31 protein-coding genes (2 of these 31 running past the window's edge) are annotated in these 57,671 nt (G+C 62.1%); 11 read left to right on the forward strand and 20 right to left on the reverse strand.

Features of this window, described 5'->3' with window-relative positions; genetic code table 11:
- Positions 1-255, forward strand: partial view of an isochorismatase family protein gene (locus BT199_RS04715; protein ID WP_072434027.1) — the final stretch only. It extends 393 nt beyond the left edge of the window; only the last 255 of its 648 coding nucleotides appear in the window; the start codon falls outside the window, past its left edge; it ends in the stop codon at positions 253-255.
- Positions 256-258: 3 nt separating this feature from the next.
- Here BT199_RS04715 and BT199_RS04720 read toward each other — a convergent pair whose 3' ends face one another.
- Genes BT199_RS04720 through BT199_RS04750 form a run of 7 tightly spaced genes read right to left on the reverse strand, consistent with a single transcriptional unit; the run spans position 259 to position 6,697 of the window.
- Positions 259-1,290, reverse strand: coding sequence for an ABC transporter substrate-binding protein (locus BT199_RS04720; RefSeq protein ID WP_014718835.1), 1,032 nt, complete (start codon positions 1,288-1,290; stop codon positions 259-261).
- A gap of 13 nt (positions 1,291-1,303) precedes the next feature.
- Positions 1,304-2,401, reverse strand: coding sequence for an NAD(P)/FAD-dependent oxidoreductase (locus BT199_RS04725; RefSeq protein ID WP_014718834.1), 1,098 nt, complete (start codon positions 2,399-2,401; stop codon positions 1,304-1,306).
- Positions 2,398-3,741 carry an FAD-dependent oxidoreductase gene (locus BT199_RS04730; RefSeq protein ID WP_014718833.1) on the reverse strand — a complete coding sequence of 448 codons (1,344 nt, stop codon included), beginning with the start codon at positions 3,739-3,741 and terminating at the stop codon, positions 2,398-2,400. Before BT199_RS04730 ends, BT199_RS04725 begins: the two co-directional genes overlap by 4 nt.
- Positions 3,738-4,028, reverse strand: coding sequence for a (2Fe-2S)-binding protein (locus BT199_RS04735; RefSeq protein ID WP_014718832.1), 291 nt, complete (start codon positions 4,026-4,028; stop codon positions 3,738-3,740). Before BT199_RS04735 ends, BT199_RS04730 begins: the two co-directional genes overlap by 4 nt.
- A complete protein-coding gene (locus tag BT199_RS04740) occupies positions 4,028-4,822 on the reverse strand; it encodes an ABC transporter permease (RefSeq protein WP_020303062.1) in 795 nt (264 codons plus the stop codon). Before BT199_RS04740 ends, BT199_RS04735 begins: the two co-directional genes overlap by 1 nt.
- 4 nt (positions 4,823-4,826) lie before the next feature.
- Positions 4,827-5,672 carry an ABC transporter permease gene (locus tag BT199_RS04745; protein ID WP_014718830.1) on the reverse strand — a complete coding sequence of 282 codons (846 nt, stop codon included), beginning with the start codon at positions 5,670-5,672 and terminating at the stop codon, positions 4,827-4,829.
- A complete protein-coding gene (locus tag BT199_RS04750; protein WP_072434028.1) occupies positions 5,669-6,697 on the reverse strand; it encodes an ABC transporter ATP-binding protein in 1,029 nt (342 codons plus the stop codon). Before BT199_RS04750 ends, BT199_RS04745 begins: the two co-directional genes overlap by 4 nt.
- A 242-nt stretch (positions 6,698-6,939) precedes the next feature.
- Between BT199_RS04750 and BT199_RS04755 the strand changes: the two genes are divergently transcribed.
- Positions 6,940-7,770 carry an IclR family transcriptional regulator gene (locus BT199_RS04755; RefSeq protein WP_020303060.1) on the forward strand — a complete coding sequence of 277 codons (831 nt, stop codon included), beginning with the start codon at positions 6,940-6,942 and terminating at the stop codon, positions 7,768-7,770.
- 80 nt (positions 7,771-7,850) lie between these two features.
- A complete protein-coding gene (locus BT199_RS04760) occupies positions 7,851-9,206 on the forward strand; it encodes an MATE family efflux transporter (RefSeq protein WP_072434029.1) in 1,356 nt (451 codons plus the stop codon).
- Here the strand turns inward: BT199_RS04760 and BT199_RS04765 are convergent.
- Positions 9,190-9,777, reverse strand: a complete 588-nt coding sequence (locus BT199_RS04765) for a TetR/AcrR family transcriptional regulator (protein WP_072434030.1) — start codon at positions 9,775-9,777, stop codon at positions 9,190-9,192. The two genes, BT199_RS04760 and BT199_RS04765, sit on opposite strands and share 17 nt — an antisense overlap.
- A 132-nt stretch (positions 9,778-9,909) precedes the next feature.
- Between BT199_RS04765 and BT199_RS04770 the strand changes: the two genes are divergently transcribed.
- A complete protein-coding gene (locus BT199_RS04770; RefSeq protein WP_072434031.1) occupies positions 9,910-11,082 on the forward strand; it encodes an MFS transporter in 1,173 nt (390 codons plus the stop codon).
- On the opposite strand, the gene BT199_RS04775 is transcribed toward BT199_RS04770, so the two are convergent.
- A complete protein-coding gene (locus BT199_RS04775) occupies positions 11,083-11,448 on the reverse strand; it encodes a type II toxin-antitoxin system HicB family antitoxin (protein WP_014718824.1) in 366 nt (121 codons plus the stop codon). It abuts the gene before it with no gap.
- Positions 11,445-11,696 carry a type II toxin-antitoxin system HicA family toxin gene (locus tag BT199_RS04780; RefSeq protein ID WP_014718823.1) on the reverse strand — a complete coding sequence of 84 codons (252 nt, stop codon included), beginning with the start codon at positions 11,694-11,696 and terminating at the stop codon, positions 11,445-11,447. The genes BT199_RS04775 and BT199_RS04780 overlap by 4 nt, the downstream gene beginning before the upstream one ends.
- 210 nt (positions 11,697-11,906) lie before the next feature.
- On the opposite strand from BT199_RS04780, the gene BT199_RS04785 reads away from it, so the two are divergent.
- Together BT199_RS04785 and BT199_RS04790 are read left to right on the forward strand one after the other, a co-directional pair.
- The gene (locus tag BT199_RS04785; protein ID WP_072434032.1) at positions 11,907-25,940 is read left to right on the forward strand and encodes a non-ribosomal peptide synthase/polyketide synthase; all 14,034 of its coding nucleotides are present in this window, start codon (positions 11,907-11,909) and stop codon (positions 25,938-25,940) included.
- 3 nt (positions 25,941-25,943) lie between these two features.
- Complete coding sequence (locus tag BT199_RS04790) at positions 25,944-36,431, forward strand: amino acid adenylation domain-containing protein (RefSeq protein WP_072434033.1); 10,488 nt, start codon at positions 25,944-25,946, stop codon at positions 36,429-36,431.
- 127 nt (positions 36,432-36,558) lie between these two features.
- Here the strand turns inward: BT199_RS04790 and BT199_RS04795 are convergent, their stop codons facing one another.
- Both BT199_RS04795 and BT199_RS04800 read right to left on the reverse strand, forming a co-directional pair.
- Positions 36,559-38,991, reverse strand: coding sequence for a TonB-dependent siderophore receptor (locus tag BT199_RS04795; RefSeq protein ID WP_175556193.1), 2,433 nt, complete (start codon positions 38,989-38,991; stop codon positions 36,559-36,561).
- A 118-nt stretch (positions 38,992-39,109) separates the two neighbouring features.
- Positions 39,110-40,762 carry a cyclic peptide export ABC transporter gene (locus BT199_RS04800; RefSeq protein ID WP_014718819.1) on the reverse strand — a complete coding sequence of 551 codons (1,653 nt, stop codon included), beginning with the start codon at positions 40,760-40,762 and terminating at the stop codon, positions 39,110-39,112.
- 202 nt (positions 40,763-40,964) lie between these two features.
- On the opposite strand from BT199_RS04800, the gene BT199_RS04805 reads away from it, so the two are divergent.
- Positions 40,965-41,792, forward strand: a complete 828-nt coding sequence (locus BT199_RS04805) for a formyl transferase (protein WP_014718818.1) — start codon at positions 40,965-40,967, stop codon at positions 41,790-41,792.
- A gap of 50 nt (positions 41,793-41,842) precedes the next feature.
- Here BT199_RS04805 and BT199_RS04810 read toward each other — a convergent pair whose 3' ends face one another.
- The 3 genes from BT199_RS04810 to pvdM are packed head-to-tail and all read right to left on the reverse strand — an operon-like array spanning position 41,843 to position 45,381.
- Entirely contained in the window at positions 41,843-42,715 is an 873-nt protein-coding gene (locus BT199_RS04810; protein WP_014718817.1) for a dihydropyoverdine dehydrogenase, read from the reverse strand.
- 29 nt (positions 42,716-42,744) lie between these two features.
- Positions 42,745-44,013: a pyoverdine-tailoring periplasmic protein PvdN gene (locus BT199_RS04815; RefSeq protein ID WP_072434035.1), complete on the reverse strand. Its 1,269-nt coding sequence runs from the start codon at positions 44,011-44,013 to the stop codon at positions 42,745-42,747.
- An 18-nt stretch (positions 44,014-44,031) separates the two neighbouring features.
- Positions 44,032-45,381 (reverse strand): pyoverdine-tailoring dipeptidase-like protein PvdM, encoded by a 1,350-nt coding sequence (gene pvdM, locus BT199_RS04820; RefSeq protein WP_072434036.1) that lies wholly within the window; start codon positions 45,379-45,381, stop codon positions 44,032-44,034.
- Positions 45,382-45,523: 142 nt separating this feature from the next.
- On the opposite strand from pvdM, the gene BT199_RS04825 reads away from it, so the two are divergent.
- Positions 45,524-47,152: a pyoverdine maturation tyrosinase PvdP gene (locus BT199_RS04825; protein ID WP_072434037.1), complete on the forward strand. Its 1,629-nt coding sequence runs from the start codon at positions 45,524-45,526 to the stop codon at positions 47,150-47,152.
- A 16-nt stretch (positions 47,153-47,168) separates the two neighbouring features.
- On the opposite strand, the gene BT199_RS04830 is transcribed toward BT199_RS04825, so the two are convergent.
- Both BT199_RS04830 and BT199_RS04835 read right to left on the reverse strand, forming a co-directional pair.
- Complete coding sequence (locus BT199_RS04830; RefSeq protein ID WP_072434038.1) at positions 47,169-50,936, reverse strand: hypothetical protein; 3,768 nt, start codon at positions 50,934-50,936, stop codon at positions 47,169-47,171.
- A gap of 174 nt (positions 50,937-51,110) precedes the next feature.
- On the reverse strand, positions 51,111-51,653 hold the full coding sequence (locus BT199_RS04835) for a thioesterase family protein (protein ID WP_014718812.1): 543 nt from the start codon (positions 51,651-51,653) through the stop codon (positions 51,111-51,113).
- A 109-nt stretch (positions 51,654-51,762) separates the two neighbouring features.
- Between BT199_RS04835 and BT199_RS04840 the strand changes: the two genes are divergently transcribed.
- A complete protein-coding gene (locus tag BT199_RS04840; RefSeq protein WP_014718811.1) occupies positions 51,763-52,734 on the forward strand; it encodes a GlxA family transcriptional regulator in 972 nt (323 codons plus the stop codon).
- Positions 52,735-52,874: 140 nt separating this feature from the next.
- On the opposite strand, the gene BT199_RS04845 is transcribed toward BT199_RS04840, so the two are convergent.
- Together BT199_RS04845 and BT199_RS04850 are read right to left on the reverse strand one after the other, a co-directional pair.
- A complete protein-coding gene (locus BT199_RS04845; RefSeq protein WP_072434039.1) occupies positions 52,875-53,183 on the reverse strand; it encodes a hypothetical protein in 309 nt (102 codons plus the stop codon).
- A 145-nt stretch (positions 53,184-53,328) separates the two neighbouring features.
- Entirely contained in the window at positions 53,329-54,051 is a 723-nt protein-coding gene (locus BT199_RS04850) for a pirin family protein (protein ID WP_014718809.1), read from the reverse strand.
- A 181-nt stretch (positions 54,052-54,232) separates the two neighbouring features.
- Between BT199_RS04850 and BT199_RS04855 the strand changes: the two genes are divergently transcribed.
- Together BT199_RS04855 and BT199_RS04860 are read left to right on the forward strand one after the other, a co-directional pair.
- The gene (locus BT199_RS04855; protein WP_019816841.1) at positions 54,233-55,183 is read left to right on the forward strand and encodes a GlxA family transcriptional regulator; all 951 of its coding nucleotides are present in this window, start codon (positions 54,233-54,235) and stop codon (positions 55,181-55,183) included.
- A gap of 95 nt (positions 55,184-55,278) precedes the next feature.
- Positions 55,279-56,781: an ATP-binding protein gene (locus BT199_RS04860; protein WP_014718807.1), complete on the forward strand. Its 1,503-nt coding sequence runs from the start codon at positions 55,279-55,281 to the stop codon at positions 56,779-56,781.
- Here BT199_RS04860 and BT199_RS04865 read toward each other — a convergent pair.
- On the reverse strand, positions 56,728-57,671 hold the 3' portion of the coding sequence (locus BT199_RS04865) for an ATP-binding protein (protein ID WP_014718806.1). It continues 1,819 nt past the right edge of the window; the window shows 944 of its 2,763 coding nt (coding positions 1,820-2,763); its start codon lies off the right edge, out of view; the stop codon is at positions 56,728-56,730. The two genes, BT199_RS04860 and BT199_RS04865, sit on opposite strands and share 54 nt — an antisense overlap.

Raw genomic sequence — 57,671 nt, forward strand, 5'->3', positions numbered from 1 at the left:
CTGTCCACCGGCGTCATCGAGTACCTCAAGGCCCACGGCGTGGCCCGCGTGATCGTCGGCGGCCTGGCGCTGGACTATTGCGTCAAGACTACCGCGTTGCAATTGCTCAAGGCCGGCTTGCAAGTGATCCTGCATTTGCCGGCGTGCCGAGGCATCAGCGAGGAGGGCGGTGTACAGGCTGTCGACGAATTGCTCAAGGCCGGTGCATACATCAGTCGCACCCGCGAAGAACTGGCCCTGATTGCGCAGGGCTGAGCCTCAACGCTCAATCGACCGACTCCACCGCGCATTCCACTGCGGCCGTGCCTGGTTGACCTGGTCCCAATCAATCGAAATGGCGGTTTGCAGATAACTCTGCATGGCCTCCACCCGCGCGCGGGTTTTGTCGGTGGTGGGGGTGGTCGGGTTCGACGGGATCTGGTCACCTTCTTCCAACGCCGGCGCCTGGGCCTCGGCAGTCAGCAAGAACGCTGCGAGCTTCTGCGCCAGTTCCGGCTGGTCATTGCGGGCGATCACGCATTCGGCCACGTTGAGCACCACCGCACCTTCTTTGGGCTGCGCGTACTCCATCGGTATGCCGAGCAGCTTTTGCGTGGCGACCTGGGTCGGGGTCAGGGGGAAGATCGCGGCCTCGTCGGTCTGCACCATCTCGGAGATCTTTGCGGAGCTGGCGATGTATTCCAGCACGTTGGGGCCCACGGTCGTAGGCCAGGCCTTGAAACCCGGTTCCACATTGCTTTCATCGCCACCCTGGATGCGGTTGAACATCAGGAAACCATGCAGGCCGAAGGTCGAGGAGGCCAGGGACTGGAACACCACTTTGTCCTTGAAACGCGGGTCGGCCAGGTCCATCCATGAGGTGGGCGCGGCCCAGCCTTTGTCCTTGAACATCTTGGCGTTGTAGCCAAGGCCGGTGACGCCCAGGGTCACGGCCACGGCTTCGTCCTTGATTCGGGCCTTGGCCGGGATCTGTTCCAGTGGCGGGCTCGGCGCGAGCTTGTCGCACAGGCCCATGGAGATGGCGCGGTACATGATGCCGTCGTCGAGGAACATCACATGCATCTGCGGGTTGGCCTGGTTGGCCTGGACCTTGGCAAGAATGTCCGATGAGGTGCCGGGTACGATCACGACCTTGGCGTTATTGGCCTTTTCGAAGGCGGGCAGCACCTTGTCGGCGTACACCCGTTCCATGGTACCGCCGTTCATGCCCAGGTACAGCGTGGGGGCGGCATGGGCCGTGCTGGTGAGCAAGGCGAGGGACAAGCAGGACAACGCGAGACGTGATTGCATGGGGTTTTTCCTCTCAGGCTTGGAAACGACGGATGGAAAATGCTTCGATGGGTTGGCGGCTGGCGCCGTCGCAGACGATCTCTGCCAGGGCTTCACCAACCGCGGGGCCGAGCTGGAACCCGGCGCCGGCAAAGCCGAAGCCGTGGAGCAGGCCGGGTTGGGTACTGCTGGGGCCGATCACCGGTTCGTGGTCGGGCAGGTAACCTTCGGTGCCGCTCCAGGTGCGAATGGCCTGGGCTCCCTGGAGAAACGGGTAGAGTTCGCCGGCATTGCGCAGGATCTCCAGCACCGCCGCCTGGCCCGGCCGGGCTTGCTGTGGGCCGAGGGCAAAGCCGCGCCCGCCGCCGAGGATGCAATTGCCACGGGCGACTTGCCGGGCATAGATGCCGCCGCCCTCGACGCCGGTGCTGACGGTCATCACTCCCCGCAGCGGCTCGGTGACCAGCATTGCCGGGTGCGCCGAGATAATCGGCACCGGCTCGCCCAATTGCGCGGCGACCTTGCCAGCCCAGGCGCCGGCGCAGTTGAGCAGCCAGGGCGCTTGCAAGTGCAGGCCGTTGGCGCAGTGCACCTGGAACAGTCGGCTGTCGTGCGCGATGCGGATCACCTCGGCTTGCTCGTACACCGCAGCGCCATGGCGTTGGGCGGCACGGGCAAAGGCTGGGGACACCAGCCGCGGGTTGGCATGCCCATCATCCGGGCACAACGAGGCGCCCACTGCCACGTCGCCCACCCAGGGAAAACGCTTGCGCAACTCGCTGCGGTCCAACAGCTGCAAGCCCAGGCCAAAGCCACGGGTCTGATCGGCGTAGGCTTGCAGTGCGGCAAAATCCCCGGGGCTGCGCGCCAGCTTCAAATGCCCGCAGCGCACGTATTCACCCTCAATACCAATCAACCCAGGCAGGTCGGCCCACAGTTGGTGAGCGCGCTGGGACAGCGGTAACTGATGCAAGGGCCGCCCCTGGCGCCGCACGCCGCCGTAATTGACGCCGCTTGAGTGCGAGCCACAAAAATCCCGTTCTACCAGTGCCACCCGCTGGCCTTTTTGCGCGAGCACCAAGGCCGCCGAAGCCCCGACGATGCCACCCCCCAAGACGATGACGTCGATCATGGCTGCACCTGCACGCCAAACGGCAGCGGCTTGATCGGCGCCTGGCCACGCAAACGCCCGATCTGTGGGAGGTCGCGGCCGCTGCGCTCTGCTACGATTTCCGCCGCCGCCAACCCGCACATGCGCCCTTGGCAGCGGCCCATGCCGACGCGGCAATGGGCTTTGACCCGGTTAATTTCCCAGTGGCCTTCATCCACCACGGCGCGCACCTCGCCGACGCTGACCTCTTCGCAGCGGCACAGGACCAGTTCGTCCGGCGCCTGCGCGGCCCAGTGCTCGGGGAAGGGGAACGCGGTTTCCAGGCCCTGGCGAAAGCGCTGGATACGCGCCAACTGCCGCTCCAGTGTGGCCCGGCGGTGCGGGTCGACCGCGACGCCGGTATCTTCCAGCAACGCCAGCGCGGCACATTCGCCGGCCATTTGCGCGGCATCGGCGCCCATGATCCCGGCGCCGTCGCCCGCCAGGTACACCCCTTCGACACTGCTGCGCCCGGCGCTGTCACGTTGCGGCAGCCAGGCGCGATTGAGCGGGTTCCAGGCAAACTCACAGCCGAGCAGATCGGCCAATTGCGTTTCGCTGCGCAGGGCATGGGCGAAGGCCACCGCATCGCATGGCAGGGTCTGTTCGCCGAAGCGAATGCCACGCACCCGTTGGTCGCCGTCGATCTGCTTGAGCATTGCGCCCTGATGCACGGCAATCCCGTGGGCGGTCAGCCAGGCGCGGTAATACATGCCTTTGGCCAGGGTCGCCGGTTGCCTGAGCAGCGCTGGCAAGGCCCGGCATTGGGCGCTCAGCGGCGCACTGTCAAGCACCGCCAGCACCTTGGCACCGGCCTTTGCGTATTGGTACGCGACTAAATAGAGCAGCGGCCCGGAGCCACAAAACACCACGCGTTCGCCAATAGCGCAACCTTGGTACTTCAAGGCGATTTGTGCCGCGCCCAGGCTGTAGACACCGGGCAATGTCCAGCCCGGCACAGGCAGGATGCGGTCGGTGGCGCCGGTGGCGACTATCACCTGCGCGTATTCGAGGCTGTCGGCGCGCCCGTTATTGAGCATGTCCAGGCGACCGTCCTCGGCGTTCCACACCAAGGTATCGGGCCGATAGTCGATCAAGGCTGCCAGTTCATCCATGGTGCGGTGCACGGCTTGGGCCTTGCGCGCTTCAAACCCGTAGACCTGCCTGGCGGTGCGTTGAAACCCTGGAGGTTGGCGCCGATAAATCTGCCCGCCACCGCGCGGGCTCTCATCCACCAGGCAAGGTGTGATGCCGTGGTCGAGCAACGTGCGCGCCGCGCTGATCCCCGCCGGGCCTGCACCCACAATCACCACCGGCTTCATGGCTGGCGCCCCGGGTCACGGCTGATCGCCTGGCCGTCTTCAAGCAGGGTCGAACAGGCGCGCACCCGCCGCCCATCGGCCAGCCGCACCCAACAATCCTGGCACGCACCCATCAGGCAAAACCCGGCGCGGCGCTCGGCGCTGAAATCGCTGCCGCGCAGGTGCTCGGCACAGGTCAGCATGGCGGTCAGCAGGGTGTCGCCGAGCAGCCCCGTGGCGGGTTGGCCGTCGAGGGTAAAGGCCAGGGCAGGGCGTTGGGTTTCGCTCAGTCGCTTGAACAAGGCCATCAGTGTTTCCCCACCAGTACGCGGTCCAGGCCGTAGACCCGGTCGAGCACAATCATGGTCGCTGCCGTCAGTGCGATGACCAGCGCCGAAACGGCCGCCATCATCGGGTCGATGGACTCGGTGGCGTACACGTACATGCGCACCGGCAGGGTTTGCGTGGCCGGCGAGCTGACGAAAATCGACAGGGTCACTTCATCGAAACTGTTGATGAACGCCAGCAACCACCCACCGGCCACGCCAGGCAAAATCATTGGCAAGGTGATCTGCCGGAACAGCGTAAAGCGCCCGGCGCCGAGGGATTCGGCGGCCTGCTCGGCACTGCGATCAATGCCGATGGCCGCCGCCAATACCAGGCGCAGCACGTAGGGGGTGATGATCACCACGTGCGCGAGCATCAGCCAGGTAAAGCTGCCGTTTACGCCCATCAGCGCAAACAGGCGCAGCATGGCCACCCCTAGCACCAGGTGCGGAATGATGATGGGCGACAGGAACAGCGCGCTGAAAAAATTGCGCCCCGGGAACGCATAGCGACTGATCGCCAAGGCCGCCGGCACCGCAATCAGGGTCGCCAGCGTGGCGGCGGTGAAGGCCAGGATCAGGCTGTTGTAGAACGCCTGGATAAAGTCAGCGCGTTCGAACACTGCGCGAAACCAGCGCAGGGAGAAGCCCGACGTGGGCAGGCTCAAGGTGTTCTCTGGCGTGAATGCCACCAGGCACACCACCACCAGCGGCGCCATCATGAACAGCACCACCGCTGCATGGAAACCGAGGGCCAACGGACCGTTTCTGGACATGCGCTTAAACCCCCAGGGACTTTTTGTAGCGGCCTTCGACCATACGGTTCCAGCTCAGCATGATCAGCAGATTGACCAACAGCAGCGCCACCGCGAGGGTCGCGCCCATGGGCCAGTTGAGTTCCGAGAGGTACTGGTCGTACACCACGGTGGCGACCATCTTCAGGCGTCGCCCGCCCAGCAGACCGGGGATCGCAAAGGAGCTGGCGGCCAGGCCGAACACGATCAATGTGCCGGACAGCACACCGGGCATCACTTGGGGCAATACGATCTTGCGCATCACCGTCGCTTGGCTGGCGCCCAGGGACAACGCCGCCTGTTCGGCTGACGGATCGAGCTTTTGTAGGGAGGTCCACACCGGGATGATCATGAACGGCAGCATCACGTGCACCAACGCGATGATCACGGCGAAGGGCGTATACAGCAGCTTCATCGGACTGCCGCCGAGAGCCTGGATCATTTGGTTAATCAGCCCGTCGGCACCCAGCAGCAGGCTCCAGCCAAACGCGCGTACCACCACCGAGATCAGCAGCGGTGTGAGGATCACTATCAGGAAAATCGAGCGCCACGGCGTGCCCATGCGGCTGAGGATGTAAGCCTCCGGCACGCCGATCACCACGCACAGCAGCGTTACCAGGGCACTGATCCAGAACGTGCGCCAGAAAATCTCGTAGAAGTAGGCGTCGCTCAACAGCGCCCAATAATGGGCCAAGGTCCACTCATCGACCTTCACGCCCACTTGGTAGTCAAACACATTGAACGACAGCACCAGGGTCAAGCCCAGCGGCACGATCAGCAGCCCGGCAAACAGCACCAGCGCTGGCAGCGAGAGCAGGTAACCGCGACTCATGGGTGCACCTCATCGGCGGCCAGTACCCGCAGCAAATCGGCCTGCCATTGCAGGCCCACCACCGCGCCGTTAGCCAAAGGTGCGCTGCCGTCGTTACTGCGCACCACGGTGATTTCGCCCAGGGCGGTGTGGACGCGGTACAGCCATTGGCTGCCGAAAAAGTAGCGGTCCAGCACTTTGCCTTGTATGCGCCCGGTGCCCGGCTCCACCAGTTGGATTTTTTCCGGGCGCAGGCTCAGGGTCAGTTCGCCTGCGGTGCCGTCGTGACGCACTTGGGGTGCGCCGAGCGCATCGTAGTCGCCGGCCAGCAGGTTGGCCTTGCCGACGAAGTCCGAGATAAACCGCGTGCGCGGGTGCTCATAGAGCTTGTACGGCGCGTCGATCTGGGTCACACGCCCGGCCTGCATCACCACCACACGGTCGCTGATGGACAGGGCTTCGGCCTGGTCATGGGTGACCATCAGGGTGGTGATGCCCACCGCGCACTGGATACGACGGATTTCAAATTGCATCTCTTCGCGCAGGTTGGCGTCGAGGTTGGACAGCGGCTCATCGAGCAACAACACCGGCGGTTCGATCACTAGCGCACGGGCCAGGGCCACGCGCTGGCGCTGGCCGCCGGACAGCTCACGAGGGTAGCGCTGCGCATGCTGGGCCAGGCGCACCAGCTCCAGCACGGTATTGACGCGGGTGGCGATGTCGGCCGCCGACACCTTGCGCATCTTCAGGCCGAAGGCGACGTTGTCGCGCACGCTCATATGCGGGAACAGCGCGTAGCTCTGGAACACCACGCCCAGGCCACGGCTGGCGGGTTTTGCGTGGGTAATGTCGCGACCGTCGAGCAGGATCTGGCCGCCGCTGACGTCGACGAAACCGGCGATCATTTGCAGGGTGGTGGTCTTGCCACAGCCTGAAGGGCCGAGCAGGGAAACGAACTCGCCTTGTTCCACCGCCAGGTCAGTGGCGACCACCGCATCGACGGCGCCATAGCGTTTGCTCAAGGCCTTGAGTTGGAGAAATGCCATGTTTGCGTTCCACCTTTATTCAGTCGCGTCTAAACGCGCTTTCTTGTTTTGGGCAGATGCGAAAAGTGCGGTGCCGGTGCGTTGGCGCTCGATCTCAAGTCGGCTGCCGGTTGTTGTTCAATTCGCCCCTGTGGACGCAGATTAGGACGAAGACTAGGATGGGCGGAAGGTGGAATTTCACTCAACGGACTACTATTTTGCGATTTATTCATTGAGCAGAATTATTAACGAGATTAGGTGTTATGGATTCCATTGAGCGAATTGATGGTGGCAAAGAAGTCGGTGCGGGCAGCGTCTCCCGGTTGTTTGCTGTGCTGCGAGCCCTGGGGGAGGTACCCGAGGGCGGCGAGCGGGTCACCCAGCTCGCCCAACAGGTGGGCTTGTCCCAACCCACCACCCATCGTCTGCTGCGCAGCCTGATGGACGAAGGCATGGTTGAGCAGGATGCACGCAGCAAACGCTATCGCTTGAGTCTGGAGTTCTTCGCGTTGGCGGCCAACGCGGGCAAGACCGGCAACCTGCGCGACCTGGTGCGCCCCAGCCTGTTGCGCCTGAGCGCGTCGCTGGGGGACTCGCTGTTCCTGCTGGCGCGCAGCGGCTTCGACGCCATTTGCCTGGACCGCAGCGAGGGTCCGTACCCGATTCGTACCTTCACCGGCGATATCGGTGGGCGCGTGGCCTTGGGTGTGGGGCAGGGCAGCCTGGCGATCCTGGCGTTTCTGCCGGAAGAAGAGCGCGAGACGGTGATCCGCTACAACCTGCCACGGCTCAAGGACTTCCACCTGTACGACGAAGTGCTGCTGCGCTCCGAAGTTGAGAACGTGCGCAAGCTGGGTTATGCAGCACGCAACACCGGTGTGCTGGAAGGTATGGCAGGGCTGGCGGTGCCCATCCTCAACCGCGACGGGTACGCGGTCGCGGCGTTGAGCGTGGCGACCATCAGCGACCGCCTGGGGCCGAGCCGCTTGCCGATGGTGGTGGAGTTGTTGAAGCGCGAGGCGGCGGCCATCGGGCCGCGGCTCAATCCGTTTGACCCGACGTTGCGCAGGCCGTCGCAGACCTTTGGGGGTTAACCCGGGCCTTCACAACAGCATATTGGATCCAGTTACGGTATAACCCTGAGACGCTTTCGTGATTCGAGGCCCCATTTTTCATGCAAAACCCTTTGCAACGTCCGCTGTGGCAAATCTATCTGTTGTTCCTGGCACCGATGGTGCTGTCCAATTTCCTGCAGAGCTTTTCCGGCACCCTCAACGGCATTTACGTCGGCCAGATGCTGGGCACCCAGGCCTTGGCCGCGGTGTCGGGGATGTTTCCCATCGTGTTTTTCTTTATCGCCCTGGTGATCGGCCTGGGGGCGGGCGCCTCGGTGTTGATCGGCCAGGCATGGGGCGCCCAGGAGACCGGAATGGTCAAGATGATTACCGGTGCCACCCTGACCCTGGGCGCGTTGGTGGGCCTGGTGGCCGCCGTGCTGGGCAGCCTGTTTGCGCGCCCGGCATTGCAGGCGTTGGGCACGCCGGTGGATGTGCTCGACGATGCGGTGGGTTACGCCCAGATGATGATGTTGATCATGCCGTTGCTGCTGGTGTTTATCCTCTATACCCAACTGCTGCGTGGCGTCAGCGACACGATTTCGCCGTTGCTGGCATTGATGGTCTCCACCCTGGTGGGCTTGCTGCTCACGCCTGCGCTGATTCGCGGCTGGATCGGCCTGCCACCCATGGGCATCCAGAGTGCGGTGTATGCCGGGCTGGTGGGTAACGCCTTGGCGATGCTGTTTCTGATCCTGCGCCTGCGCCACAAAAAACACGTGATGGCGCCAGACCGCGAGCTGCTTGCGGCCTTGCGCCTGGACCGCGTTATCCTCGGCAAAGTCCTGCGCATCGGCCTGCCGACGGGCTTGCAGATGGTGGTGCTATCGCTGTCGGAGTTGGTCATCCTGGCTTTGGTCAACGGCCACGGTTCCCAGGCCACGGCGGCCTATGGCGCGGTGACGCAGATCGTCAACTATGTACAGTTCCCGGCGCTGTCGATTGCCATCACCGCCTCGATCCTCGGCGCCCAGGCGATTGGCGCCGGGCGCCTGGAGCGCATCGGGCCGATCCTGCGCACGGGGCTTGTGATCAACCTGTGCCTCACAGGTGGCTTGATCGTGCTCGGCTATGGGCTATCCCACTGGTTGCTGGGCCTGTTCATCACCGACGACAGCGCACGGGTACGGGCCGAACACCTGCTGCACATCATGCTCTGGAGCATTCTGGTATTTGGCTTCCAGGCGGTGATTGGCGGCATCATGCGCGCCAGCGGGGTGGTGCTGATGCCGGTGGCGATCTCGATCTTCTGCGTGCTCTGCGTGGAACTGCCAATGGCCTATCTGTTCAACGCCCACTTCGGATTGGAAGGAGTGTGGATGGCATTTCCGGTGACCTACCTGGCGATGCTGGTGTTGCAGATCGCCTATTACCGCTTGGTGTGGCGGCATAAGCAGATCAAGCGGTTGGTGTGAGGCTCAGGCCGCGCAAGAGCAACTCCAGGCCTTGCAAGCCTTCCTCCAGCCGTGTGCCCGGGTGTTCATCCCGGGCAATCCACAACGCGGTATTAACCAGGCTGCCGTTGATCAACTGCGCCAGTGCGTGGCTGGGGGCCGTAGGCATCAGGCCCGCTTGCATCAGGGTCTCCAGCAATTGGCGCAAGGACTCCACGCAGTGTTGCTGGGAGCCAGTGTCGCCCAGTACCGCCGGGGCATCCTGCAATACAATGCGCTGGATTTCCGGGTCCTGGGCCATGCGCAGATAGGCGCGACAGCGCTCGCAAAAACCACTCCAAGGCTCTACGGCCTGCTCCGAGATGCGTTGCAAGCGCGCGTCCATCTCGCTGTCGAGTTGAGCGACCACCGCCCCCAGCAGCCCTTTCTTGTCACCAAAGTGGTGATACAGCGCACCGCGCGTCAGGCCGGCACGGGCAGTAAAGTCATCCATCGAGGTATTGGCATAGCCTTGGGTGGCGAAGGCCCGGCGCGCGCTCGCTATGAGGCGGGCGCGGGTGTCTTCGATCATTTCAGCTCGGGCTCGGCTCATGGGCGTCTCTTGGTTAAGTGATTGACATACGCTGCGTATGCGAAGCATGATCTGCCACATACGCGTCGTATGTATTTTGCCCTGATGGATTCAGATAGCAAGCCCAGGGCGTCGAGCAAGAGGTCAAGCAGGATGGCAAACCCCTACGCTGAGTTATTCCAGGTCCCCGGTGCCCGGGCCTTTGTGCTCGCGGGCATGCTGGCGCGCATGCCGATATCCATGACCGGCATCGGCCTGATCACCATGCTGTCCCAGGTACATGGCGGCTATGGCCTGGCCGGTTCGGTGGCGGCGGTGTTTGCCCTGGCCACGGCGATTTGCGCGCCGCAAGTGTCACGTTGGGTGGACCGCTACGGCCAGGGCAGGGTGCTGCCGATTGCCGCGCTGATCGGCGGCGGGGCGCTATTGATGTTGCTGCTGTGTACGCGGTTGCAGGCGCCGAATTGGACGCTGTTTCTGTTCGCCGCGCTGGCGGGCTGCATGCCCAATATGTCGGCCATGGTGCGGGCGCGCTGGACCGAGTTGTACCGTGGCCAGCCCAGGCTGCAAACCGCGTTTGCCCTGGAGTCGGTACTCGATGAGGTGTGCTTCATCATCGGCCCGCCCATTTCGGTGGGGTTGAGCGTGGCGGTGTTCCCAGAAGCCGGGCCCCTGGTGGCGGTGCTATTGCTGGCGGTGGGCGTCACCACCTTTGTGCTGCAACGGCAAACCGAGCCAGCGATACACCCGCATCAAGGCGCGCACGGTCGCTGGCTGATTGCTTCGCCGTCGGTATTGATCCTGATGATTTTGCTGCTGGCCATGGGCGTGATCGTCGGCGTGGTGGATGTGGTCAGCGTGGCCTTCGCCCAGCATCAGGGCCAGCCGGCGGCGGCGAGTATCGTGCTGTCGGTGTATGCCATTGGTTCGTGCCTGGCGGGGTTGGCCTTCGGTGCCCTCAAACTCAAGGCACCGTTGCCACGCCAGTTCCTGTACTGCGGCGTAGCCACGGCGTTGACCACCTTGCCCTTGCTGCTGGTGAGCAATATTCCCGGCTTGGCCGCTGCAATCTTTATCTCCGGGCTGTTCTTTGCGCCCACCTTGATTGTGTCGATGGCCATGGTGGAGCAGATCGTCCCGGCCAGCCGCCTTACCGAAGGCATGACCTGGCTGATCACCGGCCTGAGCATAGGCGTGGCCATTGGCGCCGCTAGTTCGGGATGGATGATCGACCACTTTGGCGCCACCAGCGGATTCTGGGTGGCGCTGGCGGCAGGGGCGGTGGTTGCGGGCTCGGCGGTAGTGGGTTACCGGCGGTTGGGATAGTCAGCCAATCGTCGGGCATGGCTCTGGGTAGTGATGCTGCAGAAATTCGTTCAGTGCCTGACGCGTGAGATCATTCAATGTCACTTTCTTACGGTTTGCCGCCAGGGCAGCGGCCAAATGCAAGTCATGCCCGACGCGTACGTTGAATGAACCTTTGCACGGTTTCTCCGGCGTGTGCCCCAGGCTCTGGCAGGTAGCGAGATAATCATCCACCGCGCCACGGAAGGCTGCGTCCAGTTCAGCCACAGTTTTGCCTTCATAGCTCACCAATGCCTTGATGAACAGGATTTTACCAAACAGGCAGTTGTCCTCGAGGCTGGCTTCGATGGAGCCGATGTAGCCTTTGTGTTTCAGTTGGTTGTTCACTGAATCAGTTCTCCTGATTTCAATTGTTCGATGATCTGGCGCCGAATGTAGTGTTTCAGTTCGTTGCCGGGGTGAGGCTTGTGCAGGGTGATCATTGCGCTGGGGTCGCCCATGTCGAACTTGACCCGGCTTCCGGCCCCTTCAATCTGTGTGTATCCCAATCGGCGTAATAACGTGACGAGCTCAGACCAGGTAAATGCCATGTGCTCATTGAGCAGTTTGGCGAGCAGCTTTTCATTCTTGGACACGGCGTTCCCTGCGTGCAACTAAATGTAGTTGCAAAAAGTGGTGTTCGTCAATGCTAGCTCAGCTTCGTGCGGCTTCGCGGGGATTGATGTAACCCCCGATGACAGCCTGTGCGGCGCCACCCATTCCCCCGCTAATTTTTCCCCGCCCGGTTCGTTTTATAGGGACGACGTGCCTTTGTGCTTCCCGCCTATTGCCCCGGATTCCAAGAAATGAATGCTGAAGACTCCTTGAAACTTGCTCGCCGGTTTATCGGGCTGCCTCTGGAAAAACGCCAACTGTTCCTGCAAGCCTTGCAGAAAGAAGGCGTGGATTTTTCAAGGTTTCCGATTCCGGCAGGGGTGGAGGTGGAGGACCGCCAGGCGCTGTCCTACGCGCAGCAGCGCATGTGGTTTCTATGGCAGTTGGACCCGGCCAGCGGCGCCTACAATTTGCCTGGCGCAGTGCGCTTGAGGGGGGCGCTGAGCCTGCCAGCGCTGGAGCAAGCGTTCGCCAGCCTGGTGGCGCGTCACGAAACCCTGCGCACGGTGTTCCAGCGTCAGGCTGATGAGCGGCTGGCGCAGGTGGCGGTGGAGCCGTCGGTGACCGTCGAGCACCTGGACTTCACGGCCTTGGCCGTCGATGCGCGGGAGTATGCCGTCAACGCCGCCGCCACCCGGCAATCGCTGTTGCCGTTCGACCTGGAACACGGCCCATTGCTGCGCGTGCAACTGCTCAAGCTTGCCGAGCAGGAACACGTGCTGCTGCTGACCCTGCACCACATCGTCTCCGACGGTTGGTCGATGAACGTGCTGATCGACGAATTCATCCGTTGCTATGACGCCCATGAGCGCAACGAAGCGCCCCAACTGCCAGCGCTGCCCATCCAGTACAGTGATTACGCCCTGTGGCAGCGCCGCTGGCTGGAGGCGGGCGAGCAGGCACGCCAGCTGGAATATTGGCAGGCTCGCCTGGGCGATGAACATCCGGTCCTGGAGCTGCCCACCGACCACCCGCGCCCGGCCATGCCCAGCTACCAAGGCACACGGCATAACTTCGCGATTGAGCCGGCGCTGGCCGCGCAACTGCGCAGTTGCGCGCAAAAACATAACGTCACCCTGTTCATGCTGCTGCTCGGTGCCTTCAATGTGCTGTTGCACCGCTATACCGGCCAGGGCGACATCCGCGTCGGTGTGCCGATTGCCAATCGCAATCGCACCGAAGTCGAGGGCCTGATCGGGTTCTTCGTCAACACCCAGGTGTTGCGCACCGAACTGACCGGGCAAACCCGGGTTGCCGAGTTGCTGCAAGGTATCAAGGAGCATGCCCTGGGCGCCCAGGCCCATCAGGAGTTGCCCTTCGAACGGCTGGTGGAAGCGCTGAAAATCGAGCGCAGCCTGAGCCACACGCCGCTGTTCCAGGTGATGTATAACCATCAGCCGGTCGTCGCCGACATCGCCTCGGTCAGCACCGCATCGGGGCTGGAATTGGCCCTGGTGGAATGGCAAGGCCGCACCACCCAGTTCGACCTGACCCTGGACACCTATGAAAAGTCCGGCACCCTGCATGCCGCGCTGACCTACGCCAATGACTTGTTCGATACGCCCACCATCGAGCGCATGGCCCGGCATTGGATCAGCCTGTTGCAAGCCATGGTGCTCGATGGCGAACAGCGCATTGGCGAATTGCCCATGCTTGACGCGGCTGAACAGCAACGGCTGGTCCACAGCTGGAACCAGACCACCGAGGCGTACCCGACCGAGCGCGGGATTCATCACCTGATCGAAGACCAGGCGCGGCGCAGCCCCGATGCACCGGCACTGGTGTTCGGTACCACCACCTTGACCTACGCCCAACTGGATGCGCGCGCCAACCAGTTGGCCCATGCCCTGGGCGAGCAGGGCGTGGGGCCCGACGTGCTGGTGGGTATCTGCATCGAGCGCTCCATCGAAATGGTGGTTGGCCTGCTGGCGATTCTCAAGGCCGGTGGCGCCTACGTGCCTCTCGACCCTGAGTATCCCCAGGAACGCCTGGCCTACATGATCGAAGACAGCGGCATACAACTGCTGCTCAGCCAGCAGAGCCTGCTGGCGTCGCTGCCCGTCGCCGGTATCCAGTTGATTGCCCTGGACCAGCCGGCGCTATGGCTCGACGGCTACAGCCGCGAATCGCCGAACGTGGCCTTGCATGCCCTGAACCTGGCCTACGTAATCTACACCTCGGGCTCCACCGGCAAGCCCAAAGGCGCCGGCAATAGCCATCGCGCCTTGGTCAACCGCTTGAGCTGGATGCAACAGGCGTATGGCCTGGTTGCCAACGACGCGGTGTTGCAGAAAACCCCGTTCAGCTTCGACGTGTCGGTGTGGGAGTTCTTCTGGCCACTGATGACCGGCGCCCGCCTGGTGGTCGCGGCGCCTGGGGAGCACCGTGAACCGGCGCGCCTGATCGACACCATTGGTCGGCACGCCATCACCACCTTGCACTTCGTGCCGTCGATGCTGCAGGCGTTCATCCATGAGCCGGGCGTACAGGCGTGCGCGAGCCTCGCGCGCATTGTGTGCAGCGGCGAAGCCTTGCCCCTGGATGCGCAACAGCAAGTGTTCGCCAAGTTGCCCGCTGCGGCGCTGTACAACCTCTATGGCCCGACCGAGGCGGCCATCGACGTCACGCACTGGACCTGCATCGACGAAGGCGCCGACAGCGTGCCCATCGGCCGCCCGATCGCCAACCTCGGCACCTACGTGCTGGACGCACAACTCAACCCGGTGCCGGCCGGTGTCAGTGGCGAACTCTACCTGGGCGGCGTTGGCCTGGCGCGCAGTTACCATCGGCGCCCGGCGCTGACCGCCGAACGTTTCGTGCCCAGCCCGTTCGTGACAGGCGAGCGCCTGTATCGCACCGGTGACCGCGTGCGCCAACGCGCCGATGGGGTGATCGAATACCTCGGCCGCCTCGATCATCAGGTCAAATTGCGCGGCTTGCGTATCGAGCTGGGCGAAATCGAAGCACGCCTGATGCAGCATCCACACGTGCGCGAAGCCGTGGTACTGGTACAGGGCGGCAAGCAGTTGATCGCCTATCTGGTGCATGCAGGCGAGGCGCCAACGGACCTCAAGGCCTGGTTGCTCGGCAGCTTGCCGGAATACATGGTGCCGACGCATTTCATTGCGCTGCCCAAGCTGCCGGTGACCGCCAACGGCAAGCTCGACCGCAAGGCGTTGCCAGCGCCGGATGCGGCTCAGCCGCAGGCATTTGTCGCCCCCCAAGGCGACCTGCAAACAGCCCTGGCTGCCATCTGGAGCGACGTGCTGGGCGTTGAGCAGGTCGGCCAGGACGATAACTTTTTCGAGCTGGGCGGCGACTCGATCATCTCCATCCAGGTGGTCAGCCGCGCGCGTCAGGCCGGCATTCGCCTGAGCCCGCGTGACCTGTTCCAGTACCAGAGCATCCGCAGCCTGGCGCTGGTGGCGCGCTTCGAGCAGGTCAGCCTGATCGACCAGGGCCCGGTCAGTGGCGAGGTGATGCTGACGCCCGTGCAACACAGTTTTTTCGCCCAACCGATCCCGGCGCGGCATCACTGGAATCAATCCTTGTTGCTGGTGCCCGGTGAGGTGCTTGAGCCTGCACGGTTGGAGGCCGCGCTGGCGCGGTTGATCCAGCATCACGACGCTCTGCGCCTGCGCTTTGTGCAGCAGGCTGACGGCTGGCAGCAGAGCCATGCCGCCGATGTCAGCGAATCGCTGTTGTGGCAATGCCAGGCCAGCACCGACGCTGAACTGGCGGTGTTGTGTGATGAAGCCCAGCGCAGCCTTGACCTTGCCCAAGGCCCGCTGCTGCGCGCCGCGTTGGTGAATTGGGCCGATGGCAGCCAACGTTTGCTGCTGGTGATCCATCACTTGGTGGTGGATGGCGTGTCTTGGCGCATCCTGCTTGAAGACCTGCAACAGGCTTACCGAGAACAGGTGCTGCCGGCAAAAACCAGTGCCTACCAGCGCTGGGCGCAACAGCTGCACCGCCACGCGCAGACCGTCGAGGAGCAACTGCTGTACTGGCAAGCCCAGTCCATCGACGCCGAACTGCCGTGTGATCACCCCGAAGGCGGCCTGCAAAACCGCCTGGGTGCCAAGCTGGAAACACGCCTCGACGTCGAGCACACCCGCCGACTGCTGCAAGACGCGCCAGCGGCCTATCGCACCCAGGTCAACGACCTGCTGTTGACCGCCCTGGCGCGGGTGATCAGCCGTTGGAGCGAGCAACCTGCTGCGCTCATTCAATTGGAAGGCCATGGTCGGGAAGACCTCTTCGACGACATCGACCTGAGCCGCACCGTCGGCTGGTTCACCAGCCTGTACCCGGTGCGCCTGCATGCCGAAGGCGAGTTGCCCGAGGCGATCAAGGCGGTCAAGGAACAACTGCGCGCCGTGCCCGACAAAGGCCTGGGCTACGGCCTGCTGCGCTACCTGGGCGCGCCACACGCGCAGGAAAGCCTGGCGAACCTTACCGCGCCGCGCATCACCTTCAACTACCTGGGCCAGTTCGACCGTCAGTTCAACGAGTCGGCACTGTTCGTGCCGGCCAGTCAGGGCAGTGGCCAGGCCCAGGATCCAGAGGCGCCGCTGGCCAACTGGCTGACGCTGGAAGGTCAGGTATATGGCGGCGAGCTGTCGTTGCAATGGGGGTTCAGCCGGGAGATGTTCGAGGCGGCGACTGTGCAGCGGTTGGCGGATGAGTACGCAGCCGAACTCAAGGCGTTGATCGAGCATTGCTGTGCCACGCCGGCAGGCCAGGTGAGCCCGTCGGATTTCCCGCTGGCACGTCTCACCCAGCAGCAACTGGATGCCTTGCCCGTGGCCGGGCCGGCCATCGCCGACCTTTATCCGCTGTCGCCGATGCAGCAAGGCATGCTGTTCCACACCCTGTTGGAACCCGAGGCACAGGCCTATATCAACCAGTTGCGCCTCGACATCGAGGGCCTTGATTTGCTCGCCTTCGGACGTGCCTGGCAGGCTGCACTGGATCGTCACGACATCCTGCGCAGCAGCTTCCATTGGCTGGGCCTGGACAGTGCTCATCAGCTGATCCAGCGCCAGGTCGACCTGCAACTGCAAGTGATCGAAGACCCCGACGCCGATTTCGACACCCTGGCCCAGGCCGAACGCGAACGCGGTTTTGCCCTGAATGCCGCGCCGCTGTTTCGCCTGACGCTGGTGCGCGGTGCTGGTGCGGCCTGGCACTTTATCTTCACCAGCCACCACATCCTCATGGACGGCTGGAGTAACGCGCAGTTGCTCGGTGAAGTCATCGCTCACTATGCGGGGCAGGCAGTGCTGGCGCCGCTCGGGCAGTTCCGCGATTACCTCGCCTGGCTGCAACAACAGTCCTCGGGCGAAGCGTTCTGGAAAACAGCCCTGGCGGCATTGCCGGCGCCGACTCTGCTGGCGCAAGCGCTGCGCACGCCGGTAGCCGGGGTGGGCATGGCTGACCATCACGTAGCACTGGAGAGCGACTTTACCCGCCGCCTCGGCGAGTTCGCACGCCAGCACAAAGTCACCCTCAATACCCTGCTGCAAGGGGCTTGGAGCCTGTTGCTGCAACGCTACACCAGCCAGGACTGCGTCGCCTTCGGTGCCACCGTGGCCGGGCGTTCCGCACCGCTGCCGGGGATCGAGCAGCAACTGGGCCTGTTCATCAACACCTTGCCGATCATCAGCGCAGCCTCGCCAGCCCAGTCGGCCGCGACGTGGCTCAGCGAACTGCAAGCGCTCAACCTCAGCCTGCGCGACCATGAACATGTGCCGCTCTACGACATCCAGGGCTGGGCCGGCCAGCAGGGCGCGCTGTTCGACACCTTGCTGGTGTTCGAGAACTTCCCGGTCGCCGAGGCGCTCAAGCAAGGCGCGCCGGCCGGCCTGACCTTCGGTCACCTGCACAACCATGAGCGCACGCACTATCCATTGACCCTGGGCATCGAACTGGGCGCCAGCCTGCGCCTGGAATTCAGTTATGACCGTGCCCAGTTCAGCGAGGCGCACGTGGCGCAGTTGAGCGCCAACCTGCAACACCTGCTGGCGCAATTGCTCGCAGACGCTCACATGCCGCTGGGCAACCTGCGCCTTCTCGACGCCCCTGCGCAACGGCAGATGCTCGCTCTGAGCCGCTCAGCCGCAGCGCCCCAGGCCAACGAACGCGTGCATCAGCGTATTGCAGCCCAGGCCGAGGCGACGCCAGACGCCCTGGCTGTACAGGCCGGTGACGCCAGCTTGAGCTACGCCCAGTTGAACCAGCGCGCCAACCGCCTGGCCCATCGCCTGTTGGCGCTTGGCGTCGGCCCCGGCCAACGGGTGGGCCTGGCTTCGCGGCGTGGCCCGCAATTGATCGTCAGCCTGCTGGCAGTGCTCAAAAGCGGGGCGGCCTACGTACCGCTGGACCCTGAATACCCAGCGGAACGTTTGGCCTACATGCTCGCCGACAGCCGCCTGGACGTGTTGCTCAGCGAAACCGGCTTGCTCGCCGACTTGCCTTTGCCCCGCGGCCTGACCCGCGTGGATTTCAGCACCAGTGGCGACGAACTGACCGGCTACCCGACGACCAATCCGCCTAATCACGCGGCGGCGGCTGACCTGGCCTATGTGATCTACACCTCTGGCTCCACCGGCCAGCCCAAGGGCGTGGCCATCGACCATGCCGCCCTCGGCCAGTTTTGTGACAGCGCCACGCTGTACAGCCGACTGAGCGCCGAAGACCGCGTGTTGCAGTTTGCGACCTTCAGTTTCGATGGTTTTGTCGAACAGTGCTTCCCGCCCCTGTGTGCGGGCGCGGCGTTGATCATGCGTGGCGATGAACTCTGGGATGCCGGGCAACTGGCGCAAGAGATTGTCGAGCAGGGCGTGACCCTGGCCGATTTGCCCGCCGCCTACTGGTACCTGTTGGCGCAAGAGTGCGCCGAGCACCGTTGCTCCCTGGGCAAGCTGCGCCAGGTGCATGTGGGCGGTGAAGCCATGTCAGTGGAGGGCGTGCGTGCGTGGTACGCCGCGGGCTTGGGCAATGTGCGCCTGGTCAACACCTACGGGCCGACCGAAGCCACGGTGGTCTCCAGCGTGCATGAGTGCCAATTGGCCGATGCCAACGACGCCTACGGCGTGCCAATCGGGCAGGCGATTGCCGGGCGCGGCCTGTATGTACTCGACAGCGGTTTCGAACTGTTGGCCACCGATGGCGTGGGCGAGCTGTGCATTGGTGCCGAGGTTGGCTTGGCGCAACGCTATTTCGACCGCCCGGCGCTGACCGCCGAGCGCTTCTTGCCGGACCCGTTTTCCGCCATGCCCGGTGCGCGGCTTTATCGCAGTGGCGACCTGGCCCGGTACAACCCGGCGGGTGCGCTGGAGTACGTCGGGCGTATCGACCATCAAGTGAAGATTCGTGGCCTGCGTATCGAAATGGGCGAAATCGAAGCCAGCCTGCAAGCCTTGCTAAATGTGCGAGAAGCCGCCGTGCTTGCGCAGCCGAGCGCGACCGGCGTGCAGTTGGTGGCGTACGTGGTGCCCGCCGAAGGCCAAGCGCTGGAGGCACAGGCACTGGCGGCGCGCTTGCGCCAGACGTTGCCGGACTACATGGTGCCGGGCCATTGGGTGTTCCTCGATGCCTTGCCGTTGAACCACAACGGCAAGCTCGACCGCCGTGCGCTGCCCACACCCGACCTGAACCAGGCCAGCGCCGCCTACGTGGCGCCGCAGAGTCCATTGCAAATCCAGTTGGCGGCGATCTGGCAAGCAGTGTTGCAGGTCGAGCAGGTTGGCCTGGAAGATCACTTCTTCGAACGCGGCGGCCACTCCTTGCTGGCCACCCAAGTGATCTCCCGGGTGCGCCACGACCTCAAGCTGGAAGTGCCGTTGCGGGCCCTGTTCGAACAGCCGACGCTGGCCGCTTTCGCAGCGGCGTGCGCAGGCGTGCAGGCCGATACCGCGCCTGTGATGCAGGCGGTTGGCCGTGACCAGCCGCTGGCGTTGTCCTTTGCCCAGGAGCGGCAGTGGTTTCTCTGGCAATTGGATCCCACCAGCGCGGCCTATCATGTGCCCACCGCCTTGCACCTGTGCGGTGAACTCGACATCGCGGCGCTGGAGCGCGCCGTCGAGGCCCTGGTGCAGCGCCATGAACCGCTGCGCACCACCTTTGTGGAGGCGGGCGAGCACACCGTGCAAGTCATCCACCCAGGCCTGGCAGTGCCGGTTGAACAACAAGAGGTCGACGCCGGCGCTATCGAGCAGGCGGTCACCGAAGAGATCCAGCGCCCGTTCGACCTGCGCAACGGCCCGCTGATGCGCGTCAAGTTGCTGATCGTCGCGCCTGATCACCATGTGCTGGTCATCACCCAGCACCACATCATCTCTGACGGCTGGTCGATGCAAGTGATGATCGACGAGTGGGTGGCGCTGTACCAAGGCGACGCAGGGTTGCCGGCCTTGCCGATCCAGTACGCCGACTACGCCCAGTGGCAGCGCGACTGGATGGCGGCTGGGGAACAACAACGCCAGCTCGATTACTGGTGCGCTCGTCTGGGGCGCGAGCATTCGTTGCTGGACCTGCCGCTGGACTATCCACGCCCCGCAGTGCAGAGCCATCGTGGCGCGCGCCGCCAGATTCATCTGGAGCGTGCGCTGCTGACTGAACTCAAGGCCCTGGCCCAGCGTCAGGACGTGACGCTGTTCATGCTGTTGCTGGCCTCGTTCCAGACCTTGCTGCACCGCTACAGCGGCCAGGCACAGGTGCGTGTCGGCGTACCGGTCGCCAACCGTAATCGCTTCGAAACCGAGCGACTGCTGGGCTTTTTCGTCAATACCCAGGTGCTGCAAGCTGACGTGCACGGGCAGATGCCGTTCGACCAGTTGCTGGCCCAGGTCAAGCAGCGTGCCCTGGAAGCGCAGGCCCATCAGGACCTGCCGTTCGAGCAGCTCGTGCAAGTGTTGCAGCCCGAGCGCAGCCTCAGCCATAACCCGCTGTTCCAGGTGATGTTCAACCATCAGGACAGCCTGCGTTCAGCCCCGGTACAACTGCCCGGCCTGGCTTTGCAGCCCGTGGATTGGGCCGGTCACAGCACTCAGTTCGACCTGAACCTGGAAACCGAGGAATCGGTGGACGGTCTCTGGGCCTCGCTGACTTACGCCACGGACCTGTTTGACGCGGCGACCGTGGAACGCCTGGCCGAGCATTGGCAAAACCTGCTGCGCGCGGTCCTGCAGGATGCCTCGGTGGCCTTGGACGACCTGGCGATGCTCAGCCCGTCGCAATGGCAGCACATGGTGCACGACTGGAACCGCAGCGACACCGACTACCCACGCGAACGCTGCGTACACCAGTTGTTTGAGGCCCAGGCCGCGGCGCAACCCGACGCCATCGCGCTGCACTTCAATGACGAGCACCTGAGCTACGGCGAACTCAACCGTCGCGCCAATCGGCTGGCCCATCGTCTGATCGACATGGGCGTCGGCCCGGACGTGCTGGTGGCGGTGCACGTGGAGCGTTCCCTGGACATGGTGGTTGGCTTGCTCGCGACCCTCAAGGCCGGTGGTGCCTATGTGCCGCTCGACCCGCAATTCCCGGCAGAGCGCCTGGCCTACATGCTTGAAGACAGCCGCGCCCGGGTATTGCTGACGCAACCGCACCTGCTGGGGCACCTGGCGCAGCCGCACGGCGTGCAGGTGCTGATGGTGGAGGAGGCCGGCACAGCGCAGCACAATCCCCAGGTTGCGGTGACACCGGAGCATCTGGCCTACGTGATCTACACCTCTGGCTCCACTGGCAAGCCCAAAGGGGTGATGGTTCGTCACAAGGCGCTGTGCAGCTTCACCAGCGGCATGGCCGGCACGTTGAGTATCGGCCAGGATGCGCGGCTGTTGTCGCTGACCACCTTCTCGTTCGACATCTTCGCCCTGGAGCTGTACGTGCCGCTGAGTGTCGGCGGTACCGTGTTGCTGAGCACCCAGGCAATGGCCCTCGACCCCGAGGCGATCCTTGATCTGGCCCAGCGTCAGGCGGCGAATGTGCTGCAAGCCACGCCCTCGACCTGGCGCATGTTGCTCGACAGCCCACGGGCTCATTCACTGCGTGGCATCGCCTGCCTGTGCGGTGGCGAAGCGCTGCCCGTCGATTTGGCCCAGCGCATGCTCGACCTGCAAGGCCCGCTGTGGAACCTCTATGGCCCTACGGAAACCACCATCTGGTCGGCGGCTCATCGTTTGCACCAGGCATTGCCGTTCGTTGGACGGCCCATCGCCAATACCGGCTTGTTCATTCTCAATGCCGGTCTCACGCCATGCCCCCAAGGTGTGTCCGGTGAGCTGCTGATCGGTGGTGTCGGCCTGGCGCGCGGTTACCACGGGCAGCCGGCGCTGACCGCCGAACGCTTCGTGCCCAACCCGTTTGGGGCTCCGGGCGAACGCCTGTACCGTACCGGCGACCTGGCACGCTATCAGGCGGACGGCGTGGTGGAATACATCGGCCGTGTCGACCATCAGGTCAAGGTCCGGGGTTTCCGTATCGAGCTGGGTGAAATCGAAGCCTGCCTGCGTGAGTTCGACGGCGTACGTGAAGCCGTGGTGCTGGCCGATAACGACCGGCTGATCGCTTACCTGGTCAGCACCGCGCCGCAGGCACCGCAGGTGTATAAAGCCGCGCTGCGCGAGCGTCTGCCGGACTACATGGTGCCAGCGCAGTGGCTGTTCCTCGACAGCCTGCCGCTGACCCCCAACGGTAAGCTCGACCGCAAGGCACTGCCCAAACCGGATGCCAGCCTGTCGCTCAAGGGCCATGTAGCGCCCGTCACCCCGCGCGAGCAGCAGGTGGCGGCGATCTGGGCCGAGGTACTGGAATTGCCCCGTGTGGGCCTCGACGATCATTTCTTCGAGTTGGGCGGGCATTCATTGCTGGCCACGCGGGTGGTGTCACGGGTGCGTCAGGCCCTGGCGCTGGAGGTCCCACTCAAGGCCTTGTTCGAACAGCCGCTACTGGGTGATTTCGTGCAGGCCTTGGGCGAGGAGGGCGTCACCGCGCCGGCGCTGATCAAGGCCGATCGCACGCAGCCTCTGCCGCTGTCTTATGCCCAGGAGCGCCAGTGGTTCCTCTGGCAACTGGACCCGGCCGGCGCCGCGTATCACATCCCCAGCGCCTTGCGTTTGCACGGGCCGCTGGACCTGACCGCGCTGCAAGAGAGCTTTGATAGCTTGCTGGCTCGCCATGAAAGCCTGCGCACGTATTTCCGTCAGGACGCCACCGGCGCGGTTCAAGTCATTGACGCCCAGGGCCGGGTCGATATCGAGCAGGTCGACAGCGACTATGCCGGCCTCAAGGCGCGGGTCGCGCAGGTGGTCGCCCAGCCTTTCGACCTGCTGCATGGGCCGCTGCTGCGGGTCACCTTGCTGCGCCTGGCCGAGGACGACCATGTGCTGGTGCTGGTGCAGCATCACATCGTCTCTGACGGCTGGTCGATGCAGTTGATGGTCGAGGAGCTGGTGCAGGCGTATGCCGCTAACAGCCAAGGCCAGGACGTGCAATTGCCGGCGCTGCCGATCCAGTACGGCGATTATGCCGTGTGGCAGCGCGGTTGGATGGAGGCGGGGGAGCAGGCGCGTCAACTGGCCTACTGGCGCGAGCAGTTGAGCGGCGAGCAACCGGTGCTGGAGTTGCCGTTCGACCATCCGCGCCCGGCACAGCCAAGCCATCGCGGCGCACGCTTGGGTATCGAGTTGCATCCGGAGTTGTTGGGCAGTTTGCGCGCATTGGCGCAGCACGCTGGCGTCACGCTGCCGATGCTGCTGTTGGCGTCTTACCAAGCGTTGCTGCATCGCTACAGCGGCCAGGAAGATGTGCGCGTGGGCGTGCCGATTGCCAACCGCAATCGCCTGGAAACCGAGGGGTTGATCGGCTTCTTCGTCAACACCCAAGTGCTCAAGGCCGATATCCACGGGCAAATGAGCAGCGAGCAATTGCTGCACCAGGTGCGCCAGCGTTCCCTAGAGGCCCAGGCTCACCAGGACCTGCCGTTCGAACAGTTGGTGCAGGCATTGCAACCGGAGCGCAGCCTTAGCCTGAGCCCGTTATTCCAAGTGTTGTTCAACCACCGTGTGAGCGCTGCCGACAGCCATCTGCATCGCCTGGCCGACTTGCACGTCGAAGTCCTGGATCTGGACGAAGGCGTGGCCCAGTTCGACCTGGCGCTGGATGTGGAAGAAAGCCCGACGGCCCTGCGTGCCTCCCTGAGTTATGCCACCGACTTGTTCGCCGTGGCGACCATCGAGCGCATGGCCGGGCATTGGCAGAACCTGTTGCGGGCGATGGTGGTCGACCCACAGCAGCCCATCAGCCAATTGAGCCTGCTGGGCGAGGATGAGCAGCAGCAGATTCTTGAGCTGTGGGACCAGACCGACGCCGGTTTTTCAGCCGAGCGCCTGGTGCACGAATTGGTCGGCGATCGCGCCCGGCAAACCCCGGACGCAGTGGCGGTTAAATTCGACGCGCAAACCCTGACTTACGGTGAACTGGATCGCCAGGCCAACCGCCTGGCCCATGCCTTGATCGCCCGTGGCGTCGGCCCGGAAGTGCGGGTGGCTATCGCCATGCCGCGCAGTGCCGAGATCATGGTGGCGTTCCTGGCGGTGATGAAAGCCGGTGGCGTGTATGTGCCGCTGGATATCGAATACCCACGTGATCGCCTGCTGTACATGATGCAGGACAGCCGTGCGCAACTGCTGCTGACTAACAGCCGGGCGCTGCAGCAACTGCCAGTTCCCGAGGGCCTGGCTACCCTGGCGATTGATCGCACCGAAGAATGGGCCGGTTATAGCGATGCGGCCCCGACTGTGGCGCTGGACGGCGACAACCTTGCCTACGTGATCTACACCTCCGGCTCCACCGGTTTGCCCAAGGGCGTGGCGGTGTCACACGGCCCGCTGGTGGCGCATATCATCGCTACCGGCGAGCGCTATGAAACCTCGCCGGCCGATTGCGAGCTGCACTTCATGTCGTTCGCTTTCGACGGCTCCCACGAAGGCTGGATGCACCCGCTGATCAACGGCGCCAGCGTGTTGATCCGTGACGACAGCCTGTGGCTGCCGGAATACACCTACGAGCAGATGCATCGCCATAACGTGACCATGGCAGTGTTCCCACCGGTGTACCTGCAACAGTTGGCCGAACATGCCGAGCGCGACGGCAACCCGCCGGCGGTGCGGGTGTACTGCTTTGGCGGTGATGCCGTGGCTCAAGCCAGCTACGACCTGGCGTGGCGCGCGCTGAAACCCAAATACCTGTTCAACGGCTACGGCCCGACCGAAACCGTGGTCACGCCGCTGCTGTGGAAGGCACGCAAGGGCGACCCCTGTGGCGCCGTCTACGCGCCCATCGGCACTTTGTTGGGTAACCGTAGTGGCTACGTGTTGGATGCGCAACTGAACCTGCAACCCATCGGCGTGGCCGGCGAGTTGTACCTGGGCGGCGAGGGCGTGGCCCGGGGTTATCTGGAGCGTCCGGCGTTAACCGCCGAACGCTTCGTGCCGGACCCGTTCGGCAAGCCTGGCAGTCGCGTGTATCGCAGCGGCGACCTGACCCGTGGGCGTCCGGATGGCGTGGTGGATTACCTGGGGCGTGTGGACCATCAGGTGAAGATCCGCGGTTTCCGTATCGAACTGGGGGAAATCGAAGCGCGCTTGCGTGAGCAAGCCAGTGTCGGTGAAACCGTGGTGGTGGCCCAGGAGGGGCCGACCGGCAAACAACTGGTGGCCTATGTGGTACCGGCCGACGCCAGCCTGGCCGACCAGGTTGAGTTCCGTGACACCCTGCGTCGTGCCCTGAAAGCCGACCTACCGGACTATATGGTGCCCAGCCACTTCGTATTCCTGGCGCAGATGCCGCTGACCCCCAACGGCAAGCTCGACCGCAAGGGCTTGCCGCTGCCGGATGCGAGCCAGATGCAGCAGCAGTACTTGGCCCCGCAAACCGAGCTTGAGCAGCAGATCGCCACGATCTGGGCCGACATCCTGCACCTGCCGCAAGTGGGCCTGAACGACAACTTCTTTGATGTCGGTGGCCACTCCTTGCTGGCGATCCAGATTACCTCGCGGGTGCAGGCCGAGCTCGGCCTGGACGTACCGTTGATGGAACTGTTCCAGACTGAATCGCTGCGCGCCTACGTGCAGGCCGCAGCCACTTTCCGCGCCGGCAGCGTGGAAGATTTTGATGACCTTCGTGACTTCTTGAGCGAACTAGAGGCGATTTGAACCATGCTTTCCAACCCTAATATCGACCTGGTGTCGCGCTTTCTTCGCTTGCCTCTGGAGCAGCGCCAGCAGTTTTACCAGCGCCTGCAAAGCCGGGGCATGAGTTTCGCTCAACTGCCGATTGCTCCCACCCGCCACGACAGCGACACACCGACGTTGTCTTACGCCCAGGAACGCCAGTGGTTCCTTTGGCAACTGGACAAGGACAGCACCGCCTATCACATCCCAGGCGCCCTGCGTTTGCAGGGGCACTTGGACCTGGCAGCGTTGCAACGCAGTTTCGACAGCCTGCTAGCCCGGCATGAAAGCTTGCGCACGCAATTGGTCGATGACGGTCAACGCCTGTGGCAGGCAGTGATGCCGCAGGCACGGGTGCAGATCCAGCAGGCGCACGTCGACCAAGCGCAGTTGATGGCGCGGGTGGAAGAGGAGGTGGCGCGGCCGTTCGATTTGCACCAGGCCCCGTTGTTGCGTGTGACGCTGTTGCAACTGGCCGAGGATGAGCATGTGCTGGTGATGGTGCAGCACCACATCGTCTCCGATGGCTGGTCGATGCAGGTGATGGTGGAGGAACTGGTGCAGCTCTACGCCGCCCATAGCCAGGGCCATGACCTGCAACTTCCGGAGCTGCCGATCCAGTACGCCGACTACGCGCTGTGGCAACGCGGCTGGATGGAAGCCGGGGAACAGGCGCGCCAACTCGCGTATTGGCAGGCCCTGCTGGGCGGCGAGCAACCGGTGCTGGAATTGCCGCTTGACCGCCCGCGCCCGGCGCAGCAAAGCCATCGCGGTGCAAGCCTGCAGGTGCATCTGCAACCGACGCTGGTGGCGGGGCTCAAGCGCCTGGCGCAGCAAGAGGGCGTGACCGCGTTCATGCTACTGCTGGCGTCGTTCCAAGCCCTGTTGTATCGCTACAGCGGGCAGTCGGATATCCGCATTGGCGTGCCGAACGCCAACCGTAACCGTGTCGAAACCGAGCGGCTGATCGGCTTCTTTGTCAACACCCAGGTACTCAAGGCTGACCTTGACGGGCAGATGAGCTTTGCCGAGCTGCTGCAACAAACCAAACGCCGCGCCCTGGAGGCCCAGGCCCATCAGGACCTGCCGTTCGAGCAACTGGTGGTGGCATTGCAGCCTGAACGCAGCTTGAGCCATAACCCGTTGTTCCAGGTGATGTTCAACCACCAGACCGAGGCCCAGGGCGGCCGCGAAGGCCAACAGTTGCCGGGCCTGCGTGTGGTGGAACTGGACTGGGACAGCCAGACCACCCATTTTGACCTGAGCCTGGACACCCATGAATCCGCCGACGGGCTTTGGGCCGCGCTGACCTACGCCACCGACCTGTTCGACGCCGCCACCATCGAGCGCTTGGCGCAACACTGGCAACACCTGCTGCAGGCGGTGGTGAGCGCACCCCGCAGCCGCCTCTGTGAACTGCCAATAGTGGGTGCCGCTGAGCAACACAGGATGCTCCAGGACTGGAACACCCCGGCCGGTGTCACCCCCTTTGAGGCTGTACACCGGCTGTTTGAAGCCCAGGCTGATCAGCAGCCGGAACGTCAAGCCCTGGCCCTGGATGAGCAGACCCTCAGCTATGGGGAACTGAACCGTCAGGCCAACCGCCTGGCGCATTATCTGCTGGCTCAGGGCGTCGGCCCTCAAGGGCTGGTGGGGATCGCCGTGGAGCGCTCCTTTGCCATGGTGGTCAGCTTGCTCGCGGTGCTCAAGACAGGAGCGGCCTATGTGCCGCTGGACCCTGAGTACCCCCGCGAACGCCTGGCGCATATGCTTGAGGACAGTGGTGTGGGCCTGGTGTTGACCCAATCGCACCTGCATGGGCGCCTGCCGTTGCCGGCCCAGGTGCTGGCGGTGGACATCGACCGGGTCCAGGCGCAGTTGGCGTTGCGTGCCGACGATAATTTGCCGGTTGAGGTCGAGCCCCAGAGCCTGGCGTATGTGATCTATACCTCCGGCTCCACAGGCAAGCCCAAGGGGGTTGCCATCAGCCATGCAGCACTGAGTGAGTTCGCTGGCATCGCGGCGGATTACTCGCAGTTGGTTGCCCAGGACCGAGTGTTGCAGTTTGCCACCTTGAACTTCGACGGTTTCGTCGAGCAGCTGTACCCGGCGCTGACCCTTGGTGCCACCGTGGTACTGCGTGGCCCGCAGTTGTGGGACGGTGCCGAGCTGTATCGGCAGATCATTGCCCAGGGCATTACCCTGGCCGACTTGCCCACGGCCTACTGGAAGCTGTTCCTGCAAGATTGCCTGGCAGCAGGCCCAAGGACCTATGGTGCCTTGCGCCAGATCCATATCGGCGGCGAAGCCATGCCGTTGGACGGCCCGCTGTTGTGGCAGCGCGCCGGGCTCGGCCATGTGCGCTTGCTCAATACCTACGGGCCTACCGAGGCCACCGTGGTTTCCAGCGTGCTGGACTGCACTGACCCGAGCGCCGTCAGCGCCGGCGGTGCCAGCCCCATTGGCCGGGCGCTACCAGGGCGTGGCCTGTATGTGCTGGACCGTGACCTGAACCTGCTACCGCTGGGCGCCGTGGGTGAACTCTATATCGCCAGCGCCAATGGCTTGGCCCGTGCGTATTTGCAGCGGCCAGGCCTGACCGCCGAGCGCTTTGTCGCTGACCCGTTCAGCCCATCCGGCGAGCGCCTGTACCGCACCGGCGACCTGGCGCGCTATCGCGCCGATGGTGTGGTGGAGTATGTCGGGCGGGTCGATCACCAGGTCAAGGTCCGTGGTTTTCGCATAGAACTGGGTGAGATCGAAACTGTGCTGCTGGCCCAGGACAGCGTGCGTGAAGCGCTGTTGCTGGCTGCCGACAACCAACTGCTGGCCTACCTGGTACCTGCGCAGACGCTGTCTGAAACCGAGCGCGCCGAGGTGGGCGAACAGCTGATGGCCACCTTGCGCGACCACCTGCCGGACTACATGGTGCCGGCGCACCTGATCTTCCTCGAGCGCATGCCGCTCAACCCCAACGGCAAGCTGGATCGCCAGGCCCTGCCCAAGCCAGATGCCAGCGTGGAACAACAGGATTGGCGAGTGCCGGTCACCCCGTTGCAACAACAGGTGGCGGCGATCTGGGCGGCTATTTTGGGGGCCGAACGGGTGGGCTTGAACCAGCACTTCTTCGAACTGGGCGGGCATTCCTTGCTGGCGATGCAGGTGGTGTCACGCATCCGCCAGACGCTGAGCCTGGAAGTGCCGCTCAAAGCCGTGTTCGAACACCCGCGGCTGGAGGCGTTTGTCGCGGCCATGCAAGCCCAGGAGAGCTCATCGCCAACGGCGCCGGCCCTGCTGTCGGCCGGGCGCGTGCAGCCGTTGCCGCTGTCTTACGCCCAGGAGCGACAATGGTTTCTCTGGCAACTGGAACCCCACAGCGCGGCGTATCACATTCCCAGCGCGCTGCGCCTGAAAGGGCAATTGGACCTGGCTGCGTTGCAACGCAGTTTCGATAGCTTGCTGGCGCGTCATGAAAGCCTGCGCACCCATATCCGCCAGGATCACGACGGCGCGGTGCAAGTGATTGAGCCGCCAATGTCCTTGCCGATCACCCAGGCCGATGCCGATGAAGCCCAGCTCAACGCCAGGGTGCAAGCGCTGATCGCCCAGCCGTTCGACCTGCAAGAAGGCCCGTTGCTGCGTGTCACGCTGTTGCGCCTGGCCGCCGACGAGCATGTGTTGGTGTTGGTGCAGCATCACATCGTCTCTGATGGTTGGTCGATGCAGTTGGTGGTCGAGGAACTGGTGCAGTTGTATGCCGGTTACAGCCAGGGCCAGGACGTGCAGTTGCCGGCGCTGCCGATCCAGTATGCCGACTACGCCGTATGGCAGCGCAGCTGGATGGACGCCGGTGAGAAGCAACGTCAACTGGCCTACTGGCGTGAGCTGTTGGGCGGTGAGCAGAGCGTGCTGGAGTTACCGTTCGATCACCAGCGCCCGGCTGTGCAGAGCCACCGCGGCGCACGCCTGGCATTCGAGCTGACGCCGGAACTCACTCAGGGGCTCAAGGCTTTGGCCCAACAGCAGGGCGTGACCCTGTTCATGTTGTTGCTGGCATCGTTCCAGACCTTGTTGCACCGCTACAGCGGCCAGGAAGAAATACGTGTCGGCGTGCCGATTGCCAACCGCAATCGCAGCGAGACCGAGCGCTTGATTGGTTTCTTCGTCAACACCCAGGTGCTCAAGGCCGATGTGCATGGGCAGATGAGTGTCGAGCAGTTGCTGCAGCACGTTCGGCAACGCGCCCTGGAAGCCCAGGCCCACCAGGATTTACCGTTCGAACAACTGGTCGAAGCCCTGCAACCTGAGCGTAGCCTGAGCCACAACCCGCTGTTCCAGGTCATGTTCAATCATCAGACTGACGTCGGCCAGGCTCAGGTTCAGCACCAATTGCCAGGGCTGCGGGTAGAAGGCCTGGACTGGGACAGCAAGACCGCACATTTCGACCTGGACCTGGATATTCAGGAGTCCACCGAAGGTATATGGGCCACCTTGGGTTATGCCCAGGACCTGTTCGAAGCCAGCACCGTGCAACGCATGGCGCGTCACTGGCAGAACCTGCTGCAAGGTATGGTCGCCAACCCACGACAGCAGCTCAGCCAGTTAAGCCTGCTGGGCGCGACCGAACAACAACAGATCCTGCAACTGTGGAACCGCACGGAGTCTGGCTTTTCGGCCGAGCGCCTGGTGCACGAATTGGTCGGCGATCGCGCCCGCGAAACTCCGGACGCAGTGGCGGTGAAATTCGATGCTCAAACCCTGACTTACGGCGAACTGGATCGCCAGGCCAACCGCCTGGCCCATGCCTTGATCGCCCGTGGCGTCGGCCCGGAAGTGCGGGTGGCCATCGCCATGCCGCGCAGTGCCGAGATCATGGTGGCGTTCCTGGCGGTGATGAAAGCCGGCGGTGTGTATGTGCCGCTGGATATCGAATACCCACGTGATCGCCTGCTGTACATGATGCAAGACAGCCGCTCGAAATTGCTGTTGACCCATTCGGCCGTGCAACACCGGTTGCCGATCCCGGACGGCCTCGAAGCCTTGGCGGTGGATCAGGTGCAAGCCTGGTCGGATTACAGCGATGCGGCCCCGACTGTGGCGCTGGACGGCGACAACCTTGCCTACGTGATCTACACCTCCGGCTCCACCGGTTTGCCCAAGGGCGTGGCGGTGTCACACGGCCCGCTGGTGGCGCATATCATCGCCACTGGCGAACGCTATGAGACCTCGCCGGCCGATTGCGAGCTGCACTTCATGTCGTTCGCTTTCGACGGCTCCCACGAAGGCTGGATGCACCCGCTGATCAACGGCGCCAGCGTGTTGATCCGGGACGACAGCCTGTGGCTGCCGGAGTACACCTACGAGCAGATGCATCGTCACAACGTGACCATGGCGGTGTTCCCACCGGTGTACCTGCAACAGTTGGCCGAACATGCCGAGCGCGACGGCAACCCGCCGGCGGTGCGGGTGTACTGCTTTGGCGGTGATGCCGTGGCTCAAGCCAGCTACGACCTGGCGTGGCGCGCGCTGAAACCCAAGTACCTGTTCAACGGCTATGGCCCGACGGAAACCGTGGTCACGCCGCTGCTGTGGAAGGCACGCAAGGGCGACCCCTGTGGCGCCGTCTATGCGCCGATCGGCACCTTGTTGGGTAACCGCAGTGGCTACGTGTTGGATGCGCAACTGAACCTGCAACCCATCGGCGTGGCCGGCGAGTTGTACCTGGGCGGCGAGGGCGTGGCCCGCGGTTATCTGGAGCGTCCGGCGTTAACCGCCGAACGCTTCGTGCCGGACCCGTTCGGCAAGCCTGGCAGTCGCGTGTATCGCAGCGGCGACCTGACCCGTGGGCGTCCGGATGGCGTGGTGGATTACCTGGGGCGTGTGGACCATCAGGTGAAGATCCGCGGTTTCCGTATCGAACTGGGGGAAATCGAAGCGCGCTTGCGTGAGCAAGCCAGTGTCGGTGAAACCGTGGTGGTCGCCCAAGAGGGGCCGACCGGCAAACAACTGGTGGCCTATGTCGTACCACTGGACCCGACGCTCCTGGATGATGCTGTCGCTCAATCCACCGGTCGCGAAACCTTGCGGCGCGCCTTGAAAACCCGCTTGCCGGACTACATGGTGCCGACGCATTTGATGTTCCTTGAGCGTATGCCGCTGACCCCCAACGGCAAGCTCGACCGCAAGGGCTTGCCGCTGCCGGATGTGAGTCAGATGCAGCAGGTGTATGTGGCGCCCGAGAGCGAGTTGGAGCAACAGGTGGCGGCCATCTGGGCCCAGATCCTGGGCGTGGAGCGTGTCGGTCTGGCCGATCACTTTTTTGAATCGGGGGGGCATTCATTATTGGCGATGCAGGTAATTTCGCGCCTGCGTCAACTGTTGGGTCGGGAAGTACCCCTCAGAACAATGTTTGAGCAACCGCGACTGCAGGGGTTTGTCGAGACCCTGTGCAACTCCCATGAATCACAGGCAAGTGTGCTTCAGATCCTGCCGGTCAGCCGTCAACAGCCGTTGGCGCTGTCTTATGCCCAGGAGCGCCAGTGGTTTCTCTGGCAATTGGATCCGCACAGTGCGGCCTACCATGTACCCAGCACCTTGCGCTTGCGTGGCTGGCTGGATCATGCGGCTTTGCAACGCAGTTTCGACAGTCTGGTAGCCCGTCATGAAAGCCTGCGAACGCAGGTACATCAGGACGAAGGGCAGGCCTTCCAGATAATCCGTGAAAACGGCACTGTGGCCATCCTTCATGAGCAGGTCAATGAGGCGGACATGCAGCGTCGGGTAGAGACCGAGATCGCGCAACCTTTCGATCTGCAGCAAGGGCCGTTGCTGCGCGTAACCTTGTTGCGCCTGGCCGAAGACGACCATGTGTTGGTGCTCGTGCAGCACCATATCGTTTCCGATGGCTGGTCAATGCAGGTGATGGTGGATGAGTTGGTGCAACTTTATGCCGCCTACAGCCAGGGCCAGGACCTGCAACTGCCGGCATTGCCGATTCAATATGCTGACTATGCCCAGTGGCAGCGTGACTGGATGACGGGTGGTGAACGCGATCGGCAAATGGGTTACTGGCAGGCTCTGCTTGGCGGTGAGCCGTCAGTGTTGGAGCTACCCCTTGATCGGCCGCGACCTTCGGTGCAGAGCTTTCGTGGTGCAAGCCTGGAGATCAAGCTTGCACCGGCACTAGTGGCGGGGCTCAAGGCCCTGGCGCAGCGTGAGGATGTCACGCTGTTCATTGTTTTGTTGGCGTCGTTCCAGGCTCTACTGCACCGCTACAGCGGGCAGCAGGATATTCGCGTGGGTGTGCCTATTGCCAATCGTAACCGGGTCGAAACCGAGCGCCTGGTAGGTTTTTTCGTCAACACCCAAGTGCTAAAGGGCGATATCGATGCGCAGCTGACGGTCACCCAGCTGTTGCAGCAGGCCAAGCACCGGGCGTTGGACGCCCAAAGCCATCAGGACTTGCCGTTCGAGCAATTGGTCGAAGCCCTGCAACCTGAACGCAGCTTGAGCCGCAATCCGTTGTTTCAGGTGCTTTTCAATCATCAGAGTCAAGCGCGTCTAGCCAGTACGAGCCAGCAACTACACGACCTGAGGATTGAAAGCTTGGAGTGGGGCACGCAAACCGCTCAGTTCGATTTGAGCCTGGACACACAGGAAACCGTCGATGGGCTATGGGCAACCCTGACTTATGCGACCGACCTGTTCGATGCCGCCACGCCCAATCGCATGGCGCGCCATTGGCAGAACCTGTTGCAGGCCATGTTGGATGACCCTCACCAGCGTGTCGCTCAGCTACCGCTATTGGAACCTCTTGAGCATCAGGTGATAGTCGAACAGTGGAACGACACGGCGCAGGATTATCGGTTGGAAGACAGCGTGCAGAGGCAGATCGAAGCGCAAGTGCGGCGCACACCGAATGCCCAGGCTTTGGTGTTTGGCGCTCAGACACTGAGTTATACGCAGTTGAATGCACGAGCCAATCGATTGGCGCACCGCTTGATCCAGGCCGGTGTCGCGCCTGATGTGTTGGTAGGTGTGGCGATGGAACGCTCCATTGAAATGGTGGTAGCACTTCTGGCTGTGCTTAAGGCAGGTGGCGCCTATGTGCCGCTGGACCCGGACTACCCGCGCGAACGCCTGGCCTACATGCTGCAAGACAGCAACGTACCGCTGCTGCTGACGCAGGCGCATTTGTTACAGGCCTTACCGGTCAGCACGCCCTCGCACTGTCTGGTGATCGAGCCCGACGATCACTGGCTGAGCGAGTATGCCGATACCGATCCTGATGTGGCCGTAGACGCGGAAAATCTCGCTTACGTCATTTACACCTCCGGTTCCACCGGCCAGCCGAAAGGGGCGGGTAACCGTCACTGTGCGTTGACCAATCGGTTGCTATGGATGCAACAGGCTTATACGCTCGGCGCCGAAGATACGGTGTTGCAAAAGACACCGTTCAGTTTTGACGTATCGGTATGGGAGTTTTTCTGGCCCTTGATGACCGGTGCACGGCTGGTGGTAGCGGCCCCTGGAGATCATCGGGATCCATCGAAGTTGGTGGAGTTGATCAATCGGCACCAAGTGACCACCCTGCATTTCGTGCCTTCCATGCTGCACGCATTCCTGCAGGATTCACAAGTGGCCAGCTGTCAGGGGTTGCGCCGTATCATCTGTAGTGGCGAAGCCTTGCCGGTGGGGGTGCAGCAACACGTATTCGCCGAGCTGCCGAATACGGGCTTGTTCAACCTGTATGGACCGACTGAGGCTGCGATTGATGTGACTCACTGGACGTGCGTCGATGAGCATCGTGACAGCGTGCCGATTGGCAGACCCATTTCCAATCTGCGCACTTACGTGCTGGATGCGCAGTTGCAGCCAGTCGCGGTGGGCGTTGCGGGCGAGTTGTACCTGGGGGGCGTCGGGCTGGCACGCAGTTACCATCGACGTCCCAGCCTGACCGCAGAGCGGTTTGTACCGTGCCCGTTCCAGCCTGGCACGCGATTGTATCGTACCGGCGACCGGGTGCGACAGCGCAGGGATGGCGTGATCGAATACATTGGGCGCCTGGATCATCAAGTAAAACTACGCGGTTTGCGCATAGAGCTGGGTGAGATTGAGGCGCGCTTGCTGGAGCATCCACTGGTGCGCGACGCCTCGGTGCAAGTGCATGAAGGCAAGTATCTCGTTGGCTATGTGGTGCTGCAGGATTCGACACTCGCCTGGCGTGATGCACTGAGCACTCATTTATTGGCACATGTGCCGGACTACATGGTGCCTGCGCAGTGGGTACTGCTGGACCATATGCCACTGAGCCCCAACGGCAAACTGGATCGCAAGGCGTTGCCTGCGCCGGATTCAAACTTGCACGAACGGCACTTCGTCGCAGCGCGCAATACGCTGGAGCAAGCACTTGTAGCCATTTGGCGCGAAGTCCTGGAGCTTGAGCAGGTGAGTGTCGAAGATAACTTCTTCGAGTTGGGCGGGCATTCGTTGCTGGTCCTGATGCTCAAGGAGCGCATCCGCAAATCTGTTGGCGTGGAGCTGTCGGTGAGTCAGTTGATGCTCAATCCGAGCGTCGCAGGACAGGCGGCTTGCCTTGAGGGAAGCGCTGGCAGTTCGTTGATCGTGAGGCTCAACAGTCAAAGCCGTGGAACACCGTTGTACCTGTTCCATCCCAGCTATGGCTCGGTGCATTGTTACAAGGCGATTGCCCTTGCGTTGCGTGAGCACAGGCCGGTGATGGGGGTGATGTGTCGCGCCTTGGCCGAGGAGGGCAGCGAGGTGCCTGCCTGGGCTGCAATGGTCGAGGACTACACGACGCAATTGTTGAAGGCTCAGCCCGAGGGTCCGTTCCGTTTGGCCGGTTGGTCGCTGGGGGGCAACCTGGCGATGGAAGTCGCCTATGGCCTGGAGCAGGCGGGCCGACAGGTCGAGTGTGTTGGCTGGATCGACGCATCCCCGCCGCAGTGGGTCAAGCCGTTTTGGGATACGGCGGTGATGGTTGACGAAAGAGATATTTCTACCAATGAACGGCGTGTGGAACTGTTGGAGGTGATGTTCCCTGAGTTCTCCCAGCAGATTCATGCCCACTGGTCCGAGCTGCAATGCTTAGAGGCTGCAGAAGGCGAGCAATGGACTGCATTCAGCCACTGGGCCGAGGAAACCCTGGGCTCGCGTTTTGGCGAGCTCAAGGATGAGTTGCTCAGTGGCCACGAAGCGCAGATTTCCTGGGAGGTTGACCGCATTCTCGGGCAGCGCCTGCACGATGCCGACTTCAAGGCGATCAAGGCACCGATAAGTTGCTGGTGGGCGACCTTGAGTCGTACTGGGGTACATCATCAATTGATTGAGGCGAGCATGCTGGAAGTTGCAGTGCAATCAACGATCGAGCGCTCAGTGTTGATCGAGACCAGCCATGACCGATTAATCGATAACGCAGAGTTCGTCCATAGCTTCGCTGCCGCGATGAGCTGACCAGAGGCCAATATGAAAAGCCCCCAGTCACCTTGAGCGACTGGGGGCTTTTTTATGGCCCTCTCTATAGTATTCAGAAAAACAAAACGCCCCGGGCAGTCATTGCCTCGGGGCGTCTGATCCTGCTTTAGAAGTCCCAGCGAGTGCTGAGCATGAAGTTACGGGGTTCACCATAAGCGGCAGAATTGTAGAAGCCGATGTTGGTGTAATAGGACTTGTCGAAAACGTTGTTGATGTTCAGCGTCGCCGACACGTTTTTAGTGAATTGATAACGGGTCATCAGGTCCACCAACCAGTACGCTTCTTGAGAGAACTCCTCGTAGCCACCACGGGGAGAGTTATAGATATTCTGCCAGCCTACGCTCTGCCAGCGAGCGCCACCGCCAACGGTCAACTTGTCAAGATTACCCTTGAGCTTGTAAGTGGTGTACAGGCTGACCTGGTCTTCGGGTTCGAAAGTGGAAATCTTGACGTCTTTGTCGTCACGCACAATCTTGTGCGTATAGCCAGCCTGGAGCTGCCAGCCCGGAGCCAGTTCGCCGGACATCTCCAGCTCGTACCCCTTCGTCACGGCCTGGGTGCCTTTGAACGCGTAGTTCGAGGGGGTAGGTTTCAAGTTGTTGTAGTCATCGTCCGAAACGGAACGGTTGTCTTCATGGATCTCGAAGTAGGCCGCACTGGCGTTTACACGACCATCCAGGAAGTCGGCCTTTAGACCCAACTCCCAATTCTGGCCTTCGTCCGGCTCAAGCAGCTTGTTGTCCCTGTCGCGGTTATAGCTTTCCTGGGGCATGAAAATATCGGTGTAGCTGGCGTAAACCGAGTAGGTGTCATTCAGGTCGTACACCGCACCGACATAAGGTACAAAGCGTCCTGACTCGCGATAGGTAGGGTTGTAGCCGGTCACCGTGTAGTTGACTACCCGGCCACCGAGCAGCAGCTTCAGGTCGTCAGCAAGGTTCAGCCGTGTTGTCATGTACATGCCGGTCTGGCGGACGGTGTCGTCGATTTTCGATTGTGGTTTGCCCCAATCAGGTTGCGGTGCGTTGCCGTGCCAGTTATTGAAGTCCACCAGGTTGGGGGCGAGGTTCCAGTAACCATTGCCATTCCATTCCGAAGCGCTGATGGAACCGCCGAATACCAGTTCATGCTCCCTGCCTCCCAGGCTGAAGGGGCCGCTCACATACAGATCGGCGGAGTCACTGACGGTTTCACCGGTGTATTTGCCCGAAGTCAGCTGTGACTTACCATCCAATCCCGGGGTGTCACCCTGAATGGAACCCATGAGTGCGTGGTAGCCGTTGATCTTGTGATCCAGTTGCAGTTTGGTTATCCAGCCATCCCCCAGGTCGTGCTCCAACATGGCGAAGACGGTGCGGGTGTATTGCTCCCAACTGCTCCAGTCGGCCGCGTTGTTGAACGAGCGCTTGACGTCGTTGCGATTACCCTGGGCGTCGATCAATGGGAAACTGCCCGACCAGGATGAGCCTTTCGGCAGGCTGTCCTGATAATCGCCGCCGACTGTCAGCAGGGTATCGGGAGACAGGTCGAACTCCATGATGCCGTAGTAAGTCGGGCTTTTGCGCTCGTAACGGTCCATGAACGAGTGTTTGTCCTGATAGGCGGCGACGGCCCGGCCACGGATATTGCCGGTCTCGGTCAGCGGGCCACTCACATCCAACTCGCTGCGGTAGTTGTCCCACGAACCGGCACCCAGCGTGGCATGACCTTGGAACTCAGAGGTCGGCTTTTTGCGTACCAGGTTGATGGTGGCCCCCAGTGAACCAGCACCGGTCAGCAGGCCAGTCGCGCCCTTGAGTACTTCAACACGGTCGTAGATCGCCATGTCGCTAAGCGTGTTCCCCGCCGAGTAAGCCACGTTGCGCGCGGTGGAAGGGATCCCGTCATATTGGAAGTTGTTGATAGAGAAACCACGAGCATAGTAGTTGCTGCGCTCGGTATCGAAGGCTGAAACGGTAATGCCCGGCGTGTGGCGCATCACGTCGTCGACACTGTTCAGGCCAAAGTCGTCCATGTGCTGACGCGTGACCACGGTCACCGATTGCGGGGTTTCCTTGGGCGTCAGGACCAGGCGCGTTGCGGTGGCAATCGAGCCTGGCGTATAGGAGCCGGTATTCTCGGTGACGTTACCCAGCATGTTGCCAGTGACTTGCGTCGGGCTCAGCTCCAGCCCGCCACCGCTACCAGCAGCAGTGACGGTCAAGGTATTGCCATTGAGGTTATAGGTGGTCTGGCTACCGGCCAGCAATGCAGCTATGGCCTGCTGCGGCTGCATCTTGCCCTTGACGGCGGGGCTGTTCTTGCCCTGCACATCGCCCGGGCTGTAGAGCACTTGCACATTGGTCTGGCGGCCAAATTCCTGCAGTGCGCTCCCCAGCGACTGCGCAGGAATATTCAACTCGATCTCCTGGGCCTGCACATAGCCTGCAATCGGCATCGACACAGCCAACGCCAGGGTACTGGGCAAGAGGTTGATGTTCAGGGCCCGGCGCATGGATAGCGCTTTGCTCAGGGGGCTGAGACCGAGTCGTGCTGGCATGGATGCTTTCTCTTCTATGTTTTAAGTGGGCAATTCTAAGTGTTTATTGAGTTTAGTTCTCATTACCACCAGTGAGACGTTCCTACTTCGCAAAACCGGAAAAAATTATTCCGGTACTTCATGCAGGCTCCATCTCATGCACCACCTGACCGGCGCGCAGGCGCACCAAATGATCGGCGATGTCGAAATAACGGTCGTCGTGGCTGATCACGATGATGGTCTTGCCCAGGCGTTTGAGGTCCGGCAGCAGCTCGGTGTAGAAGATGCGGCGGAAGGCCGGGTCCTGGTCGGCGGCCCATTCGTCGAACACCAGTACCGGGCGCTCTTCCAGCCACGCATTGACCAGGGCCAGGCGCTTGCGTTGGCCGGTGGACAGGTCAGTGGTGCTGAATACACCGTCCTTGACGCTGACCTTGTGCGCGATTTCCAGGCGCTCAAGGTATTGGGTGGCGCTGTCCAGGGACTGGGTGGCACTGCCTTGTACCAGGTCATCGAACAGGTAATAGTCGGAAAACACCGTGGTGAACAACTGGCGATAATCGTCGCGCGCTGGGTCGGTCACCGCTGTACCGTTGAGCAGGATCTCACCCGCCTGAGGCGGATACAGGCCCAGCAGCAATTTGATCAGGGTGGTCTTGCCGCTGCCGTTCTCGCCGACGACAAACACGATATCGCCTTGTTTGATGCTCAGGTTGATCGGCCCCAGGTGGAACGGTTGGCTGCCTTCAACCGCTGGCGGGCTGTAGCTGACGCCGCGCAGTTCGAGGCTGTTGACCACCGGCTTCGGCGCTTCACTGTCGTCCATCAACAAGTGGGGCTCGGGCGAAGAAAAGCGCTCCGACAGTTCGCTGATGCGCCCAAAGGCAATCTTCGCCTTGCCAACGACGGGCAAATAGCCCAGCAGGTGTTCCAGCGGGCCTTTCATATACAGCAGTACCAGCACGAAGCCGGTAATCACGGTGGGATCGGGGTTGGGATTGTAGGCCTGCATCGCCAGGGCCAGGCCAATGACCACGAAGAACAGCATCGAGCCAAAGGTCTTGGCCAGGATATAGATGTTGACCGAACGCACCTGGATATCGCTGATACGGTCTGCGGTTTCCTGAATGCGGTGGGTGTTCATGCGAAACCTCCGCGGGCGGTGCATGCGCAGTTCCTTGGCGCCAGAAGCAATCGCATTGTAGTAACGCTGCAATTCATCTTCGTGGCTGCGGGCCAGATCGAAGCCCTGGATGCCTTTGCCGCCCGCGATGAATTGCACGGCGCTGCCGATGATGATTGCGACCACCATCATCAGGAACATCGGCACGGACAGGTAGGCCAGGTAACCCAGGCATCCCAGGGTAACGGTGGCGGCGATGGCCAGGGGTGTGAAGGCAAAGGAAAAATCGCTGATGGTGTCCACGTCGTGGGTCAGCACCGGGATCAGGCGGTGAGAGCGATATTGCTCGATCTGCCCGATGGGCGCTGACAGCACCTTTTCACCCAGGTCCTTGCGCAGGGCGGCAATGATCCGTTGCCCGACGTAGTTGGTGCCGATGTCGGAAATAATCGAGCTGACCAGCGCCACCACGCACAATGCGGCGAAGGTCAACACCACACCCTGGGTCATGCCCCCCGCCGAATGCAGGGCATTGTTAATCGTCGCCAACAGCAAGGTAATGGCCAGGCCGCCCGCCATGCCAAGGGCGACGGACACCGTCACGATGGTGCGAAAGGGCCTGAGCAATGCGAGCAAACCTTTGAAGGCGCCGCGCTTGGGGTCGGTCATAAATACTTCCCGGAAAGTGAAAAAGAGGGGGCTGGGCACACAGACCCTTACCCATGACAAACGAAGCTGTGGCGTGACTATTTAGCGCGGCGTGCCGGGCGGTGGCAGTGGGCGATAAATTGCCCGGGGCCTGGTTCGTTCTTGTTCTGTAGGCGCACGTGTATCAATGCCGTGCGTGGCCCTTTGAGCGAGAGCGAAACACATGACGAAAAAGAACCTGGTGTATGTCTGGTCCCTGAGAAACGCCGCCGCCGACAAGGCGGGGCAACCGGTGGCCTATAAAGACCACGAGCGCTATATGAAATCGGTGCTGGAGTTTCTGGTGGGCTCGCTCAACGACACGTCGCTGGGCGAGGCTTACAACCTCGTAGGCGTGGTGTATGACGACGATGAGCACAACCCGCGGGACCAGCAGTTGGTGGCGGACTATGGCTTTGCTTACCAGCCGGGTCGCCAGTGGTTGTACCCGGCGGATTTGCGTGTGCAAGGCACGTTGGTCAATGACCTGCTGCTCAGCGTGCCGTCGACCTATCGTCGCCTGCCACGGGGCAGCGCCGAACATGTCGCCGGCAAGCAGGATTTCGAGCGTCGGCTGCATGACACCCTGGTGGAGTTGAAGGCTGACATCGTGGTGCTGGATGGTTTGCTGGTGATCCTCGACGAACTGGTGCGCCCGGGTGCGCCGTTTGCACGGCGCATCATGAACATTCATCCGGGCATCACCCGCCTCGAGTCGCCTTACGAACGCCGTGGGGCGTACGCCACCTGGAATGCGCTGTACGGCGCACGTGGGCAGGCGATTACCGACTGGGCAACCAAGGCGACTCAGGCGTGCGAGCCGTTGTATTGGACCGGTGCGTCATTCCACTACGTGGATAACGGCATCGACTCGGGAGAGGTGTTCCACGACGTGCTCAAGACCGAGATTTCGCCCGAGGACACCATCCTTGAGCTGCGCTGGAACAACTTCAACAACAGCCTGTTCCCGGCATTGCATGAAGGCTTGGAGCTGTTGGCCAAACAAGGCTGAACCCTGTAGGAGCGAGCAAGAACTAGGCGTCCCCTCGCTCCTACAAGGTATTAGAGTTCGCGTACTACCCGGAACCCAATCCAATCCCCCCGTGTTTGCGGGTAGATGTTGTTGCGATTGCCCGAGCGTGAAAACACCGGCGCCTCGCCCCAGTCATTGCCGCGAATCTGGTAGGCCTCGCAGTTGGGCTCCACCCAGGCACTGCCATCAGTTGGCGCGCCGACGTAGTTCGGATGCTCGCAATCAGCCACCCGCTCATACACATTGCCGTGCATGTCATACATGCCAAAGGCATTCGGTGGGTAGCTGCCCACGGGCGACGAATAGCTGTAGCCGTCCGCCGGACCGTAGGTGTTGGCGTGCTGGGCGATGCTGTAGCCCTTGCCTTCGTCGAACGGGAAGGGGAACGGGCCGGTGGTGCCGGCGCGGGCGGCGTATTCGCGTTGGGCTTCGCTGACCATCTGGTACGTGTGCCCGGTCTTCTTCGACAGCCAGCTCACGTACTGCTTGATGTCGTCCATGTCCATGCACACCGCCGGCTGACGTGGCCCCTGGGGGTAGCGCGGCTTGCTGGCGATGCATTCGCGGCCGGGGCGGTCGTCGCCATTGGCGATCTTGACTCCGGTCTGGCGCACGTAGCTGTCCCATTCGCCGGCGGTGATGTGGAAGCGGCTCATGGCGAACGGCTTGGCGAAGGTCACGGCATGCATGGGGCCTTCGTCGGGCTCGCGGCCCACTTCGTCTTCCGGGGTACCCATGGTGAAGGTGCCGGCGGGCAGCACCACCATTTCCGGGCAGTCCTTGCAGTCTTTGAAGACCTTGCCCGGTTGTGGGGCGGCGGCATGGGCCAGGCCGGGCAGCAGGGCGCCGCACAGGGCGGTGAGTGCCAGTGCGGTGAGCGGTTTGAGTCGGGATGGCGTCATGGAGGCGTCTCGTTCAAAGGGAAAAGGGGTCATAACCGCTGGCTCAGCAGGGTCATGAAGCGCTGGATCTCATCGGAGTTGTTAAGCAGGCCCGGCGAGGTGCGAATCACCGGGCCAACGTCACGCTCCACCGCGTCCACCACCACGCGGTTTTTCATCAGGTAGGCCGCGACGGCATCGCTGTCCCGGTTCTTGACCCGAAAGAAGGTGAATCCGGCTGACAGCTCGGGGCTGCGCGGTGTCACCAGTTCGATCTGCGGGTGGGCCAGCAGTTGGTCCTTGAGTTCGGTATTGAGGGCATGGATACGTGCCTGCACCGGCGCCTTGCCCAGTTGCAGGTGCAACTTGAAGGCTTCGTCGGCGGCCCAGCGATGTTCGAAGGCGTGGTAGCCGCCGGGCGTCATGGTCGTGGCGAAGTTTTTGTCTTCGGAGAAGGTCGGAATCATCGGTGTGACGTATTTGTTTTCGGTCTCGCGGGCGCACACCAGGCCGGTGCCCCGCGGGCCGAACATCCACTTGTGGGTGCCAGCGATGAAGAAGTCGCAGTGCATAGCGGGGAAGTCGAGGTCTTCCACGCCGAAGCCGTGCACACCATCGACGATATAGAGCAGGCGGTCCGGCTCGTCGCGGTTGCGGTTGTGTTCGTCCACCAGCTTGCCGATCTCACCGATGGGCAGTTTTACGCCGCTGCCGGATTGCACCCAGGTCATGCCCAGTACACGGGTGTTGGGGCGAATGTTGCGCTGGATATTGCCCAGCACTTCATCGGCCGAGACCTGATTGGGGTTTTTGAACAGGCGTATCTTGCGAACCTGGGTCTGCTCCTTGCGTACCCGGAAGTCCAGGCTGAACTCGGTAGCGTAATGCTCATGCACCGTGGTGAGGATTTCCTGGTCGGCGCGCACCTTGATCCCGCCATAGATCATCGCCAGCCCTTCGGACGTGCTGCCGGTCAGGGCGATCTGCGCTGGCGTGGCGTTCAGGTAGCGGCCGGCCCACTCGCGTACCTGGCCTTCACGCTTCCAGGTTTCCTGCAGGTCCCAGTCCATGGCCAGGCCAGGGTTACGGTCGATCTGTTGGCGGTAGCGTTCGATGGCCTCGCGCACGGGCCTGGGGTGCGAGGCCACCAGGAAGTTGGAAAAATGCAGGTAATTGGGGTCCTGGTTGAACAGTTGTTTCAATCCCGTCCATGGGTCGTTCGTGGCGGCGGCGACTGCCTGAGGCAGCAACGCGGTGCCCAGCGGCAGGCTCGCGGCAAAGACGCCGGCCTGCTTGAGAAATGTACGGCGGTCGGTCATGGACTTACTTCGTGGTGGTTAGCGGTTGGCCAAGGGTTTGGCGGCTTTTTGGACCTGGTCCCACACCCGCAGGAAGTTGCCTCCCCACAGCTTGGCGATATCGGCTTCGGAGTAGCCGCGCTGGATCAGTTCGGCGGTGACGTTGCGCACTTCGCCGACGTTCTCCCAGCCCTGGAGGCCGCCGCCGTCGTTGAAGTCCGAGGCAATGCCGACATGATCGATGCCGATCTTGCGCACGGTGTAGTCGATGGCGTCGCCGAGGTCCTTGAGGGTGGCCTTGGGCTCTTCCTCGAGAATGCCGTACAGCGCGCTGGCGTATTGGCCGAAGCGTTGCTCGGGCCAGGCGGCAATGATTGCATCGCCGGGCATCAGGGCCATGGCCAGATTCGGCAGTGGCTGCAGGTCGAACCGTGCGCGCAAGGTATTGAGCTTGTCCTGGGTCGGCTGGCTCAAGGGGCGCAGGTAGGCGGGGAAGCCCACCACCTGCACCACGCCGCCACTGTTCTTGATCAGTTGCAGTTCCTTGTCGCTGAGGTTGCGCGGGATATCCACTGACGCCCGAGGCGCCGAATGGGACGCCACCATCGGCGTGCGGCTCAACTGCGCGACCTGCTCCAGGGCCTTGGTCGACATCTGCGACACGTCGATGATCACCCCCAGGTCATTGAGGCGATGCACCGCTTGCTGGCCGATCGGCGACAGGCCTTCAAGGGCGTCGGGGGAGTCATTGAAAAACGGCAGCGGGCGCGACGAGTCGGACCAGGCGTTATTGCCGATGTAGCTGAACCCGAACATGCGCATGCCGCGTGCGGCCCACAGGTCCAGCTGGTTCAGGTCATTGCCCAGGGGGTAGGCGTTGAGCATGCTGATAAAAATCGCGAACTTGCCTTCGCCGTGCAAGCGGCGCATATCGTCCGGGGTGTAGGCGATGCCCACCTGGTTGGGAAAGTCGCGCACCATGCCGGAGATGATCTTATAGCGCACCTCCTGCTCGTGGCGGGCCTCTTCGACAAAACCATCGGTGGGTTTGTGCGGAGCGTTATCGCCGTTCCAGATTTCCGGCCAGCCGAAGATCGTCAGCGCGGCGCCCGACAATCGGCCGCGGGCGGCCTTGGCCAGGTCGAACTGGCCGCTGCCATCCTTGTCGGCCTCATTGCCCGCCGTGCCGAAATCCAGGGGCAGGGTGATGTGGCTGTCAAATGACAACAGGCGATCCTGCATTTCATTGGCCTGCTTGATCACCTCCAGCGGGTAGCCGGCGTTGCCCTTGAACCACTGATCCCAGACCAGCAAGCCAGCCCCGGCGCCGATAGCCAGGGCCAGCGGCAGGCCGATATACAGCGCCTTTTTCGAACGTGATTTTGTCATTGCCATCTCAGTCAGTTGAGGCCTTTGCTATCAGGGAAGGACGAGCGATGACGGGGGAAATTTAGGTGGCGGGGGCAGGGCGGTAAATTTCATCGGGTTGCAAACGTTCTAGCTCTGATCAAGCCGTTTCCTAAGGTAGCCAATGACAATCTCTCGACGTGGGTTCATCGCAGGCCTGGCGCTGACCGGTGCAGCGGTGCCCGCGGCCTTTTATGCCCATCGCGAGTTGACACGGGAAGACGAGTTTCCCATCACCCCCGGCGAAGCCACGGTCGACCTGGCCGACATCCAGGGCCAGCATCTGGCGAACACCCTGCGGGGCGTCTGGAGCCTGCGCCTGGAAGGCCGCGATGCGGGCCTTGCGGGCCTGCCGCTGCATGGCCTGGAGTTGCTGCTGGACATCGCTCCCCGTGGGCGTGGCCTGCGCGGTTACCTGGATACCGCCGAGCAGCTGCGCGCTGAAGGCGAACCGCGCTACCGCGTCTTGGGCGACCTGCTGACGGGCGAGGGCGCCGTGCTCTATTGGCGCTTGATCGACCGCGATTCCGCCGGCGCCGTGCCGGCCTATGAATTCAAAATGACCCTGGATGAAGTCTGGGCCGATTTCGGCAATGCCGGCAGCGCCACCCTCAGCGGGCACATCCTCGATCTTGAGCGGCCCTTGGCGCTGCCCGAACGTGACAACCGTTTTATCGCCCACAAACAACTGTTCCCCGAAGCCCGCCAGCGCATCGGCCTTAACCCCACCTTGCTGGCCTGGCTGGTTTCCCCCGAGCATCGGCTGTTTCACCAACTGTGGCACGCCACCCGCGATCAGTGGCACAAGCTCTCCGAAGAAAAACGCGAGGCCCTGCGTGGCATCGGCTGGCAACCGGGGCCCCGTGGCCAGGAACGCGACGCCCGCGGCAAGCGCAAGGACCGCAATGGGTCGGGCATCGACTTCTTCTTCATGCACCGCCACATGCTCGGCACCGCACGTTCCATGCAGGACTTGCCCTCCTGGCCGCAATTTCCCGAGCCGCAACCGCCGTTGGAGCGCGATCGCCTGGGCTTTGTACGCTACTTTGACAACCACGACGGTTTCGCCCTGCCGCCCTGTTGGTCAGCGCCGGATGATGCCGACTACACCCAGTGGGTCAGCGATATCAAGGCCGCCGAGACCTACCACAGCAATTTCCAGGTGTGGGAATCCCAATACCGCGACCCGCGTTACCTGGCCAAGTTGACCCTGGGCCAGTTGGGCTCGGAAATGGAACTGGGCCTGCACGACTGGCTGCATATGCGTTGGGCCTCGGTGCCCCGCGACCCGTCCAACGGCGCCCCGGTACCCTTCGCCCGTGACCCCGCGGATTTTGCCCCACGGTGGTATGCGCCGGAGAACGACTTTCTTGGCGACCCGTTTTCATCCCACGTAAACCCGGTGTTCTGGCATTTCCACGGCTGGATCGATGACCGCATCGAAGACTGGTTTCGCGCCCACGAACGCTTCAACCCTGGCGAGGTGAACCGCCTGGAAGTCAACGGCATAGCCTGGTTTGCACAGGGCCGCTGGGTTGAAGTAGGCGACCCTTGGCTCGGACCGGACACCCATGGCTGCAGTACCACACCGGGACTGCAACAAGGGCGTTCGATGGAAATGGATCCGGAAGTCATGAAGCTGGCCCTGCGCATTACCTTCGGCGCCGATGAGGAGGTGCTCAAGGGCTTGTTCAAACGTGTACCACGACGGCCTTGGTACGCGCGCCATTTGAAAATCACGCGTACGCTGTAAAGGCGCTGGAGGCGTTCTAGGTTATGGCTATCTCTGCCCTATACAGGCCGCTGACACTTCGAGGATCACCCATCTTATTGATCAGGTATAACTCGTTGAATTCAGAAACGATGTAGCCATCGGCCCTTTTGAGCGGCTGGAATAAGTGGCTGGTCTGTCCACTATTGAGCGCACGTTCCATGCCACTGCGCATGGCGGCCTCAGTGGGAAATTTGGCGAGCCCAAAGTTGGGGTCATAATAGAACCAGGTCTTATGGCCGTTTATGACTCTGACGCCGGCTGTGACGCCATGCTTCGAATTGCTGATCAACAAGGCTTTGGAGGTGGTGGCGGTTGCCAACTCCGAGATAATCTTGTCGTACGTGGCATGGCGGGTGAGCTGCCCGGAGTGAAAGTCATTTGTGAGGGTGTGCTGGAATTTCTCCAGGCTGTCGCGGAATCGCTCAGTATTGGGATGCTTGGGGTGCGCCATACTGATAAAGAAATTCTTGATCAGGGTATCTTCCGCGTTTTCGAGAATGGCCAGTGCCATACCATTCGACAACGCCGCACAGTCTCCCTTGGACGTAAGGTTGACCTGGCTCAGGTAGAAGCCTTGCGGCATGGCGATCACCGCGCCACCCGCTGCGGTCATGTCATCAATGAATTTTCTGCTGCTCGTGAAGCTGGCCTCCATCGCTCGGCGTTGCATATGCTTGAAAAGCGCCCCGAGGTCGGCAGGTGTCAGGTTCGGGTTCAATATCAATTCGCGCAGTTGGTGCATTTTCATTGTCGGCGAGAAGCCGTCGATCCCGTCCGGAGTCCCCCTTGCGAGCGCCTCTTCAAACTGCAATTGTTCTGGCGTCGCGGGCTTGCCGGGCAATGGCTTTGTGGGCGGAATGAGCTTTTCGTAGAGTGTTTTGACTTTGCCTGGCAGCGCCTCCAGCTCGTCGATACGCCTGGACAGGCTACCCAGTACCTCGGGTGACGCGGTGGCGTCCGTGGCCAGTTTTTTCAACTGAGTGATGCCCAGCTCTGCTGAATAGCCAGAAATGCTGGCCGGGGCGAGCGTGTTGTACCCCTGATTGAATGCCGCGTGGCCTGTGGTGGTTGCTTTTGCTGCGTCAACTGCGTCGTTGAAGGCCTCCGGTATGGGTATGCCGGGTTTTGCCGGGTTGAACCAGTTGGCGACCCACTCGCTGAGGGTGCCGTTGATTTCACCCTGGGTTGCCAGGACTCTCGGCGTGAAGCCGTTCACCGGCGTGCCGTAGGGTTGACGGGTGATGGGGTCGTAGTGGTGCCACTGATCGTTTTTGAATACCACAACACTATCAACCGAGCGCCCGCCGGAGGTGATCGAACCGAGCAATGCATTGCCATGCTCCTGGCTGATAGCCTTCAACCAATCATGGGCTTTATCCGTGTTTCGTATGTTGGCCAGCCACGCGGTGCTTTTGGTCAACCCTTTGCTCAGCAGGTTTGCGCCGCCAATGGCCAGGTCAGCCAGCCCGTCCAGAGGGTTGAAGTTGCTCAAGGTGACCATGCCGATGACTTTGCCCGTTCGCGCGACCTTGGTGGCAAGGGATGCGGCACTGCCGGCGACCTTGGTGAGTTTGCCGATATTGGCCGCGCCCGCTGTGAGAAAGCCAAACACATCCAGGGCCAAGTCAAACCCGCCCTCGACGTTGTTGCCTTTTTTAAAGTTTTCAATTGCCGAGCGGAAAGGAATCAAGTTCATGAAGAAATCGTTTACCTGATTGATTTTCTCGTTCGCCAGGTCCTGGGTCGTCTGCCCTCTGGCGTATTTCTTGATATCCGGGTCATCGAGATTGAAATGCTCAACGAAGGCATCAGCAATGTCTTGCGTGCGGTCGGTAGCAAAACTATCAATAGCTGCGTCAGTTGCGCCGGCGCGTTCGTTTGCGTGGTCGGCACTGACGCTTTTGGGGACGAACACGCTGGTGTTGAACGCTACATTCGCCTCCCTGGATTCACGTTCTTTCAGCGCCCACATTTCAATGGGCACGATTTCGCCTTTGGTCGGGTCGATACGGTAGCCGCTGGATTGCCCGTCGCGTTCAATTTTCACCAGCAGGTTTTTTTCATACACCGGGTCGGACTTGCTCCAGAAACCCAACTCAGTGGATGAGTTTCGATAATACGTAACTTTGCCGTACTCAAAGTTTCTACGGTCTTCCAGGGGGAGCTGCGCGATCAGGTGTTTGACCGTCGTGGCGAGGGCGATCTTTTTCTTCTTGATTGTTTCCTCAAAGCGCTTTTCGAAGTTATCGCTCACACCAAATCGGTAGCGGGCGTTCAAGTCGTTGATCGGTACACGTTTGTTCGCGGCTTCAAAGAGATAGGGCAATCTCAGATCCATCATTGCGATGTCGAGCATCGAATGCAGGCCGGGTAGCCATGTGTGTGCCTTGTTCTGCCCTCTGCGCGGAATGTTGCTGGTCTTGATCAGTTTTTGTTTGAACAGATCACCCAGGTCGCCATACCGTTCCACCAGTACGGCCATGGCCATCTTTTCTCGGGTGGGCAATTCCAGATCCAAGGCGGCAGAGGCGCCTAGCATGTCCTGCTGTCGGGCTGTGAAGGTGGTTTTCAGGGTTTCCAGCTCTTGCACGGTGTATTGCGTGTCGTCCTTGCGGGCAATTACGTTATGGCAAACCCCCCAATCTACCAGCGCTGCTGTACGAGCTTGCGCAGCCGCCTCGGGTTGCGCCACCCTTGCATGTTCGCCTTCCTGCATCACTTGGGCAAACGTCATGTTCGGGACTTTCCCCGGCGTACTCGCTTCAATGCTCGCCACGGTAATGACCAGGTTCAGCCAGGCTGGGCTGCCGTGCCTCACGGAGGGCGGTATGTCTTTGATCAGGTAAACAGGGGCCTTCTTGGCCAGCAACACATACGCAGCCACTTTGGACAGCACAGGGCTGATCCTGCCACTGTCGACCAAATGCTTGCTCAACGTATCCAGCACTGTAGACGCGGGTTTGCCCCAGTGGCGCGCGTGCGCCAGGTCAAACCCCGCCACGTTATTACGTTGAGGGGCGGTAATGGATTCGGGGTCCAGTTGCAACTGAATGGCAGCCATCAGGTAGTCGGTGGCGCTGTTGGCAGTGGCGATACCGCCGGATTGCTCCTGCAGGTGTTTACCCAGCGTTTGGCCTGCGGAGGAACTGAGCAGGGCCTCCAGTGCTTGCGCGGGGTCACTTTGTACCTCGGGGGTTAGCGGGTGCTGGGCCAGCAAGGCATCCAGGGCGTTCAGGTAGTCAGACCTCATGGAGATAATGCGTAGTCGGCTCTGCTCAGCCTGGCTCAGGGGTATTGACCACGACAACGCGCCGCCAAAATTACCCATCGGCTGCGTCAGGGCTTCCTGTTTCACCGTCTTTATCAGCTCGGTCAGCGAAAGTTGGGTGGTAGGTATCGGCCAGCCCTTGGCCCTGATAAAGCTCTCCAGTGTCGCGCCTTCACTGGGGCGCACAGGGAACGATGAGTCAGGATGAATATCCAGGGGGGCTCTCAAGGCAGCCAGTATCGCTTGAGGCGTGGTGTTCACATCCAATTGCTTCGCGATGTCTCCGAGTTTCGTGGTCAGCGTTTGCAGGTCGTGTCTGTCGCCGAACCCTTCCTTGTAGGTTTTCGGTGCAGGCGCGTGCGTCGCGCCAGCCAAGGCAGGGGGAGTGGTTAGCGGCTCGATCAGCGGTGGCTGGCGAGGTGGCCCATCGGGCTTGGTAGAGTGGAAAGGGACGTCATACCAGTGGGGGTTGGCTTGCTTGGTCGTACTGAGCATGGGCGGGGACCTGTAAGGCGAATATCCAATAGGCAAGTTTCCTGAGGAGTGCGTCTGAATTTCAGACGCATTGTTGGGTGAAGGAAAAAGCTGCGAGAGTTCCGCTCGGGCAAAGGATGGAGTGTGACCAATAGCGACATGCGGTTAGTCGCATTTCGGTGGTCTGGACACCCTTCAGGCTCGCTCTTGTTCCCGTAATTGCGCACTCATCTCATCGCAACTGCATGACCAGTCGCTGAGCCATTGCGGCATCGGCGGCGAGGTGTCGTCCAACCCCAGCTCGCGGACGAACTCGGAAGGGGGCAGGGTGCCCTTGGCGGAGCGAAACAACCCACGCATCACCACCACGCCGACCACTCGCCCATTGCTGACGAAACGGTGCTCCATCAGGTTCCACTTGTGGTCCCAGCCGAGAATGCGAGTGTGCACTTCGAATGCTTCGAACAGCTTCAATTCCCGGCGAAACTTGCCCCAGGTATCGCCGACTATCGGCATGGCCTTGTGGCGCAGGGCCACGCGAAAGGCGCCGGTGCGCAGCACAAAATCCATGCGCGCCACGTCGGCCAGGGTGAAATATCGGCCATTGGTGACATGCCGGTTCAGGTCCAGATCCAGGGGCCAGACCCGCATGCGCACCACTGTGGTGGCCAGGCCATGGACCGGTTTGCGCCAGGGGCGGCGCAACAGCATATGCAGTAATCGAAACCAGAGATTCATAAAGACGCCAGACAGTTGATCAATGGCTGCACTGTACGGAGCCGGAATCGGCTAAGGTAGATGCGTAGATGACTTATTACATGCGAAAAGTGCAAGCTGGAGTTTTTACATGCACGTCACCTTGCTCCTGGCGGACCAATGCTCCGCTGCCAGTGCCACCCTGGCCATGGAAATGCTCAGCGCGGCCAATCTCTTCGCCGACAGCCCGCCCTTCGAGGTGACGCTGGCGTCCCTGGACGGCCTGCCGGTGACGGCGTGGGGCGGGCAATGCCTGCAAGTGCAGGGTTCACTGGCGCAGATCGCGCATACCGACCTGGTGCTGATTCCCGGTTTTCTCTTTACCCTCAAAGAAGCCATGCCGACGTTCGCCACCTACGGCCCCTGGTTGCGTGAGCAGCATGGGCAAGGCGCTGTGTTGGCTTCGATGTGCACGGCGGCGTTCATGCTGGCCGAGACGGGGTTATTACACGGCTTGCGTGCGACGACCCACTGGGCATTTGCCGGGTTCTTCCGGCGTCGATATGCCCAGGTCAGCCTGGATGAGCGGCAGATCCTCTGCGAAGAGAATCGGCTGGTCACGTGCGGTGGCGCCACGGCGGCGATGGATTTGATGCTGCACCTGATCCGCCGTTTCGGCTCGCCGGAGCTGGCTCATACCTGCGGCAAGTACTTGCTGATCGATGCCGGGCGCACCGAACAGTCGGCCTATGCGATGTGGTCGTTGCCCAAGAGCCACGGTGATGCGCAGATCCTGCGTGTGCAACATTGGTTGGAGCAGCACTTTGCGCAGTCGTTGGTGATCGACGAGGTTGCCCAGCGCTTTGGCTTTGGCGTGCGTAATTTCAAGCGGCGCTTCAAGGACGCCACGGGCTCTACACCGATTGGTTATCTGCAGAGCCTGCGTCTGGAGCGAGCCAAGCAGATGCTTGAGTCGACACGTATGACGCTCGATAGCATCACGTATGCGGTGGGTTATGAAGACAGTAATTCGTTTAGGCGGTTGTTTCAGCAGCGGGTGGGGATGCTGCCGGCGGCGTATCGCAAGAAGTTCCTGATCGCCCAGGGTGTGAAGACGACCTGATACACCCACGATCCCAATGTGGGCGTTGGCTTGCCTGCGATGGCGGCCTGACAGCGTGTGATGTAGAGACTTTGCCAATCGAAGACGAAAAAAAACCGGCTGATCAGGCCGGTTTGGGGTGTCCCGCCAACAGTGCGGGGTTATACGTGGGTGCTCAGCAGACGCTCGGCACCCCCTTCAGCGAGACCACGTTCCTGCAAGCGATCAGCACCGCCTTCAGCCAGACCACGTTCCTGCAAGCGATCAGCACCGCCTTCAGCCAGGCCACGTTCCTGCAAGCGATCAGCGCCGCCTTCAGCCAGACCACGTTCTTGCAGGCGATCCGCGCCACCTTCGGCAACACGGGTTTCTATCAGGCGATCCGCGCCGCCTTCAGCGACAACCGGGTGGGCAAAAGCGTTTGCAGCGAGTACCGAGAAAGCGAGGCTAAGCAGGATTTGGCGTTTCATGATGGTGTGCTCCGAGTATTTAAGTTGGGTGCCGTTTGGCATGGGTTTGATGTTACGCGTTGCATTTTTTAAGAGAACTTCATTGCGCTGATGGTGACTATCGATGCCAACGATGGTCCCGCTGGCGGGACCATCACTGCGACCGTCATGGCATTTGCGGCAGTTCGTTGGGGCGCAGGTCAAACACCAGCACTTCGGCGTCTTCGCCATGGCTCAAGCGGATCTGGCGTTCGTCCCGTACGCGTACACCGTCGCCTTCCTGCAAGCGCTGGCCGTTAAGCTCAATGCTGCCGCGCGCCACATGGATGTAGGCGTAGCGATCCGGTGCCAGTTCCAGGCGGGCACTTTCGTCAGCGTCGAACAGGCCGGCATACACCCGTGCGTCCTGGCGCACTTTCAGCGAACCGTTGGCACCCTCTGGCGAGATGATCAACTGCAAGCGCCCACGTTTTTGCGCTTCAGTGAAATGCTCTTGCTGATAGCGCGGTTTGGCGCCGGCTTCGTTGGGCACGATCCAGATTTGCAGGAAGTGCACGCCGTGACGCTGGCTGTGGTTGAACTCGCTGTGGGCCACGCCGCTGCCCGCGCTCATCAGTTGCACATCGCCGGGGCGGATCACCGAGCCGGTGCCCAGGGTGTCTTTGTGCTCCAGCGCACCTTCGAGCACGTAGGAGAAGATCTCCATGTCGCGGTGCGGGTGCTGGCCGAAGCCTTTGCCTGCGGCGACGCGGTCATCATTGATCACCAGCAGGTCGGAAAAACCCTGTTCCTTGGGGTTCCAGTAGTTGGCGAATGAGAAGGTATGAAACGACTTCAACCAACCGTGATTGGCGGCGCCGCGTTCGGAAGCTTTGCGAAGGGTCAGCATGGTCCAGTCCTCAAGTGAGCGCGGGCTGCGAGATGCAGGGCGCTTGCGTTGAGAAGAAGGTTAATGGTTAACGAATGATTGATTAAGAAGATGAAAATAGAATAACTGTCGCTTTCAGGTTGACAGTTAAAGTCGTGCCATAATGCTCGCCGCACTCCTTCTCGATGGACATTTCCCGCTTATGAAAACCGTGGCCATGGCGCTGTTCCCGGACTTCCTGCTGCTCGACATGGCCGGGCCGCTGGAAGTGTTTTCGATTGCCAACCGCTACCTGCCAGCGGCCGATCACTACCAGATCCTGACCATCGGCACTGAGCCCGGCCCGTTGCAGGCCTCCAATGGCGTGAGCGTGCAGACCGACCTGCTGTTGGAACAGGCCCAGGCGGCTTATGACTTGCTGTTGGTGCCGGGCGGCCCCGGCGCCTATAACGAATGCCACCCCGCGCTGTTGCCGTGGCTCAAAGCTGCGGCGCCACGGGCTCGGCGTATTGGCTCGATCTGCACCGGCGCTTTTGTGCTCGGCCACGCAGGCTTGCTCGACGGGCACCGCGTGACCACCCATTGGCACTACACCGAGCGGTTGATCAAGGCGTTTCCCAACGCCATCGTCGAAACCGACCGCATCTATTTGCAGGACGGGCGCCTGATCACCTCTGGGGGCGTCACTGCGGGTATCGACCTGGCCCTGTCGGTCGTTGCCCAGGACCATGGCAAGCAAGTGGCGGTGGACGTAGCCAAGGTGCTGCTGGTGGTGATGAAACGCCAGGGCGGCCAGGCCCAGTTCAGCCCGATGACTGCCGCCGTGGCGCCCCAGGAAACCCCGATCACCCGTGTGCAGAACCACGTCCTGGCGCATCTGGATCAACCCTTTACCATCGAGTCCATGGCTGAGTTGGCCGGGATGAGCGCGCGCCACTTTGCGCGGCTGTTCGCCAAGGACGTGCAGATGACGCCCATGGCGTTCCTGCAGGGCGCGCGTATCGACCGGGCCCGGCACCTGCTGGAAACCACCGACCTGCCGCTCAAGACCGTGGCCTTCCACGCCGGCTTTGGCAGCGTGCGGCATATGCGCTTTCTGTTCAGCGAAAAGCTCGGGCTGAACCCTACCCAATACCGACAACAGTTCAGTTAACGACACCCTGTCCGTCTCAGGCACCCGATTGTCCGTATTGCTCCCCGTGCCAGCATTGTCCTGTCATCGCCAACTGGCAAGATAGCGTCGAGCCCATGGAAAAGGATGCGCAGGCACTCAAGCACGGGTGTTTCAGCGCTGTGACGGACATGCAAAATGGTACGGCGGTGAGCTTTGGCCCCTACACCTTTCATCGGCAGCAGCGCCTGGTCAGCAAGGCGGGTTGGCCGGTGCCGCTGGGCGGGCGAGCCTTGGATATTCTCGCGGTACTGCTTGAAGCGCCCGGGCACTTCATCAGCAAGGCGACCTTGATCGAACGGGTGTGGCCCAACAGCGTCGTCGAGGACAGCAACCTGCGCGTGCACATCGCCGCGCTGCGTCGTGCGCTGGACGGCCAACGCTGGATCCTCAATCACCCCCAGCGCGGTTACTGCTTCGCTGCGCCTGCGCAGGACGCGCTGCCGACGCTGCTGCCTCAGCACAACCTGGCTGCACGGCTCAGCCCGGTGTGGGGGCGTGATGAACTGGTGGGCGTGCTGGCGCGACGGTTGGCCGCGCAGCGGTTGCTGACCCTCACCGGTGTGGCCGGCATTGGCAAGAGCACGCTGGCCCTGGCCCTGGCCGAGCGGGTATTGCCGCGTTATCGCGACGGCGTATGGTGGGTCGATATGGCCGCTGTGCAAGCGCCAAGCGAGCTGCTCGATAACCTGGCCAGGGTCTTGCTGTTGCATTCGGCGCCCGCCAGCCTCAACGAACTGGGCCGGCGTCTGGCATCGCGTCAGTTACTGCTGATACTCGATGGCGCCGACCTGCTGCTGGGCGCGTGTCGACAGCTACTGCGTGCGCTGCGTGAGATGGCGCCTGGCATCAGCGTGCTGATCACCAGTCGTGAAGCCTTGTTGGCCCCTGGCGAGTGGGTGGTGCGCGTGCCTCGGCTGGCGATGCCGGCGCCGTCGGCCAATGTCGAACAGGCGATGGCCTGTCCTGCGGTGCAACTGTTTGTGGCGCGCGCGCGTGCCAATCAGCAGGGGTTTGATTTGCGGCCTCAGGATGTGGCGCCGCTGCGCGACCTGTGTCGGCGCCTGGATGGCCTGCCGTTGGCCCTGGAATTGGCGGCGGCCCAGGTGGATGCGTTAGGCATCGGCGGTGTGCAGATGCAAGTACGCACGGGCTTGCAAGTGCTGGCCCGTGGGCGCCGCACGGCGGTGGCGCGCCATCGATCACTGACCGCGGCCCTGGATTGGAGCTACGAGCGCTTGAGCCTGCCGCAGTGCTGGCTGTTTCTGCAATTGAGTCTGTTCAAGATGGCAGTCACCTTACCCACCCTGAGTGACCTGGTGGCCGGTACCGAGCTCGAACATGCCGACCTGTCTTACCTGCTGGCGCGCCTGGTCAACGTCTCGCTGCTGAATGTCGAGCCCGGCCTGGGCCCGCCGCGCTATCGCCTGCTCAACTGCGTGCGCAGCTACGCCTTGGGGCAACTGCGGGACCCGCGCCAGGTCGAGCGTTTGCAACAAGGCTATGCGCCTTGCCTGGGCGCGTTCTCAGGCCGGCCGCTTGTCCTGCAACTCGTCGAGCAGGCAGCGCACGCGCAGTAGATCCCGGGTGGCGAAGCCTTCGCTGAAGCGTGCATGGATTGAACTGAGCAAGTCCCTGGCGAGCTGAATGCGCCCTTGCTGTTGCCACAGTAGCGCCAGGGATGCGCCGCAGCGTAGCTCCCAGGCCAGAGCGCCTTGCTGGTGCGCCAGGCCCAGCGCCTCCAGCAGCAGGGTTTGCGCGGCGTGCTCATCCTCTAGCTGCAAGGCGTACACCCGCAGAATCTCCGGGGCGCACCAGCCCGCAGCGCCACTGCGCGCGCGTTCCAGGGTTGGCACATCCACAGCATGGGTGCCGAAGGTGATCAAGGTGTCTTGGATCAGGCCCAGGCCCTGCCAATCCGGTTGGCCAAGAATACCGGCGTAATGCCCGGCCCAGGTCTGGAACAACTGCACAGAATGCTTGTGCGACTGCTCCAGCAACAGCCTTTGCAGGGCTTGGGCGTCGTCTTCGGCGCCGTTGTAGCGGGCGATCACCACTCCAGCCAGGGCCAGGGTGTAGCAGATCGAGGTGCCGTGGTTGATCTGTAGCGCAAGCTCCAGCGCCTGGCTGGCGGTGCGCCAGGCGCGCTCGGGAAAACCCTGTAACCACAGGATTCGCGCCAGCACGGTCAAGGAGGCGACGCTCTGGTCGTATTGCACGCCAACCCCGAGGGCAAAGCGGTTCACGTGACCACTTTGGGACATACGCTGCAGCACCTGCTCGGCGTGGTGCCTGGCAAGAGCCTGGTTCCCGGTGTAATGCTGGCCCAGCGCACGCAGCCGCTGGGCGCTCAGGTCCAGCAACGGCTCGGTGCGTGGGTCCAGGCGATCGAACTGCAGGCTCAGCTCCTGCGCAGGGCCATAGCGCCCGGCGCACAGGTTCACCGCCATCAGCCCGGAGACCGCGCGCA

It is taken from the genome of Pseudomonas sp. NFR02, from assembly GCF_900119375.1.
GTDB lineage: Bacteria > Pseudomonadota > Gammaproteobacteria > Pseudomonadales > Pseudomonadaceae > Aquipseudomonas > Aquipseudomonas paracarnis.

Coding starts and splice junctions, on each gene's coding strand:
- pvdM (WP_072434036.1), bottom strand. CDS start 45,381: ATGACAAAATCACGTTCGAAAAAGGCGCTGTATATCGGCCTGCCGCTG.
- BT199_RS04720 (WP_014718835.1), bottom strand. CDS start 1,290: ATGCAATCACGTCTCGCGTTGTCCTGCTTGTCCCTCGCCTTGCTCACC.
- BT199_RS04835 (WP_014718812.1), bottom strand. CDS start 51,653: ATGAATCTCTGGTTTCGATTACTGCATATGCTGTTGCGCCGCCCCTGG.
- BT199_RS04745 (WP_014718830.1), bottom strand. CDS start 5,672: ATGAGTCGCGGTTACCTGCTCTCGCTGCCAGCGCTGGTGCTGTTTGCC.
- BT199_RS04800 (WP_014718819.1), bottom strand. CDS start 40,762: ATGACCGACCCCAAGCGCGGCGCCTTCAAAGGTTTGCTCGCATTGCTC.
- BT199_RS04830 (WP_072434038.1), bottom strand. CDS start 50,936: ATGCTCAGTACGACCAAGCAAGCCAACCCCCACTGGTATGACGTCCCT.
- BT199_RS04730 (WP_014718833.1), bottom strand. CDS start 3,741: ATGAAGCCGGTGGTGATTGTGGGTGCAGGCCCGGCGGGGATCAGCGCG.
- BT199_RS04855 (WP_019816841.1), top strand. CDS start 54,233: ATGAAAACCGTGGCCATGGCGCTGTTCCCGGACTTCCTGCTGCTCGAC.
- BT199_RS04770 (WP_072434031.1), top strand. CDS start 9,910: ATGGCAAACCCCTACGCTGAGTTATTCCAGGTCCCCGGTGCCCGGGCC.
- BT199_RS04755 (WP_020303060.1), top strand. CDS start 6,940: ATGGATTCCATTGAGCGAATTGATGGTGGCAAAGAAGTCGGTGCGGGC.
- BT199_RS04765 (WP_072434030.1), bottom strand. CDS start 9,777: ATGAGCCGAGCCCGAGCTGAAATGATCGAAGACACCCGCGCCCGCCTC.
- BT199_RS04750 (WP_072434028.1), bottom strand. CDS start 6,697: ATGGCATTTCTCCAACTCAAGGCCTTGAGCAAACGCTATGGCGCCGTC.
- BT199_RS04825 (WP_072434037.1), top strand. CDS start 45,524: ATGACAATCTCTCGACGTGGGTTCATCGCAGGCCTGGCGCTGACCGGT.
- BT199_RS04795 (WP_175556193.1), bottom strand. CDS start 38,991: ATGCCAGCACGACTCGGTCTCAGCCCCCTGAGCAAAGCGCTATCCATG.
- BT199_RS04840 (WP_014718811.1), top strand. CDS start 51,763: ATGCACGTCACCTTGCTCCTGGCGGACCAATGCTCCGCTGCCAGTGCC.
- BT199_RS04860 (WP_014718807.1), top strand. CDS start 55,279: ATGGAAAAGGATGCGCAGGCACTCAAGCACGGGTGTTTCAGCGCTGTG.
- BT199_RS04760 (WP_072434029.1), top strand. CDS start 7,851: ATGCAAAACCCTTTGCAACGTCCGCTGTGGCAAATCTATCTGTTGTTC.
- BT199_RS04810 (WP_014718817.1), bottom strand. CDS start 42,715: ATGACGCCATCCCGACTCAAACCGCTCACCGCACTGGCACTCACCGCC.
- BT199_RS04735 (WP_014718832.1), bottom strand. CDS start 4,028: ATGGCCTTGTTCAAGCGACTGAGCGAAACCCAACGCCCTGCCCTGGCC.
- BT199_RS04850 (WP_014718809.1), bottom strand. CDS start 54,051: ATGCTGACCCTTCGCAAAGCTTCCGAACGCGGCGCCGCCAATCACGGT.
- BT199_RS04785 (WP_072434032.1), top strand. CDS start 11,907: ATGAATGCTGAAGACTCCTTGAAACTTGCTCGCCGGTTTATCGGGCTG.
- BT199_RS04790 (WP_072434033.1), top strand. CDS start 25,944: ATGCTTTCCAACCCTAATATCGACCTGGTGTCGCGCTTTCTTCGCTTG.
- BT199_RS04725 (WP_014718834.1), bottom strand. CDS start 2,401: ATGATCGACGTCATCGTCTTGGGGGGTGGCATCGTCGGGGCTTCGGCG.
- BT199_RS04805 (WP_014718818.1), top strand. CDS start 40,965: ATGACGAAAAAGAACCTGGTGTATGTCTGGTCCCTGAGAAACGCCGCC.
- BT199_RS04740 (WP_020303062.1), bottom strand. CDS start 4,822: ATGTCCAGAAACGGTCCGTTGGCCCTCGGTTTCCATGCAGCGGTGGTG.
- BT199_RS04845 (WP_072434039.1), bottom strand. CDS start 53,183: ATGAAACGCCAAATCCTGCTTAGCCTCGCTTTCTCGGTACTCGCTGCA.
- BT199_RS04815 (WP_072434035.1), bottom strand. CDS start 44,013: ATGACCGACCGCCGTACATTTCTCAAGCAGGCCGGCGTCTTTGCCGCG.